The sequence below is a fragment of the Pseudomonas kielensis genome (assembly GCF_014236655.1).
In the GTDB taxonomy this organism is placed as follows: Bacteria; Pseudomonadota; Gammaproteobacteria; order Pseudomonadales; family Pseudomonadaceae; genus Aquipseudomonas; species Aquipseudomonas kielensis.
In genome coordinates this window covers 1-54562 of the sequence record NZ_JACMYG010000033.1, presented here as the reverse complement: position 1 = coordinate 54562, position 54562 = coordinate 1, and the positions used below count along the sequence as shown (strand labels likewise).

54 protein-coding genes, 1 tRNA gene and 2 pseudogenes (1 of these 57 cut by a window edge) are annotated in these 54562 nt (G+C 62.1%); 28 read left to right on the top strand and 29 right to left on the bottom strand.

Annotation, left to right across the window (positions count from 1 at the left end):
• The 3 genes in view from H7995_RS23865 to emhA are tightly spaced (at most 3 nt apart) and all read right to left on the bottom strand, a layout consistent with a single transcriptional unit that may run on beyond the window.
• Nucleotides 1-1421: the 5' portion of an AdeC/AdeK/OprM family multidrug efflux complex outer membrane factor gene (locus tag H7995_RS23865; RefSeq protein WP_166592715.1), read on the bottom strand. It extends 40 nt beyond the left edge of the window; 1421 of the gene's 1461 nt are visible here — the first part of the coding sequence; it begins with the start codon at nt 1419-1421; its stop codon lies off the left edge, out of view.
• Complete coding sequence (gene emhB, locus H7995_RS23860; RefSeq protein WP_185819031.1) at nt 1418-4582, bottom strand: efflux RND transporter permease subunit EmhB; 3165 nt, start codon at nt 4580-4582, stop codon at nt 1418-1420. The genes H7995_RS23865 and emhB overlap by 4 nt, the downstream gene beginning before the upstream one ends.
• Before the next feature lie 3 nt (nt 4583-4585).
• Nucleotides 4586-5743 (bottom strand): efflux RND transporter periplasmic adaptor subunit EmhA, encoded by a 1158-nt coding sequence (emhA, locus tag H7995_RS23855; RefSeq protein WP_166592713.1) that lies wholly within the window; start codon nt 5741-5743, stop codon nt 4586-4588.
• Nucleotides 5744-6011: 268 nt separating this feature from the next.
• Here emhA and emhR point away from each other — a divergent pair, with 268 nt between their 5' ends.
• Together emhR and H7995_RS23845 are read left to right on the top strand one after the other, a co-directional pair.
• On the top strand, nt 6012-6662 hold the full coding sequence (emhR, locus tag H7995_RS23850; RefSeq protein ID WP_166592712.1) for an efflux system transcriptional repressor EmhR: 651 nt from the start codon (nt 6012-6014) through the stop codon (nt 6660-6662).
• A 143-nt stretch (nt 6663-6805) separates the two neighbouring features.
• Nucleotides 6806-7690: a DMT family transporter gene (locus H7995_RS23845; RefSeq protein WP_166592711.1), complete on the top strand. Its 885-nt coding sequence runs from the start codon at nt 6806-6808 to the stop codon at nt 7688-7690.
• A gap of 62 nt (nt 7691-7752) precedes the next feature.
• On the opposite strand, the gene H7995_RS23840 is transcribed toward H7995_RS23845, so the two are convergent.
• Genes H7995_RS23840 through H7995_RS23830 form a run of 3 tightly spaced genes read right to left on the bottom strand, consistent with a single transcriptional unit; the run spans nt 7753 to nt 10319 of the window.
• Nucleotides 7753-8802: an alkene reductase gene (locus H7995_RS23840; RefSeq protein ID WP_166592710.1), complete on the bottom strand. Its 1050-nt coding sequence runs from the start codon at nt 8800-8802 to the stop codon at nt 7753-7755.
• A gap of 21 nt (nt 8803-8823) precedes the next feature.
• The gene (locus H7995_RS23835) at nt 8824-9990 is read right to left on the bottom strand and encodes an MFS transporter (protein WP_166592709.1); all 1167 of its coding nucleotides are present in this window, start codon (nt 9988-9990) and stop codon (nt 8824-8826) included.
• A gap of 23 nt (nt 9991-10013) precedes the next feature.
• Nucleotides 10014-10319, bottom strand: a complete 306-nt coding sequence (locus H7995_RS23830; RefSeq protein WP_166592708.1) for an ArsR/SmtB family transcription factor — start codon at nt 10317-10319, stop codon at nt 10014-10016.
• A gap of 154 nt (nt 10320-10473) precedes the next feature.
• Here H7995_RS23830 and H7995_RS23825 point away from each other — a divergent pair, with 154 nt between their 5' ends.
• Nucleotides 10474-11055: an acyl carrier protein phosphodiesterase gene (locus H7995_RS23825; RefSeq protein WP_182343738.1), complete on the top strand. Its 582-nt coding sequence runs from the start codon at nt 10474-10476 to the stop codon at nt 11053-11055.
• Nucleotides 11056-11058: 3 nt separating this feature from the next.
• Here the strand turns inward: H7995_RS23825 and H7995_RS23820 are convergent, their stop codons facing one another.
• A complete protein-coding gene (locus tag H7995_RS23820) occupies nt 11059-11853 on the bottom strand; it encodes a lysophospholipid acyltransferase family protein (RefSeq protein WP_166592706.1) in 795 nt (264 codons plus the stop codon).
• The gene (gene olsB, locus H7995_RS23815) at nt 11853-12608 is read right to left on the bottom strand and encodes an L-ornithine N(alpha)-acyltransferase (protein ID WP_166592705.1); all 756 of its coding nucleotides are present in this window, start codon (nt 12606-12608) and stop codon (nt 11853-11855) included. The genes H7995_RS23820 and olsB overlap by 1 nt, the downstream gene beginning before the upstream one ends.
• Nucleotides 12609-12748: 140 nt before the next feature.
• Here olsB and H7995_RS23810 point away from each other — a divergent pair, with 140 nt between their 5' ends.
• From H7995_RS23810 to H7995_RS23790, 5 genes are all read left to right on the top strand, one after another.
• Entirely contained in the window at nt 12749-13630 is an 882-nt protein-coding gene (locus tag H7995_RS23810) for an acyl-CoA dehydrogenase middle domain-containing protein (RefSeq protein WP_166592704.1), read from the top strand.
• Between the two features lie 54 nt (nt 13631-13684).
• Nucleotides 13685-14779: a serine hydrolase domain-containing protein gene (locus H7995_RS23805; protein ID WP_185819030.1), complete on the top strand. Its 1095-nt coding sequence runs from the start codon at nt 13685-13687 to the stop codon at nt 14777-14779.
• Nucleotides 14776-15102 carry an amidase gene (locus H7995_RS23800; protein ID WP_166592702.1) on the top strand — a complete coding sequence of 109 codons (327 nt, stop codon included), beginning with the start codon at nt 14776-14778 and terminating at the stop codon, nt 15100-15102. Before H7995_RS23805 ends, H7995_RS23800 begins: the two co-directional genes overlap by 4 nt.
• Before the next feature lie 69 nt (nt 15103-15171).
• Entirely contained in the window at nt 15172-15762 is a 591-nt protein-coding gene (locus H7995_RS23795) for a YceI family protein (RefSeq protein ID WP_166592701.1), read from the top strand.
• A gap of 1 nt (nt 15763) precedes the next feature.
• Nucleotides 15764-16921, top strand: a complete 1158-nt coding sequence (locus H7995_RS23790) for a phospholipase D-like domain-containing protein (protein WP_166592700.1) — start codon at nt 15764-15766, stop codon at nt 16919-16921.
• Nucleotides 16922-17556: 635 nt separating this feature from the next.
• Here H7995_RS23790 and bglX read toward each other — a convergent pair.
• Nucleotides 17557-19848 carry a beta-glucosidase BglX gene (bglX, locus tag H7995_RS23785; protein ID WP_182343744.1) on the bottom strand — a complete coding sequence of 764 codons (2292 nt, stop codon included), beginning with the start codon at nt 19846-19848 and terminating at the stop codon, nt 17557-17559.
• 231 nt (nt 19849-20079) lie between these two features.
• Between bglX and H7995_RS23780 the strand changes: the two genes are divergently transcribed.
• The 4 genes from H7995_RS23780 (at nt 20080) to H7995_RS23765 (ending at nt 23413) form a co-directional block, all read left to right on the top strand.
• The gene (locus H7995_RS23780) at nt 20080-20688 is read left to right on the top strand and encodes a LemA family protein (RefSeq protein WP_166593167.1); all 609 of its coding nucleotides are present in this window, start codon (nt 20080-20082) and stop codon (nt 20686-20688) included.
• A gap of 21 nt (nt 20689-20709) precedes the next feature.
• Entirely contained in the window at nt 20710-21435 is a 726-nt protein-coding gene (locus tag H7995_RS23775; RefSeq protein WP_185819029.1) for a TPM domain-containing protein, read from the top strand.
• 28 nt (nt 21436-21463) lie between these two features.
• Nucleotides 21464-22081, top strand: coding sequence for a TPM domain-containing protein (locus H7995_RS23770; protein WP_166592872.1), 618 nt, complete (start codon nt 21464-21466; stop codon nt 22079-22081).
• A gap of 117 nt (nt 22082-22198) precedes the next feature.
• Complete coding sequence (locus tag H7995_RS23765; protein ID WP_166592871.1) at nt 22199-23413, top strand: class I SAM-dependent methyltransferase; 1215 nt, start codon at nt 22199-22201, stop codon at nt 23411-23413.
• 62 nt (nt 23414-23475) lie between these two features.
• Here H7995_RS23765 and H7995_RS23760 read toward each other — a convergent pair whose 3' ends face one another.
• Nucleotides 23476-24381 (bottom strand): DMT family transporter, encoded by a 906-nt coding sequence (locus H7995_RS23760; RefSeq protein WP_166592870.1) that lies wholly within the window; start codon nt 24379-24381, stop codon nt 23476-23478.
• Between the two features lie 197 nt (nt 24382-24578).
• On the opposite strand from H7995_RS23760, the gene H7995_RS23755 reads away from it, so the two are divergent.
• Genes H7995_RS23755 through H7995_RS23745 form a run of 3 tightly spaced genes read left to right on the top strand, consistent with a single transcriptional unit; the run spans nt 24579 to nt 25882 of the window.
• Nucleotides 24579-25160 carry a DJ-1/PfpI family protein gene (locus tag H7995_RS23755; RefSeq protein WP_166592869.1) on the top strand — a complete coding sequence of 194 codons (582 nt, stop codon included), beginning with the start codon at nt 24579-24581 and terminating at the stop codon, nt 25158-25160.
• A gap of 14 nt (nt 25161-25174) precedes the next feature.
• Nucleotides 25175-25480, top strand: a complete 306-nt coding sequence (locus H7995_RS23750; RefSeq protein WP_095167073.1) for a ribbon-helix-helix domain-containing protein — start codon at nt 25175-25177, stop codon at nt 25478-25480.
• Between the two features lie 57 nt (nt 25481-25537).
• On the top strand, nt 25538-25882 hold the full coding sequence (locus H7995_RS23745) for a YegP family protein (RefSeq protein WP_185819028.1): 345 nt from the start codon (nt 25538-25540) through the stop codon (nt 25880-25882).
• 125 nt (nt 25883-26007) lie between these two features.
• On the opposite strand, the gene H7995_RS23740 is transcribed toward H7995_RS23745, so the two are convergent.
• Together H7995_RS23740 and H7995_RS23735 are read right to left on the bottom strand one after the other, a co-directional pair.
• A complete protein-coding gene (locus H7995_RS23740; protein WP_185819027.1) occupies nt 26008-26895 on the bottom strand; it encodes a dihydrodipicolinate synthase family protein in 888 nt (295 codons plus the stop codon).
• Nucleotides 26896-26925: 30 nt separating this feature from the next.
• Nucleotides 26926-27708 (bottom strand): aldolase, encoded by a 783-nt coding sequence (locus H7995_RS23735; protein ID WP_166592866.1) that lies wholly within the window; start codon nt 27706-27708, stop codon nt 26926-26928.
• Nucleotides 27709-27865: 157 nt separating this feature from the next.
• Here H7995_RS23735 and H7995_RS23730 point away from each other — a divergent pair, with 157 nt between their 5' ends.
• Nucleotides 27866-28408: a helix-turn-helix domain-containing protein gene (locus H7995_RS23730; RefSeq protein ID WP_095167081.1), complete on the top strand. Its 543-nt coding sequence runs from the start codon at nt 27866-27868 to the stop codon at nt 28406-28408.
• An 83-nt stretch (nt 28409-28491) separates the two neighbouring features.
• Here the strand turns inward: H7995_RS23730 and H7995_RS23725 are convergent, their stop codons facing one another.
• Complete coding sequence (locus H7995_RS23725; protein ID WP_185819026.1) at nt 28492-29511, bottom strand: DUF4917 family protein; 1020 nt, start codon at nt 29509-29511, stop codon at nt 28492-28494.
• Nucleotides 29512-29665: 154 nt separating this feature from the next.
• Between H7995_RS23725 and yiaY the strand changes: the two genes are divergently transcribed.
• On the top strand, nt 29666-30814 hold the full coding sequence (yiaY, locus tag H7995_RS23720) for an L-threonine dehydrogenase (RefSeq protein WP_185819025.1): 1149 nt from the start codon (nt 29666-29668) through the stop codon (nt 30812-30814).
• Between the two features lie 12 nt (nt 30815-30826).
• Here the strand turns inward: yiaY and H7995_RS23715 are convergent, their stop codons facing one another.
• The gene (locus tag H7995_RS23715) at nt 30827-31315 is read right to left on the bottom strand and encodes a DMT family transporter (RefSeq protein ID WP_185819024.1); all 489 of its coding nucleotides are present in this window, start codon (nt 31313-31315) and stop codon (nt 30827-30829) included.
• A gap of 78 nt (nt 31316-31393) precedes the next feature.
• On the opposite strand from H7995_RS23715, the gene H7995_RS23710 reads away from it, so the two are divergent.
• From H7995_RS23710 to H7995_RS23690, 5 genes are all read left to right on the top strand, one after another.
• On the top strand, nt 31394-32305 hold the full coding sequence (locus tag H7995_RS23710) for a LysR family transcriptional regulator (RefSeq protein WP_166592862.1): 912 nt from the start codon (nt 31394-31396) through the stop codon (nt 32303-32305).
• A 33-nt stretch (nt 32306-32338) separates the two neighbouring features.
• On the top strand, nt 32339-33079 hold the full coding sequence (locus H7995_RS23705; protein WP_166592861.1) for a PA3715 family protein: 741 nt from the start codon (nt 32339-32341) through the stop codon (nt 33077-33079).
• A 138-nt stretch (nt 33080-33217) separates the two neighbouring features.
• Nucleotides 33218-33856: a LysE family translocator gene (locus tag H7995_RS23700; protein ID WP_095167092.1), complete on the top strand. Its 639-nt coding sequence runs from the start codon at nt 33218-33220 to the stop codon at nt 33854-33856.
• Between the two features lie 109 nt (nt 33857-33965).
• Nucleotides 33966-35309, top strand: coding sequence for a sensor domain-containing protein (locus H7995_RS23695; protein ID WP_166592860.1), 1344 nt, complete (start codon nt 33966-33968; stop codon nt 35307-35309).
• Between the two features lie 119 nt (nt 35310-35428).
• Nucleotides 35429-35932: a DUF4142 domain-containing protein gene (locus tag H7995_RS23690; protein WP_095167096.1), complete on the top strand. Its 504-nt coding sequence runs from the start codon at nt 35429-35431 to the stop codon at nt 35930-35932.
• Nucleotides 35933-35938: 6 nt separating this feature from the next.
• On the opposite strand, the pseudogene H7995_RS23685 reads toward H7995_RS23690, so the two are convergent.
• Nucleotides 35939-36213: pseudogene (locus H7995_RS23685) on the bottom strand (low affinity iron permease family protein); the annotation flags it as partial.
• Between the two features lie 145 nt (nt 36214-36358).
• Between H7995_RS23685 and H7995_RS23680 the strand changes: the two are divergent.
• Nucleotides 36359-37444, top strand: coding sequence for a type I restriction endonuclease (locus H7995_RS23680; RefSeq protein ID WP_185819023.1), 1086 nt, complete (start codon nt 36359-36361; stop codon nt 37442-37444).
• A 155-nt stretch (nt 37445-37599) separates the two neighbouring features.
• On the opposite strand, the gene H7995_RS23675 is transcribed toward H7995_RS23680, so the two are convergent.
• The gene (locus H7995_RS23675) at nt 37600-38328 is read right to left on the bottom strand and encodes a class I SAM-dependent methyltransferase (RefSeq protein WP_185819022.1); all 729 of its coding nucleotides are present in this window, start codon (nt 38326-38328) and stop codon (nt 37600-37602) included.
• 158 nt (nt 38329-38486) lie between these two features.
• Between H7995_RS23675 and tam the strand changes: the two genes are divergently transcribed.
• Nucleotides 38487-39257, top strand: a complete 771-nt coding sequence (gene tam / locus H7995_RS23670) for a trans-aconitate 2-methyltransferase (protein ID WP_166592856.1) — start codon at nt 38487-38489, stop codon at nt 39255-39257.
• Between the two features lie 5 nt (nt 39258-39262).
• On the opposite strand, the pseudogene H7995_RS23665 reads toward tam, so the two are convergent.
• The 7 genes and pseudogenes from H7995_RS23665 to H7995_RS23635 all read right to left on the bottom strand — a co-directional run bounded on the left by H7995_RS23665 (nt 39263) and on the right by H7995_RS23635 (nt 44061).
• A pseudogene (locus H7995_RS23665) lies at nt 39263-39671 on the bottom strand (type II toxin-antitoxin system HicB family antitoxin).
• Between the two features lie 37 nt (nt 39672-39708).
• Nucleotides 39709-39885, bottom strand: coding sequence for a type II toxin-antitoxin system HicA family toxin (locus H7995_RS23660; RefSeq protein WP_166592855.1), 177 nt, complete (start codon nt 39883-39885; stop codon nt 39709-39711).
• Nucleotides 39886-40166: 281 nt separating this feature from the next.
• Nucleotides 40167-40240, bottom strand: a tRNA-Gly gene (locus H7995_RS23655).
• Between the two features lie 201 nt (nt 40241-40441).
• Nucleotides 40442-41326 carry an alpha/beta fold hydrolase gene (locus H7995_RS23650; RefSeq protein ID WP_166592854.1) on the bottom strand — a complete coding sequence of 295 codons (885 nt, stop codon included), beginning with the start codon at nt 41324-41326 and terminating at the stop codon, nt 40442-40444.
• A gap of 311 nt (nt 41327-41637) precedes the next feature.
• Nucleotides 41638-42330: a pseudouridine synthase gene (locus H7995_RS23645; protein WP_166592853.1), complete on the bottom strand. Its 693-nt coding sequence runs from the start codon at nt 42328-42330 to the stop codon at nt 41638-41640.
• A 32-nt stretch (nt 42331-42362) separates the two neighbouring features.
• Entirely contained in the window at nt 42363-42581 is a 219-nt protein-coding gene (locus H7995_RS23640; RefSeq protein ID WP_185819021.1) for a cysteine-rich CWC family protein, read from the bottom strand.
• Nucleotides 42574-44061, bottom strand: a complete 1488-nt coding sequence (locus tag H7995_RS23635) for a sensor domain-containing diguanylate cyclase (protein ID WP_182343767.1) — start codon at nt 44059-44061, stop codon at nt 42574-42576. The genes H7995_RS23640 and H7995_RS23635 overlap by 8 nt, the downstream gene beginning before the upstream one ends.
• Before the next feature lie 228 nt (nt 44062-44289).
• On the opposite strand from H7995_RS23635, the gene H7995_RS23630 reads away from it, so the two are divergent.
• The gene (locus tag H7995_RS23630; RefSeq protein ID WP_185819020.1) at nt 44290-44727 is read left to right on the top strand and encodes a hypothetical protein; all 438 of its coding nucleotides are present in this window, start codon (nt 44290-44292) and stop codon (nt 44725-44727) included.
• 52 nt (nt 44728-44779) lie between these two features.
• On the opposite strand, the gene H7995_RS23625 is transcribed toward H7995_RS23630, so the two are convergent.
• On the bottom strand, nt 44780-45892 hold the full coding sequence (locus H7995_RS23625) for an enoyl-CoA hydratase/isomerase family protein (protein WP_185819019.1): 1113 nt from the start codon (nt 45890-45892) through the stop codon (nt 44780-44782).
• Nucleotides 45893-46024: 132 nt separating this feature from the next.
• On the opposite strand from H7995_RS23625, the gene ung reads away from it, so the two are divergent.
• Nucleotides 46025-46717 carry a uracil-DNA glycosylase gene (gene ung, locus H7995_RS23620; RefSeq protein WP_095167119.1) on the top strand — a complete coding sequence of 231 codons (693 nt, stop codon included), beginning with the start codon at nt 46025-46027 and terminating at the stop codon, nt 46715-46717.
• A 33-nt stretch (nt 46718-46750) separates the two neighbouring features.
• On the opposite strand, the gene H7995_RS23615 is transcribed toward ung, so the two are convergent.
• From H7995_RS23615 to H7995_RS23595, 5 genes are read right to left on the bottom strand one after another with little or no spacing between them, the layout of a single operon-like run.
• Nucleotides 46751-47794 (bottom strand): AbrB family transcriptional regulator, encoded by a 1044-nt coding sequence (locus H7995_RS23615; protein WP_166592484.1) that lies wholly within the window; start codon nt 47792-47794, stop codon nt 46751-46753.
• Nucleotides 47787-49301 (bottom strand): tripartite tricarboxylate transporter permease, encoded by a 1515-nt coding sequence (locus H7995_RS23610; RefSeq protein WP_182343775.1) that lies wholly within the window; start codon nt 49299-49301, stop codon nt 47787-47789. Before H7995_RS23610 ends, H7995_RS23615 begins: the two co-directional genes overlap by 8 nt.
• A gap of 1 nt (nt 49302) precedes the next feature.
• Complete coding sequence (locus H7995_RS23605; RefSeq protein WP_166592482.1) at nt 49303-49761, bottom strand: tripartite tricarboxylate transporter TctB family protein; 459 nt, start codon at nt 49759-49761, stop codon at nt 49303-49305.
• A 60-nt stretch (nt 49762-49821) separates the two neighbouring features.
• Nucleotides 49822-50811 (bottom strand): Bug family tripartite tricarboxylate transporter substrate binding protein, encoded by a 990-nt coding sequence (locus H7995_RS23600; RefSeq protein WP_182343777.1) that lies wholly within the window; start codon nt 50809-50811, stop codon nt 49822-49824.
• A 54-nt stretch (nt 50812-50865) separates the two neighbouring features.
• A complete protein-coding gene (locus tag H7995_RS23595) occupies nt 50866-52158 on the bottom strand; it encodes an OprD family porin (protein WP_182343779.1) in 1293 nt (430 codons plus the stop codon).
• A 234-nt stretch (nt 52159-52392) separates the two neighbouring features.
• On the opposite strand from H7995_RS23595, the gene H7995_RS23590 reads away from it, so the two are divergent.
• Nucleotides 52393-53064, top strand: coding sequence for a response regulator (locus H7995_RS23590; protein WP_095167129.1), 672 nt, complete (start codon nt 52393-52395; stop codon nt 53062-53064).
• Entirely contained in the window at nt 53057-54442 is a 1386-nt protein-coding gene (locus tag H7995_RS23585) for a sensor histidine kinase (protein ID WP_166592479.1), read from the top strand. Before H7995_RS23590 ends, H7995_RS23585 begins: the two co-directional genes overlap by 8 nt.
• Nucleotides 54443-54562: the final 120 nt, after the last annotated feature.

Below are 54562 nucleotides of genomic sequence, written 5' to 3'. Positions count from 1 at the left end.
TCATTCTTCGCGGTCTGGGCGTTCCAGCCGCCACCCAGGGCTTTGTACAGGTTCACTTCGCTGACCAGTTGCGACAGGCGATCGGTTATCAGCGATTGTTGCGCGCTGAACAACTGACGCTGGGCGTCGAGGAAGGTCAGGTTGCTGTCGACACCAATGCGGTAGCGACGCTCGGCCAGGCGGTAGTAATCCTGGTTGGCCTGGACGAAGTCACGCTGGGCCTGCAACTGCTGGTTGAAGGTCTGGCGTGCGGCGAGGCCGTCGGAGACTTCCTGGAAGGCGGTCTGGATCGATTTCTCGTACTGCGCAACCGTGATGTCTTTCTGGATTTTCGAGTAATCCAGGCTGGCACTCAGGGCGCCGGCGTTGAAGATCGGCAGGTTGATCTGGGGCTGGAACAACCAGGTCCCCGAACCGCCCTTGAACAGGCCGGACAGGTCCGGGCTGAGCGTGCCGGCGTTGGCCGTCAGGCTGATGCTCGGGAAGAACGCTGCCCGTGCCGCGCCGATGTTGGCGTTGGCAGCCTTGAGGTTGTGCTCGGCGGCCAGGATGTCCGGGCGTCGTTGCAGCAGGTCCGAAGGCAGGCCGGCCGGCACTTCGCTGAGCAGATCGTCAGCCAATGGCTTGGCAGTGGTCAGGTTGGCGGGCACACCGGTACCCAGCAGCAGGGTCAGGCTGTTTTCGTCCTGGGCGACCAGGCGGGTGTACTTGGCCAGTTGCACCTTGGCGTTTTCCACCGAGGTCCGCGACTGGCTCAGGTCCAGTGCCGAGGCCACGCCGACTTCGTTGCTGCGCGCGGTGAGGCGGTAGCTTTCTTCGAAGGTGGCGAGGGTGTCCTGCGTCAGCTTCAGCAGTTCCTTGTCGGCCTGCCAGGTCAGGTAGGCGTTGGCCACGTTGGCCACCAGGCTGAGCTGGGTGCTGCGCCGCGCTTCTTCAGTGGCGAAGTAGGTCTGCAGCGCTTGCTCGTTGAGGCTGCGAATACGCCCGAACAGGTCCAGCTCATAGGCGCTGACACCCAGGGTCGCCGAGTAGGAGCTGCTGATCCCGGCTTCGCCGGTTTGCGAGGCGTCCGCCGGGAGGCGTTGGCGGCTGCCGCTGCCATTGGCCGAAACGGCGGGGAACAGGTCGGCGCGGGAAATGCGGTACTGGGCCGCATAGGCGTCGATGTTCAGCGCCGCGACGCGCAGGTCACGGTTGTTTTCCAGCGCGGTCTGGATCAGTTGCTGCAGGGCCGGGTCATGGAAAAACTGCTTCCAGCCTTGCTCGGCGGCGGCCTGGTTCGGCGCCTGGGCCGGCGAGTAAGCCGGCCCTTGCGGGTACTGCCCGGCCACAGGGGCCTCGGGCTGCTGATAATCGGGTATCAGCGAGCAGCCACCGAGCACGAACGCGGCGACGGCTAGGGAGAGTAGCGACTTGCTCATTGGCCAGCCTCTTTAGGAGTTTCTATGGCGTCATCCTGCTTGGCAGTCTTGCGCTGCCCCATGGATGACACGGTGACAAAGAACAGGGGTACCCAGAACACGGCCAGTACGGTGGCGGTGATCATACCGCCGATCACCCCGGTACCGATGGCGTGCTGGCTGCCCGACCCGGCACCAGTGGAAATGGCCAGTGGCACCACACCCAGGACGAACGCGAGCGAGGTCATGATGATCGGTCGCAGACGCATCCGGCAGGCTTCGATGGCCGCATCGCGCAGGGTGCGTCCCTGTTCATGCAGTTCCTTGGCGAATTCGACAATCAGAATGGCGTTTTTCGCCGCCAGACCGATGGTCGTCAACAGGCCTACCTGGAAGTACACGTCGTTGGACAGGCCGCGCAGGCTGGTGGCGAGCAGGGCACCGATGATCCCCAGCGGCACCACCAACATCACCGCGATTGGGATCGACCAACTTTCGTACAACGCCGCCAGACACAGGAACACCATCAGCAGCGAGAGGGCGTACAGGGCCGGTGCCTGGGAACCCGACAGGCGTTCCTCATAGGACAGGCCCGTCCAGGAAATACCTACCCCGGCCGGCAACTTCTTGGCCAGGGCTTCGACTTCAGCCATGGCTTCACCGGTGGAGTAGCCCGGGGCCGGAGCACCGAGGATTTCCATGGCTTCCACGCCGTTGTAACGCGCCAGCTTCGGCGAGCCGTAGATCCAGGTGCCCTTGGCGAAGGCCGAGAACGGCACCATGGTCCCCTGGCTGTTGCGTACGTACCACTTCTTCAGGTCTTCAGGGGTCATCCGCGAACCCGGCACACCCTGAATGTAGACCTTCTTCACCCGACCACGGTCGATGAAGTCGTTGACGTAGCTACTGCCCAGGGCAATCGACAGGGTGCTGTTGATGTCGGTCAGCGTTACGCCCAGGGCGCTGGCTTTCTCGTCATCGATTTCCAGCTGGAACTGCGGTTCGTCGTTCAGGCCGTTAGGACGTACCTGGGACAGCACCTTGCTCTGTGCCGCCATGCCGAGGAACTGGTTGCGTGCTTGCATCAGCTTCTCGTGCCCGATACCGGCGCGGTCCTGCAGGAACACGTCGAAACCGGTGGCGTTACCCAACTCCAGTACCGCTGGCGGGGCGAAGGCGAACACCATGGCATCACGGAAGGTGAAGAAGTGCTGCTGGGCCCGTGCCGCGACCTTGAACACGCTGTTGTCGGCGTTACGCTCGTCCCACGGCTTGAGCATGATGAACGCCATGCCCGAGCTTTGGCCACGGCCGGCAAAGTTGAAGCCGTTGACCGTGAACACGGAGGCAACCGCATCACCTTCACCGCCGTCCTTGCCGGAACGCAGGAGGTACTCGCGCATTTCATCGACCACCACCTGGGTGCGCTGGGCACTGGAGCCGGCCGGGGTCTGGACCTGGGCGAACAGAACGCCCTGGTCTTCTTCCGGCAGGAACGCGGTCGGGATGCGGGTGAACAGCCAGATCATGCCGACGATGATGATCAGGTAGGCCAGCAGGTACGGCGCCTTGTGCGTGAGGATGTTGCCCACGCCACGCTCGTAGCTGCGTACGCCGCGATCGAAGTTGCGGTTGAACCAGCCAAAGAAACCACGCTTGGGTGTGCCGTGCTCGCCCTTGGGAATGGCCTTGAGCATGGTGGCGCAGAGGGCTGGGGTGAAGATCAGGGCGACCAGCACCGAGAGGGCCATGGCCGACACGATGGTGATCGAGAACTGCTTGTAGATCACCCCGGTGGAGCCGCTGAAGAACGCCATCGGCAGCAGTACCGCCGACAGTACCAGGGCAATGCCCACCAGTGCGCCCTGGATCTGGCCCATGGATTTCTTGGTGGCTTCCTTGGGCGACAGGCCTTCTTCGCTCATCACCCGTTCGACGTTTTCCACCACGACGATGGCGTCGTCCACCAGCAAGCCGATGGCCAGGACCATGCCGAACATGGTCAGGGTGTTGATGCTGAACCCGAACGCCGCGAGGATGCCGAAGGTACCCAGCAATACCACGGGCACGGTCATGGTGGTGATGACGGTGGCGCGGAAGTTTTGCAGGAACAGGAACATCACCAGGAACACCAGCACGATCGCTTCGACCAGGGTGTGTACTACGCCCTTGATCGATTCGGTCACCACCGGGGTGGTGTCGTACGGGAAGACCACTTCCATGCCTTCAGGGAAGAACGGCTTGAGGCTTTCGATGGTGGTGCGCAGGGCTTTGGCAGTATCCAGCGCGTTGGCGCCGGTGGCCAGTTTCACCGCAAGGCCGGAGGCCGGTGCGCCGTTGAACTGGGCGTTGATACTGTAGTTCTCGCCGCCCAGGGCGACATCGGCGACATCCTTGAGGCGAACCTGGGAGCCGTCCTTGTTGACCTTGAGCAGGATTTCCTTGAACTGCTCGGCAGTCTGCAGGCGGGTCTTGCCGATGATCGTGGCGTTCAGCTGGGTGCCGGGCAGGGCAGGCAAGCCGCCGAGCTGACCGGACGAGACCTGGACGTTTTGTGCCGCAACGGCGGCCTTGACGTCCACCGGTGTCAGGTTGAAGTTGTTCAACTTGGCCGGGTCCAGCCAGATACGCATGGCGTACTGGGCACCGAACACCTGGAAGTCGCCGACGCCGGCGGTCCGGGAAATCGGGTCCTGCATGTTGGACACGATGTAGTTGGACAGGTCGTCCTTGGTCATGCTGCCGTCACGCGATACCACACCGATCACCAGCAGGAAGTTCTTCACTGCCTTGGTAACGCGGATCCCCTGTTGCTGCACTTCTTGCGGCAGCAGCGGGGTGGCCAGGTTCAGTTTGTTCTGGACCTGGACCTGCGCGGTGTCGGAGTTGGTGCCTTGCTCGAAGGTCGCGGTGATGGTCATGGTGCCGTCGGAGTTACTTTCCGAGGACACATAACGCAGGTTGTCGATACCGTTGAGCTGCTGCTCGATCACCTGGACCACGGTGTCCTGCACAGTCTGTGCAGATGCACCTGGGTAGGTCACGGAGATGGCGATCGCTGGTGGTGCGATGCTCGGGTATTGGTTGATTGGCAGCTTGAGGATCGATAGAGCCCCGACCAACATGATCACCAGGGCAATTACCCAGGCGAAAATCGGACGGTCGATAAAAAATTTCGACATGGTTTACTCCCCTTTGCCGCCTGCAGCTTTGTCTGTTGCCTGTGCAGGGGCCGGGTTTTTCGCGGCTACGTTGGTCGCTTCGCTGACTTTGACTTCAACGCCGGGCTTGACGTACTGCAGGCCTTCGGTGATCAGGCGATCGCCTGCCTTGAGGCCGTCTTCGATCAGCCACTGGCTGCCCACGGTGCGGCTGGCCTTGAGCTGGCGCAGTTCGACCTTGTTGTCAGGGCCTACGACCAGTGCGGTCGGCGATCCTTTGAGGTCACGGGTCACGCCTTGTTGCGGTGCCAGGATGGCGGCAGCGTTGACCCCGGCTTGCAGTTGGGCGTGGACGAACATGCCTGGCAGCAGGGTGTGGTCGGGGTTGGGGAATACGGCGCGCAAGGTCACGGAACCGGTGGCTTCATCGACCGAGACTTCGGAGAACTCCAGCTTGCCCTGGCGCTTGTACTCACTGCCGTCCTCGAGGGTCAGCTTGACCATCGCGGCATTTTCACCGGCTTTCTGCAGGCGACCACTTTCCAGTTCACGGCGCAATTCCAGCAGTTCCACCGAGGATTGCGTTACGTCGACGTAGATCGGGTCCAGTTGCTGGATCACGGCCATGGCGTCGACCTGGCCATTGTTGACCAGGGCCCCTTCGGTGACGTTGGAGCGACCGATTCGTCCGGTCAGCGGCGCCAGTACCTTGGTGTAGCGCACGTTGATCTGGGCGGTCTGCAGCGAGGCTTCCGATTGCAGGCGGTTGGCCAGGGCAGTGTCGTACTCCTGGCGGCTGACGGCTTGTTCGGTGACCAGTTGTTTGTAGCGATCGGAAATCGACTTGGTCGATTGCAGATTGGCTTCGGCGCTTTTCAGGGTGGCCTGGTAGACCGCAGGATCGATCTGGTAGAGCTGCTGGCCTTCCTTGACTTCAGCGCCTTCTTTGAACAGGCGCTTGAGGATGATGCCGTTGACCTGTGGGCGAACTTCCGCAATGCGGTAGGCCGTGGTGCGGCCCGGCAGTTCTGAGGTCAGGGTAAAGGCTTGGGCTTGCAGGGTTACGACGCCGACCTGAGGGGCTTGTGCAGCAGGGGCCGCCTCTTCCTCTTTACATCCGCTGAGCAGCGATGCCAGGGCGACGGCAGTGACCAGAGCGGTAACAGCTGGCTTGAATTGCATGAAGATCCTCGGGTCAGGCGCGCACAATGCGCACTAGAAAAGTGGAAAGATGAAAAAGTCGCGGTAAGTGGATAAGTAGCTTGCTAAGGAATATACTTACGTTCATGGTTGTTTGTAAACACCTTTGACCGCGTACACACCCGGTTACAAGAGCTGTTTCAAGGTGTGAATTGTAGGCCGGGGACCCAGCCCGTAAGAGGTGATCCCCACAATTGTTCAGAAGATGTTCAGGCATCGCTGAAGCATTCCTGATTGAGGTTTTACTGCCATGGTTCGTCGCACAAAAGAGGAAGCGCAAGAAACCCGCAACCAGATACTGGAAGCCGCCGAGCAGGCTTTTTACGAGCGGGGCGTGGCGCGTACTACGCTGGCGGACATCGCCACCCTGGCCGGAGTGACTCGGGGTGCTATCTACTGGCATTTCAGCAACAAGGCGGACCTGGTCCAGGCCATGCTCGACAGTCTGCGCGAGCCGCTGGATGAGATGGCGCGGGCGAGCGAAAGTGCAGACGAAGAAGATCCGCTGGGCTGCATGCGCAAGCTGCTGATTCATTTGTTTCATCAAGTTGCCTTGGACCCGAAGACCCGCCGCATCAATGAGATTCTGTTTCACAAATGTGAGTTCACAGATGAAATGTGTGATCTGCGCCAACAACGTCGCACGGTCAGTCTGGATTGCAACGTGCGTATCGCGCTGGCATTGCGTAATGCAGTGAATCGTGGACAGTTGCCGGAAAACCTCGACACCGAGCGTGCGGCGGTGAGTATTCATGCCTACATCGACGGCATGCTTTATCAATGGCTGCTGGCCCCCGAAAGCTTTGAGTTGCACCTGGAAGCCGAACGCTGGGTCGACACCGGGCTGGAAATGCTGCGCTTGAGCCCCAGCCTGCGACTGCCGGACAACATGCGTAATTGAGTCTGTCTGTGTCAACACTTAAGGTGAACACGGTCCCGACTGCATTCGCCTATTGGCGATGGGGTGCTTTTATATACGGACACTCGCCTGCTTGATAGATAGCGGGCTACGTATTTTGTAGGGAAATTGTGTCGAGTGTGTGAATGAGTGTGAGCCACCCGCTGTTCAAGACCGCCGAACAACCCGTCAAGGGCATTCTCCTGATTTGCCTGGCTGTGCTGTTGTTCGCCAGCCATGACACCCTGTCCAAATACCTCTCCGGTTTTTATCCGATAGTCATGGTGGTGTGGGCGCGCTACGTGGTGCACACCCTGTTGATGCTGGTGGTGTTTGTCCCGCGCAGCGGTTTTTCCGCGGTGGTGCGCACCAAGCGTCCCGGGCTGCAATTTTTGCGGGCCATGTGCCTGATCGGCACCAGCCTGTTTTTCACGACCGGGTTGCGCTACATCCCGTTGGCCGAAGCCACCGCCGTGAACTTCCTCGCGCCGCTACTGGTGACCGCGTTGTCGGTACCGCTGCTGGGCGAGCACGTGACCCGCCGCCAGTGGCTGGCGGTGCTCGGCGGTTTTGTCGGAGTGCTGATCGTGATCCGCCCAGGCGGGGCGCTGTTTACCCCGACCATCGTATTGCCACTGTGCTCGGCGCTGTGTTTCGGCTTTTACCAGTTATTGACCCGCAAGCTCACCGGCATCGACAGCCCGACCACCAGCAACTTTCTCACCGGCATTATCAACAGCCTGATCATGAGTGCGTTGCTGCCGTTTTTCTGGAGTACCCCAACCTGGTCCCATGCGGTGTTCATGGTTGGCCTGGGCACTTGCGGCATGCTGGGGCACATGCTGCTGACCCAGGCCTTCCGACATGCGGCGCCGGCAATGCTGGCGCCGTTCAGCTATGGGCAGATCCTGTTTGCCGGGATGTACGGCTACCTGATCTTCGACCATACCCCGGACGGCTACGCCATCGTCGGGATCGCGGTCATTTGCCTGAGTGGCCTGGCGGTCGCCTTCGGCCAGCGCAAACGCTGAAGAAACCACGGAAATAAAGAAGCCCCGGTACGAACCGGGGCTTCTTTATTCTGGCTGACGGCTTACAGCGTCGGGTAGTCGATGTAGCCGACCGGCCCCTTGGCGTAGAACAGTTCCGGACGTGCTTCATTGAGCGGTGCATCGGCTTTCAGGCGAGCAGGCAGGTCCGGGTTGGCAATGAATGGCACGCCGAATGCCACTGCATCGGCCTTGCCGCTGGCCAGCCAAGCGTTGGCGCTGTCCTTGGTGAAACGCTCGTTGACGATGTACGGGCCACCGAAAGCGGCCTTGAGCTGTGGCCCGAGGCTGTCGCCGGCTTCTTTTTCCCGCGAGCAGATGAACGCGATACCACGCTTGCCCAGTTCACGTGCCACGTAGGTGAAGGTTTCGGCCAGGTTGTCGTCGCCCATGTCATGCAGGTCGGCACGGGGTGACAGGTGCACACCCACGCGGCCGGGGCCCCAGACTTCAATCGCGGCGTCCGTCACTTCCAGCAGCAGGCGCGCGCGGTTTTCCAGCGAGCCACCGTAGTGGTCGGTGCGCTGGTTGGTGCTGCTTTGCAGGAACTGGTCGAGCAGGTAGCCGTTGGCACCGTGGATCTCCACACCATCAAAGCCTGCGGCCTTGGCGTTTTCGGCGCCCACCCGGTAAGCATCGACGACATCGGCGATCTCGGCGATTTCCAGGGCGCGCGGGGTCGGGAAGTCGGCGAGTGGGCGAACCAGGCTGACATGGCCTTTGGGCTGCAACGCACTCGGCGCGACCGGAGCTTCACCGTTGAGGTAGGAGGGGTGGGAAATCCGCCCCACGTGCCACAGTTGCAGGAAAATCTTGCCGCCAGCGCCGTGGATGGCCTTGGTCACGTTGCTCCAGCCACGCACCTGATCGTTGGACCAGATGCCCGGGGTGTCCGGGTAGCCCACACCCATGGGCGTGACCGAAGTGGCTTCGCTGAGGATCAGCCCGGCCGAGGCGCGCTGTACGTAGTACTCGGCCATCAGCGCGTTGGGCACCCGGCCTTCGTCCGCGCGGCAGCGGGTCAGGGGGGCCATGATGATGCGGTTGGCCAACTCGAGGTCGCCCAGTTTGATCGGATCGAAAATAGTCGTCATGTAATAGCGCTCGTTTGCAGATCAGTTGGTCGCAGGGGCCAGTTCGGCGTCGCCGCCCTGGCGGAAGGTAATCAGGGTCACCAGCAGGGCGAGGACCGCCAGTGCTGCGGCCGCGAGTGGCACGCTGGTCAGGCCGAAACCGTGGGCGATCACACTGCCGCCGACCCAGGCGCCGAGGGCGTTACCGATGTTGAAAGCACCTATGTTCAGGGTCGACACCAGGTTGGGTGCGGCCTTGCCGTAGGTCACCACGTTGACTTGCAGGGCCGGCACGGCGGCAAAACAGGCCGTGGCCCAGAGGAACAGGGTGATTTCGGTGGGGATCAGCGCAATGCTGGTCCAGGTCAGCGCAGTGGAGATCACGGCCATCGAAATGAATACGCCGATCAGCGTGGCGGCCATGCCTTTGTCCGCCAGCTTGCCGCCGATGATGTTGCCAACCGTCAGGCCCAGGCCGATCAGCATCAGGGTCCAGGTCACACCCCGGGGCGAGACGCCGGTGACTTCGCCCAGCAGCGGCGCGACATACGTGAACAGAGTGAATACTGAAGCCGCGAACAGTGCGGTCATGCTCAGGGACAGCCAGATCCCGGCGCCCTTGAGGGCTCGCAGTTCGGCGCGCATGTCGAGTTTTTCTTCATCGCGCTTGGCCGGCAGGAAGCGGATCAGGCCGATCAGGGCGATCACGCCAATCACGGTCACCGCCCAGAAAGTCGAGCGCCAGCCGGCCTGCTGACCGAGCGCGGTGCCCAGCGGCACGCCGAGCACGTTGGCCAGGGTCAGGCCGGTGAACATCAAGGCCACGGCCGAAGCACGCTTGTTGGCCGGCACCAGGCCTGCCGCCACCACCGAGCCGATGCCGAAAAACGCACCGTGGCAGAGCGCGGTGACCACCCGGGCAAACATCAGCACGTTGTAGTCGGTGGCCAGGGCGCAGAGCAGGTTGCCAACGATGAAAATCCCCATCAACGCCACCAGCGCCGCCTTGCGTGGCAGTTTGGCGGTGGCCAGGGCCATGAATGGTGCACCGATGGCCACGCCCAGGGCGTAGCCGGTCACCAGCCAGCCGGCGCCGGGAATCGACACGCCGAGGTCGGCCGCCACATCGGGCAGCAGGCCCATGATGACGAACTCGGTGGTACCGATGGCGAAGGCGCTCAAGGCCAGGATGAGGAGCGAGAGGGGCATGGGTGGAATCCTTGTCGAGCCGGTTAGAGCTCTTTGCCTAAGGTGTCGAGGAACGCCTGGATGGTTTCCTCGTTACGTTTGTAGAAATGCCATTGGCCGACTTTCTGGCTGCGGATCAGGCCGGCCCGGTGCAGGGTCGCCAAGTGTGCAGAGACGGTCGATTGCGACAGGCCGCAGCGTTGATCAATTTGCCCGCAGCAAACGCCGAAGTCGGTGCTGTGTTCCTGATCGGGGAACTCGGTCGCGGGGTCTTTCAGCCAGTTGAGGATGTCTCGTCGTACGGGGTGTGCCAGGGCTTTTATTATTTCGTCGAGGTCGATGGTGGACATGGCAGTGCTCGAATTGGGTAAAACGTTATATCGCGATGAAGCGAACTTTAAATCGGTACTTCGCGATATACCAATATGATTTTGATCTGAGGTCAGCTTAAATCGGTATATCGGGTTATAACGATATGTGAGGCGCGGTGCTAAGCTACGCGCTATGAACTATCTCGCACATCTTCACCTCGGTGGCCAGCGTCCCGGCCAATTGCTCGGCAGTTTGTACGGCGATTTCGTCAAAGGACGCCTGCAAGGGCAATTTCCTGCGGAAATCGAGGACGCCATCACCCTGCATCGACAAATCGATGTGTTTACCGACCGTCATGGCTTGGTGGACATCGCGTTGTCGCGTTTCAGCCTGACCCGGCGGCGATATGCCGGGATCGTGCTCGACGTGTTTTTCGACCATTGCCTGGCACGGGATTGGGCGCTGTATGCCGATTCGTCATTGCCGGTCTTCACCGCGGACGTGTACCGGGTGCTCGCCGCTGAACCGCAGCTACCTGAACGCCTGGCGCGGATCGCGCCCTACATGGCGGCGGATGACTGGCTGGGTTCGTATCGCGAGTTTGCGGTGCTCGACCAAGTGCTGCGGGGGATCTCGCGGCGCCTGTCACGTCCCGAAGAACTGGCCGCCGCGATGCAGGAGCTGGAGCGTCTGTATGAACCGCTGAGCGAGGACTTTCGTTTGTTCTATCCAGAACTGCAGCGGTTTGCCGCGCAGCACCTGCGTACCCCTTGAGGCTCAGGCCGCGATCAACTCACCGGCAGGCCTTGGTCGGGCCGGTTGTGCCACGTCACCGAACAAGGCGTTGTGCACCGCTTGCTGGGCGGCAAACGCCAGGGCGGCGCGTTCCTGACCGTGACAGCTTATGGGCTTGAGCAGGTGGATGTGCACGTCGCCCTGATCATTGGCGAACAGGCGCATCAGGTGCGACAGCAGGTCGTCATCCCCGATGAAGGGGGCCAGAGGGTCGATCTGCCCGTCGCGCAGGTAACGGATCGCCACCGGTTGCAGGGCGACATCGGCGTCGATGGCGGCCGAGAGCAGGCGGCCGTGGAAGGTGCGCAGCGAGCGACCATCGGTGGTGGTGCCTTCGGGGAACATCAGCAGAGGATGTTGCTGTTGCAGGTGGCGGCCCATCTGCTTGCGAATCAACTGGCTGTCGCCCGCGCCACGGCGGATGAACAGGCTACCGGCCTTGGCCGCGAGCCAGCCGGCGACCGGCCAGGTGCGCACTTCGGCCTTGGACAGGAACGACAGTGGAGTGAGCATGCCCAGCAGGGGAATGTCGGTCCATGACACGTGGTTGCTGACCCAGAGCATCGGTTGTTGCGGCAATTGTCCGTGCACCGTCACGCGAAAGGGCAGGGCGCGGCTCAAGCGCTTCATGAAAAAACGCGACCAGCGTTGGCGCCGCACCATCGAGTTGGCCACCCCCAGACGCTCGAACAGGCCAAACACCAAGGCCATGCTCAAGCCGAGCGCCACCACCAGCAACACCCTGGCCACCCGCGCGTACACCCGCAAGCGGCTCATTACACAGCCGCCTTGAAATGCTTGGCGTAACGCGGGCAGAGTTCATCGCGCTTGAGCAGGATGAACACATCGGCGACCTGGAAATCTTCGTCCCAGCACGGCTCGCCACAGATCTTCGCGCCCAGGCGCATGTAAGCCTTGAGCAATGGCGGCATTTCGGCAATCACGTTGGACGGGATGTCGAGGCTGGGCAGCGGTTTTTTCGGTTCGGCGCGCAGGTGCTCGGTGCACAGGTAACGCTCGCGCAGGCGCTGCATGATCGCGTGGGCCTGGATCCCGCCGTCCTGCATCGGAATGCTCGCGCAGCCCATCAGGTAGCTGTAGCCACCCTGGTTCAGGACCTCGGCCAACTCCCCCCACAGCACGGCGATGGTGCCGCCGTTGCGGTATGCCGGGTCGACGCAGGTGCGGCCGATTTCCAGGATCGGTCCTTGCAGGTGCACCAGGCCGTGCAGGCTGAATTCCTCTTCACTGTAGAAACGCCCCAGGCTGCTGGCCGCGGTGTGGTCGAGCAGGCGGGTGGTTGCCACCAGGCGTCCGGTGTTCAGGTCCCGCACGCCGATGTGGCTGCAATGCGCATCGTAGTCGTCCATGTCCAGACCCAGGTCAGCGCCTTTGAGTTTGGCGTTGAATTCGCCGCTAAAGACATTGAAGCGCAGGGCCTGGGCTTGCTGCAGGGCCTCGGCACCGATCAGGCGTTCGGCTTGCAGGCGGCGTTCAGTGCCGGTGTCGCGGATGCAGGCGATCTGGGTCATGGCGAATCTCCGTACGGGCTGCTCACCCGTCGTGGGTTGCAGTCGATCGACTTTGTTGTGCAAAGTCAGGCTATGTAGCCCCGGTGTCATCGCCATGAAGCTTTGGTGATGCTTGTATGACAGCCCTTGAGGAGCCGTATATGCCTTGGCAAGCCCTGCTGAACTGCCGCACACGATTGCCCGCAAACCCCGACCTGGCCGAGGGTTACGCCCAATTGCTGGAAACCTTGGGCGCGGTAACACCGTTCGAGTTGGCCGTGCGAGGCGCGCGCTTGATGGCCACACCCGGCTGGGCATTTCTGGTGGGTTACCAGGCCGCCTTGCGCATGTTGTGGCCCAGCGCCCCCCTGAGCCTCGGGGCGTTGTGTGCGACCGAACAGCGCAGCCTGCGCCCGGCGGACATGCAAACCCGCTTGAGCGACCTGCGCCTGAGCGGGCGCAAGGACTTCGTCACCGCTGGCGACGCGGCGGACTGGTTGCTGATTGCCGCACGCAGCGAAGATCCGGGCCAGTCCCCACGCTTGAGCCTGGCGGTGGTGTATCCCGGTGAGCCGGGGGTGCGCCTGGAGAAACTGCCCGCCATCCCCTTGATGCCGGACATCAGCCACGGCCGGCTGTTTCTCGACGGCGCCTTGTGCGAACTGCTGGCCGGCGATGGCTGGGATGCCTACGTCAAACCCTTCCGCACCCTGGAAGACCTGTATGTGCTCAGCGCCCTGTGCGCCTGGTTGTATGGCGTCGGCCAGGACAGCGACTGGCCGCAAGCGCTGCAACTGAAGTTGCTGGCGCTGCTGGCCGGGTGCGCCGAGGTCAGCCGGCAACCGCCCAACAGCAGCGCCGGGCATGTCCTGCTCGGTGGTCTGTTCGCCCAGTTCGACGGTTTGCGAGGCTTGCTGGATCAAGCCTTTGCCGATGGCCCGCCACAGTGGGCGGCCTTGTGGACGCGCGATCGAGGGGTACTCGACCTGGCGGCAGGCGCACGGGCCAAGCGGTTGGCCAAGGCGTTGGCGGCGCCCTTGTAGAATTGTCACCTATCTGGACTAGGCTCAGCAGGTCCTCCTGCCGAGCCCCAGCCCATGTTCAAAGGCGTTTCCCTGCTGTTGATGTTGTTGTGCAGTTGCGCGGTGGCTGCACAAAACTGGCCCGCCGAGCAGTGGGCGCCAGGTCCACCCGGCAGCGGCCCGGCGCTGGCAGCGCTGGAGGACTACGCCTTTGCCAGCCGTGACGAGGCCACCCGCAAGGGTATCCGCACCGATGCCTTGTTGGTGATCCGTGACGGGCAACTGGTCTATGAACGTTACGCCGGCGGCACGACGGCCGACACCCCGCACCTGACCTGGTCGGTCAGCAAAAGCCTGATGGCCGCCGTGCTGGGCGTGGCCTATGGCGAAGGCCGGTTCTCCTTGCAGGACAAGGTGGCGAAGTTCCTGCCTGCCATGGTGCCTCATCCCGAGATCAGTTTCGCCGATCTGCTGCACTGGGCGTCAGGGTTGGATTGGCAGGAAGACTATGAGTACGCCCCCTTGAACTCATCGGTGGTGGCCATGCTGTATACCCGTGGGCATACCGATATGGCGGGCTTCACCGCCGCCCATCCGGCATTCGGCGCACCCGGGCAACACTTTCGGTATTCCAGCGGCGACAGCAACCTGTTGTCTGCGGCGCTGAAAAACATCCTGGGTGCGCAGCGTTACGCCGACTATCCCTGGACCGCACTGTTCGACCCCCTGGGCATTCGCAGCGCCGTGTGGGAACGCGACGCCACGGGCACCTTTGTCGCGTCTTCCTACGCCTACATGACTGCCCGCGACCTGGCGCGCATTGGTCTGCTGATGCAGCGCCAGGGTCGTTGGGGTGAGCGCCAGTTGCTGCCTGCCGATTGGGTCGCGTTCAATCTCCAGCCTTTCGCCCACTATCAGGCCAATCAGGATGCCGCCGTGCCGGGTGGTCACTGGTGGCTCAATCGCTCGGTGGATGGCGCGCCGCGGCCCTGGCCCGATGCGCCGCCAGACAGCTTCGCCGCCTTGGGCCACTGGGGGCAGGCGCTGTACGTGCTGCCTGCCGAGAAGCTGGTGATCGTGCGATATGCCGATGACCGTGATGGCAGTTACCGTCACAACGAACTGCTCAAGCGTGTCCAGGCCGCTTTCCCACCGCAGGTGCTGCCATGACCCGTCATTTTGTGCGGCGCCGACCGCTGCTCAGCCTGTTGCTGGTGTTACTGGTCCTGTTGCTGGGGTGGGGCTGGCAGCAGCGGGTGGCCTTATCGGCGTTCCCCGACATCCTCAGCGCCTACACCGCCAAGGAGTATTGCTCCTGTCGCTACGTGGCCGGCCTGTCGGCGCCGTATTGCCAGGGGTACGTCAAGCAGTACCTGCCCATCAGCGGTTTTGTCGATGACACCGAGCACAAGCAGGTCACGGCCAGCGGCCTGGGACGCACCCATATCGCCCAGTGGTTGGGCGTACGCGAGGGTTGTCGCCTGCTTCCGTGATCTTCTAGGTTTGCAATCGGCAGCGGGCCAGTTAAGGTTCGTTCAGGTTTATCGTCCCCACGAGTCTCTATGTTCAACCGCTCCCTCTCTAAAGCAGTCGCGTTCTCGCTGCTGGCCGGCTGTGCCGCGTCGGCCCAGGCCAACTGGTACCTGGACGGCGAGTCCTCACGCTTGTCGTTTATCTCCACCAAGAACACCCATACCGCCGAGGTCCAGCGCTTCCTGGTGCTGCACGGCAAGGTCGATCCCAAGGGCCTGGCGCAAGTCGAAGTCGAGCTGGACTCGGTCAACAGTGGCGTGCCGCTGCGTGATGAGCGCATGCGCAAGGAATTGTTCGAGATCGAGTCGTTTCCTGAGGCGCTGATTACCACCCAGATCGACCTGCGGCCGATCAACGACCTGGCCCCCGGCGCGCAGCTGGAGTTGCGCCTGCCATTGACCGTCAGCCTGCACGGCAAGCAACACCGCTACGACGCCGAGCTGCTGGCGACCCGTCTGGATGACCGGCGATTCCAGGTGGTGACCCTGGAACCGGTGGTGATCAGCGCCGCGGATTTTGACCTGGTGCCGGGGCTGGAACGGCTGCGCAAACTGGCCGACCTGTCGGCGATCAGTCTGTCGGTACCGGTGGGCGCGGTACTGATTTTCACGGCGCGCTGAGATGGCCGGCGCGGTGTTCCCATGGCGTGACGGCAACCGCTTTGAGTTGCTGGTCGACGGCCCGCAGTTCTTTCCACGCATGCTGCAGGCGATTGCCAATGCCCGGGAGCAGGTCGAACTGGAACTCTACCTGGTGGAGGCGGGTGCCTGTGCCGAGGCCATGGTGCAAGCGCTGGTGCAGGCCGCCGAGCGCGGCGTGCGGGTGCGTTGCCTGTTCGATGACTACGGCAGCCTGGCCTTTACCCTGAGCTTGCGGCGCCGCCTGAGCGAGGCGGGTGTCGAGCTGCGTTTGTACAATCGCCTGAGCTGGCGGCGCTGGGTGCGCAACCTGTACCGCGACCACCGCAAGCTGCTGCTGGTCGACCAGGCGTTGGCGGTGGTCGGCGGCACCGGGGTCACGGATGAATTCTGGACACCGGGTCACGACAGCAGCGAATGGCATGAGGTGATGGTGGAAATCAGCGGCCCGCTGGTGCGCGACTGGCAGTTGCTGTTCGATCGGCAATGGCTTGCCAACCGCCACCGCCGTGCCTGGAAGCCGTCCTCGGATTTCGGTCTGCCGCGCCTGCCCCGGGTGCCGCCGATGGGGGATGGGATGGGGCGGGTGGCCTATGCCGACGCCGGCCAGCACCGGGACATCCTGCAATCGCTGTTCCGCGCCCTCAACAGCGGCCAGCAGCGCATCTGGCTGGCGACCCCGTATTTCTTGCCGACCTGGAAAATCCGTCGCTCCCTGCGCAAGGCTGCCGCCCGGGGCATCGATGTGCGCCTGCTGCTGACCGGGCCGCGCACCGACCACCCTTCGGTGCGGTATGCCGGGCATCGTTACTACCCGCGGTTGCTCAAGGCCGGGGTGAAAATCTTCGAGTACCAGCCGTGTTTCCTGCACCTGAAAATGGTCCTGGTGGATGACTGGGTGAGCATTGGCTCGTGCAACTTCGATCACTGGAACCTGCGGTTCAATCTGGAAGCCAACCTCGAGGCCCTCGATACCAGCCTGACCCAGGCGGTGGTGGCGAGCTTCGAGCGGGACTTCGGCCTGAGCCAGCAGGTCAGTCTGGAGCAATGGCAGCGCCGGCCGTTGTGGCGGCGAATCAAACAGCGGGTGTGGGGATGGGTGGATCGGGTGGTGGTGAACCTGCTGGATCGGCGGGGCTGAAGCCCAGCCTTGCAAACACCCAAACCCGCTGAGGGTGTCTGCACTGTGGGGGCGGGCTTGCCCGCCATGGGCATAGGTATCTACACAACTGTGGTGCGACGTTGTACCACGCTGGCCGAACGCAGGCTTGAAGCCGTGGGTAACCCGGCAGGACGCCGGGTTAGCCGCCCCGCGCCATGGATGGCGCGTGGCGGCGGCCCACGGATTCAAGCCGGAGTGAGGGAACACCGAGCCCAGGCGAGGTGCCGAGTGGTGGGGCAAGAGCGTTTTGCTTACTTTTGCCTGGGCCGGCATTCCGGCTTGTCAAAAGTGAGCCGCTGTAAAAGCGGAACCATAGGTGGCCGTTACCGCAGAAATGGATATGTACTCGGTCTAATCCAACACGCCAGAAGCCCAGGGGCCGCCACGGTAGCAAGCGCCCTCGCCACAGGCCGCTACACAGTTGTGTAGATACCTATGCCGCGATGGGGCCAGCACATTCAGCATCGATGGTGCCTGACACACCGCTATCGCTGGCAAGCCGCAAGCGGGCGCCAGCGCCCACAAATCGGGTGGGGGGATGTGGGATCTGCACTGTATCCAAGCCCCTGTGGGAGCAGGCTCGCTCCTACAGGGTACTGGTGTGGCATTTGTGGTTAGAGCAACTCGAAGCTCTGCTGCGTCACCGCCTCGGAGTCCAGGCCGATCTGCACGTTGAACTTGCCAGGTTCGGCTGCGTACTTGAGCTGGGTGTTGTAGAACTTCAGGTCGTCTTCTTCGATGCTGAAATGCACGACTTTCTGTTCGCCGGCCTTGAGCAGCACTTTCTGGAAGCCCTTGAGCTCCTTGATCGGGCGGATCATCGACCCGGTCTCGTCCTGGATGTACAACTGCACCACGGTTTCGCCGTCACGCTTGCCGGTGTTCTTGACCGTCACACTGGCGTCGATCTTGCCGGTCTTGTTCAGCGTGGTCGACGACAGCGCCATTTCCGACAGGCTGAACTGGGTGTAGCTCAGGCCATAACCGAACGGGTAGAGCGGGCCGGTGGTGTCATCGAAGTACTGGGAGGTGTAGTTGCCAGGCTTGCCCGGGGTGAACGGGCGGCCGATGGTCAGGTGGTTGTAGTAGGTCGGAATCTGCCCAACCGAACGCGGGAAGCTGATGGGCAGCTTGCCGGACGGGTTGTAGTCGCCGAACAGGACGTCGGCGATGGCATTGCCGCCTTCGGTGCCACTGAACCAGGTTTCGAGGATCGCGTCGGCTTGCTCGTTCTCCTCGAGAATGGTCAACGGCCGGCCGTTCATCAGCACCAGCACCAAGGGTTTGCCGGTGGCCTTGAGCGCCTTGATCAGTTCGCGCTGGTTGGCAGGCAGGTTGAGGTCGGTGCGGCTCGAGGATTCGTGGGACATGCCCCGGGACTCGCCCACGGCGGCAACGATCACATCGGCCTGCTGCGCCGCTTTCACCGCTTCGTCAATCAGCGCTTGCGCCGGGCGTGGGTCATCGACCACTTCCGGGGCATCGAAGTTGAGGAAGTTCAGGTAGTCGACGACTTTCTTGTCCGAGGTGATGTTGGCGCCTCGGGCATAGTGCAGGGTGGCCTGGTCGCCGAGGGCGCGGGTCATGCCGTCGAACAGGGTCACCGATTGTGCCGGACGCCCGGCGGCGGCCCAACTGCCCATCATGTCGATCGGCGCCTTGGCCAGCGGACCGACCAGGACGATGTTCGCGGATTTCTTCAGCGGCAGGGTTTCGTTGTGGTTTTTCAGCAATACCAGGCTGCGGCGCGCCACGTCACGGGCTTCGGCGCGGTGCAGGCGGCTGTCGGCATAGGTGTCGACCGGGTCATCCTCGGCCTTGCCAATGCGCAGGTACGGGTCCCGGAACAGGCCCATGTCGTACTTGGCGCCCAGCACTTCACGCACGGCGTTGTCGATGTCGCTCTGCTCGATCTCGCCGGACTTGAGCAACCCCGGCAGTTCCTTGGCGTACAGGGTGTCGTTCATGCTCATAGCGATGCCGGCCTTGATCGCCAGCTTCGCCGCTTCGCGACCGTCACGGGCCACGCCGTGCTTGATCAGCTCGAAAATCGCCCCGTGGTCACTCACCGCCAGGCCCTTGAACCCCCATTCCTTGCGCAGCAGGTCCTGCATCAGCCACAGGTTGGCCGTGGCCGGAATGCCGTTGATCGAGTTCAGTGCCACCATCACCCCGCCCGCACCGGCGTCGATGGCCGCGCGGTACGGTGGCAGGTAGTCCTGGTACATCTTCACCGGACTCATGTCGACGGTGTTGTAGTCACGCCCGCCTTCGACCGCGCCGTACAGGGCGAAGTGCTTGACGCTGGCCATGATGTTGTCGGCACCGATCAGGCCGGTACCCTGGTAGGCCTTGACCATCACCTGGGCAATGCGCGACACCAGGTAGGTGTCTTCGCCGAACCCTTCGGAGGTGCGGCCCCAGCGAGGATCGCGAGAGATATCGACCATCGGCGCAAAGGTGATGTCGAGGCTGTCGGCGGCGGCTTCCTTGGCGGCAATGCGCCCGCTCAGGCCAATGGCGTCCATGTCCCAGCTCGAGGCCAGGGCCAGGGGAATCGGGAAAATCGTGCGGTGGCCGTGGATCACGTCATAGGCGAAGAACATCGGGATCTTCAGCCGGCTGCGCATGGCCGCGTCCTGCATCGGCCGGTTTTCCGGGCGTGTGATCGAGTTGAACGTGCCACCGATGTTACCGGCGGCGATTTCCTTGCGGATCATCTCGCGCGGCATTTCCGGACCGATGCTGATCAGGCGCAATTGGCCGATCTTTTCGTCCAGGGTCATCTGCTTCATCAGGTTGCTGACGAACGCGTCCTTGTTCTCAATGGGGGCAGGCGTGGCATCGGCCATTACCGAGTGACTGGCCAGGCCGATGGCCAGGCTCAGCAAACACAGCTTCTTCATGAATAGTTTTCTCAAACGCTAAAACGACGCTCAGCAATACGCATCGGGTCAGCCAAAATTTAGGGAGCGACTATTGTTGTGTGGGTAAATGCAGCACACTTTGGAACTCTTTATTCGCGCTGGGCATCTTTTAGCCGATTGGCGAGATGCAATCCAGTGGCGGGGGCAGATTAAGTCCCCAGAGCATCAATTGAAGGCTGCCGGTCTATTTCCATCAGGAGCATCACAGACATGAATGTACAACAACACTCTCGCTCGGCCTGGCAAGTCACGGTTCTCATGCTGCTGACCACGGTTCTGGCCGGCTGCGGCATCAACACCATTCCCACCCTCGACGAGCAGGCCAAGGCGGCCTGGTCGCAAGTGCAGAACCAGTACCAGCGGCGCGCCGACCTGATCCCCAACCTGGTGGAAACGGTCAAGGGGTATGCCGCGCATGAACAGGACACCCTGACCGCGGTGATCGAGGCACGGGCCAAGGCCACCTCGATCCAGGTCGATGCCAGCACCCTGGACAACCCGGAAAAACTCAAGCAGTTCCAGCAGGCCCAGGACCAGCTCAGCGGCGCGCTCAGCCGCCTGATGGTGGTGTCCGAGCGCTACCCGGACCTCAAGGCCAACCAGAATTTCCTGGCCCTGCAATCGCAACTTGAAGGCACCGAGAACCGCATCGCCGTGGCACGTCGCGATTTCATCCTCGCGGTGCAGAAGTACAACACCGAGATTCGCACCTTCCCGGGTCGCCTGTGGCATAGCGTGATGTACAGCGACCTGCCGATTCGCGAAACCTTCGAGGCCACCAGCCCCGACGCCGATAAAGCACCGCAAGTGAAGTTCTGATCAGGCTTCAATGAGGTGTCGATGCGTTTATTACGGATAGGCCTGGCGCTGTGGCTCCTGGCATGTGTGACCACCGTCCAGGCAGCGCTGACGTTTCCCGCGCTGACGGGGCGGGTGGTAGACACCGCCCAGATGATCGACCCCGCGGTACGCGAGCAACTGACTCAACAGTTGCAGGCGCTTGAACAGACCAGCGGCGACCAGATCGTGGTGGTCACCGTCCCCGACCTGCAGGGCCTGCCCATCGAGGACTTCGGTTATCAATTGGGGCGCCACTGGGGTATCGGTCAGAAGGGCAAGGACAATGGCGCGCTGCTGATCGTCGCCCGGGATGAGCGCAAATTGCGCATCGAAGTCGGCTATGGCCTGGAAGGCGTGCTGACCGATGCGCAGTCCTGGGTGATCATCAACCAGGTGATCGCACCGGCATTCAAGGCCGGCAACTACAGCAAGGGCATCAGCGACGGTGTCGCGGCGATGTTGCAGGTGGTGGGCGGTGACCCGCTGGCGGTACCGGCCCATGTCGCGGACGCCAATTTCGCCAAGGATAATCCGGCGTTCTCCATCGGCATGTTCGTGCTGCTGTTGATCGTGTTGTGGTTGTGCAATCGCATGGGGTTACCGGTGGGCGCGATTCTTCTCGCCATTCTCAGCAGCAGTGGACGTGGCGGCGGGGGAGGCGGTGGCGGTGGCTTCAGAGGTGGCGGTGGTGGTTTCGGCGGCGGCGGGGCCTCGGGCGGCTGGTAATGACAATAACTAAAGAGCATCTGCAACCATGGCTTTACTGAGCGAACACGAACAACGCCAGGTCGCCGAAGCGATCGCCAAGGTCGAGCAACAGACCGACGCGGAGCTGGTGACTGTGCTGGCGGCCCGGGCCGACGACTACGCCTACATCCCTTTGCTGTGGGCCAGCCTGTTGGCGTTGGTGGTGCCGGGGGTCATTCATTACCTGTTCGGCTGGATGAGCATGTACACCTTGCTGCTGGCGCAGTGGGCGACCTTTATTGTGTTCTGCCTGCTGTTTCGTCTGCCGAAGATCACCACCCGCCTGATTCCGCGTTCCGTGCGGCACTGGCGAGCGTCGAACCTGGCGCGTCGGCAGTTCCTGGAGCAGAACCTGCACCACACGGTGGGCAGTACCGGTGTGCTGATTTTTGTCAGTGAAGCGGAGCGTTATGTCGAAATCCTGGTGGACGACGGCATCTCCAAGCGCCTGGACAACAGCTGTTGGGATGCCATCGTCAAGGCCTTCACCCAGCAGGTGAAACAGGGACAGACATTGGCCGGGTTTATCGCCTGCATTGAAGCCTGCGGGGAATTGCTCAAGGTGCATGTGCCGCTGACGCAAACCCGCAATGAGTTGCCGAATCGGTTGGTGGTACTCGATTAGCGCCCGGCGGTGGGAGCGGCGCAGCTCCCACCGTGACCGTTGATCAAATAACTCCGTGCCCTCAAGCCCCATCCCCCCTAAAATGCCCGGCATTCCCTGCCCGAGGCGTTTTTGTTCATGTCTGTCACCGCTAAACCTGTCAGTCCCGCGCCGGATCACCATGCACAGTTTCTTGAGCTGCTGACTGCCAGCCTTGAGCAAAACGCCTTTATCAAGCTGGTGCTGGCCAAGTACGTCGGCACGGAAGCGGACCTGCAACGGCTGATCATCAAGCCGACGACGGTCAAGGATCAGCCCTGCCTGTCCTTCGTCTACCGCTACAAGACCCGCGATATCACCAAGAACTTCTCCCTGGCCGATGGCGTAGCGGCGATTGCCGAGCTGTTGCCGGTGTCGTTCAAGAATGCGCACTTGCTCTCGGTGACCGACGAAGCCCAGCTGGAATACAGCAAGAAGAACAAAAGCTCGCTGTTCAAAAGCAAACCGCAGCAATTGCGCGAGGCACCGTCCGCCGAGCACAACCGCGAGAAGCACCGCTTCCTCGACCTGAGCCGACCGTTTCTCGCCGACCTGGGCGTGACCAATGCCAGGCACGAGCTGATCCCGGCGATGTCGCGCAAGTGGAAGCAGATCAACAAGTTCATCGAGGTCTTCAGCCATGCCCTGACGTCCTCGCCATTGGCGCTGGACAAGCCGGTACGCGTGGCGGATTTCGGCTCGGGCAAGGGCTACCTGACGTTTGCCATTCACGATTACCTGCGCAACACCCTCAAGGCCGAGGGCGAAGTCACCGGTGTCGAACTGCGCGAGGAAATGGTCAACCTGTGCAACGCCGCCGCGGCCAAGCTGCAGCACCCGGGGCTGGTGTTCAAGTGCGGTGACGTGCGCAGCGTGGCGCCGAGCGAGCTGGAGGTGATGATTGCCTTGCACGCCTGCGACATTGCCACCGACTACGCGATCCACACCGGCATCCGTTCCGGGGCCTCGATCATCATGTGCTCGCCGTGCTGCCACAAACAGATTCGCCTGCAGATCCAGAGCCCGGCGCTGCTCAAGCCGATGCTGCAATACGGCCTGCACCTGGGCCAGCAGGCGGAAATGGTCACCGACAGCTTGCGTGCGTTGTTCCTCGAAGCCTGCGGTTATGAGACCAAGGTGTTCGAATTCATCTCACTGGACCACACCAACAAGAACAAGATGATCCTGGCAGTCAAGCGCGCCGAGCCGGTGGACCCGGCCCAGTTGCTGCAAAAGATCGAGGAACTCAAGGCGTTCTACCACATCAGCGAACATTGCCTGGAAACCTTGTTGCGGGCTGATGGCTACCTGTGACCCCGTGATTCTGTGGGAGAGAGTCGCCATGGCGGGCTGACATTCAGTGTTGATGTCGGTTGTTACGGCCCCTTCGCCAGCAAGCTCGCTCCTACACTCGGTTTGATCGCGGTCTTGCGGCCCAGCATCACCGTGATGATGACCCCGGCGGCAAACAGCCAGGTAATGGGCTCGATGTGCTCACCGAAGAACAGCGCTGAAAACGCGATGGTGAAGAAGATCTGCAGCAACTGGATCTGACTGACCCGGGCAATCCCGCCCATGGCCAGCCCGGCGTACCAGGCAAAAAAGCCCAGGAACTGCGAGAACAGCGAGACGTAGCCAAAGGCCCACCAGGTCCTGGCGCTGACCGCACCTTGATGCTGCAGGGCCAGGTACAGCACCGGACCGATCAGCAGCGGCGTCGACAGCACCAGGGCCCAGCAGATCACTTGCCAGCCGCCCATCTCCTTGGCCAGCCGGCCGCCCTCGGCGTACCCCAAGCCGCCGACGGCAATGGCCCCGAGCATCAGTAAGTCGCCCGCCTGAATACTGCCTGCGCCGCTGATCAGCGCGTAGCCCAAGACCAGCGCACTGCCCAGGGCGGCGCAGGCCCAGAACGCTTTGGAGGGGCGCTCGTGGGACAACCACGCCGCGTACAGCGCCACGCACAGGGGCTGCAAGCCGTTGACCAGCGCCCCATGGGACGCCGGCAAGGTTTGCATGGCCCAGGCCGAGAGCACCGGAAAACCGAGAATCACCCCGGCAATCACCAGGCTCAGGCCCTTGACCTGCTTCCAGGTTGGCCAGCGCTCTCGGCGCCAGAGCAGCAGCGCCGCGGCCGGGATGGCAGCGAACAGGGCCCGTCCCAGGCCGTTGAGCAACGGGTGTAGCTCTTGCACCACGATCCGGGTGAAGGGCAGGGTCAGGCTGAAGATGATGACGCCCAGCAGGCCCAGGGCCATGCCGGTGTTTTCGCGCGAGGACATAACGGCAACCAGGGTCGAAGGTGGCGGGAAGTGTCTTCATCTAGCCACAAAGCCGGCCGATCGCGCTGTAACAGATACGCACGGACTTATCCGTACAGTTGCACGCACCGTAGTAGCGGGTTGTTACCCAGGTCCTGGGAATAGGACTACCTTGAATACTCCTTTCTGCCCACGTTGTACCCAGAGGAGTCCTCCCCATGGCTGCGAAAAAGATTCTGATGCTGGTTGGCGATTACGTCGAAGACTACGAAGTGATGGTGCCGTTCCAGGCCTTGCTGATGGTCGGCCACACGGTGCATGCGGTCTGCCCCGACAAGACTGCCGGGCAGACCGTGCGCACGGCGATTCATGACTTCGAAGGCGACCAGACCTACAGCGAAAAACCCGGGCACCTGTTTGCCCTGAACTTCGACTTCGCCCAGGTCGAAGCCGCCGATTACGATGCTCTGCTGGTACCGGGTGGGCGTGCGCCGGAGTACCTGCGCCTGAATGAAAAAGTCCTGCAGCTGGTACGTGCCTTCGACCAGGCCGGCAAGCCGATTGCCGCGGTCTGTCATGGTGCGCAGTTGCTGGCGGCGGCGGGCATCCTGGAAGGGCGTGAATGCAGTGCCTACCCGGCCTGCGCCCCGGAAGTGCGGCTGGCCGGTGGCACGTTTATCGATATCCCCGTGACGCAGGGGCACGTTCAGGGCAATCTGGCCACGGCGCCTGCCTGGCCAGCCCATCCAAGCTGGCTGGCCGGTTTTCTCGGCCTGCTGGGCACGACCATCACCTTGTAAGCGGAGACCTGCCCATGTGCGAGCTGTACGTCAAAGCCGACCCGATTTTGTACGAATCACGCTCGCGCTCGCTGCGCATCTGTGGGGTGGTCACGACCCTGCGCCTGGAGAACCAGTTCTGGGACATCCTCAGCGAAATCGCCGAGGTCGACGGCATGACCACCAACCAGTTGATCGCCAAGCTCTATGAAGAGGTGATGGATTACCGCGGCGAGGTGGTCAACTTCGCCTCGTTCCTGCGGGTCAGTTGCACCCGTTACCTGAGCCAGCGGCGCAGCGGTTCGCCGGAGTTATCGGTGGTGCGCGCAGTGGTGAAGTAGGGCAGCGTGGTCTTTACTCTGAAGCGCGTAATCGTTTAATCGCCAAGGAGTACGAGCATGTCCGGATGGTACGAGTTGAGTAAAAGCAGCAGTGGCCAGTTCCGCTTTGTGCTGAAAGCGGCCAACGCCGAAACCATTCTCAGCAGCGAGCTCTACACCACCCTGGCGGCCGCCGAGGGTGGCATTGCCTCGGTCCAGAGCAATAGCCCGCTGGATGAGCGCTACGAGAAGAAGTCCACCAAGGACGGGCATCCTTACTTCAACCTCAAGGCTGCCAACCATCAGATCATCGGCAGCAGCGAGGCCTATTCCTCCGAGGCGGCGCGGGACAAGGGCATCAGCAGCGTCAAGACCAATGGCCCGACCACGGTCATCAAGGACAAGACCCTGCCAGTGCTGTGAAACCGACTGTAGGAGCAAGCTTGCTCGCGATGGACGTCAACGAAAACGCGTCCTGCCAGGCCGAACGCAGCACGCGCTCAAGCCTGCTCCTGCACATTGACCCACACAGCCGATTGTTGACCCTGTCAGCGCAGCGTATCGATCAACCCCTGCAACTGACTGCATCCCGCCTCAGCCAAGGGGAACACTGGCAGGCGTGGGTCGCCCACTTCCAGGCCGGTCATGCGCAGACCGGCCTTGATGGTCGCCGGCAGTCCGCCCTTGAGGATGAAGTCCAGTAGCGGTAACTGGCGATAGAACAGTTGCCGTGCCTGGTCCAGGTCATTGGCCAGCACCGCCTGATACAGCGCGCCGTTGAGTTGCGCGATCAAGTTCGGCGCCGCCGTGCACCAGCCTTTGGCCCCGGCGGCAAACGCCTCCAGCGCCAGTGGATTGCAGCCGTTGTAGAACGGCACCTGGCCTTCACCCAGCACGTGCAGCTTGTGCATGCGCTGAATGTCGCCAGTGCTCTCCTTGACCATGGTCACGTTGGCCACGGCATGGAAGATCCGCAGGATCAACTCCACGGACATGTCGGTGCCGCTGGTGGCCGGGTTGTTGTAGAGCATGATCGGCACGCCGATGCTGTCGCCAATGGCGCGGTAGTGGGCGAGGATTTCCGCTTCGCTGAGTTTCCAGTACGACGCCGGCAGCACCATCACCACGTCGGCGCCATGGGCCTCGGCAAAACGCGCGCGGCGCACGGCCTTGGCGGTGGTCAGGTCGGAGACGCTGACCACGGTCGGCACGCGCTTGGCCACATGCTGGATGCTGAACTCACTGACCTGATCCCATTCTGCGTCGCTCAGGTAAGCACCTTCTCCGGTGCTGCCGAGCGGGGCGATCGCGTGGACACCGCCATCGATCAGGCGGTCGATGGAGCGCCCCAGGGCAGGCAGGTCGACGGCTTCGCCGTTGGCGGTGAAGGGAGTAATGGTGTAGCCGATGATGCCGTGAATGTTCGGGCTGGACATGCGGTCTCTCCAATTAGGCAAAAAGTCGCTTCAGTTCAGGCAATCGGCGTGTTGGCGCAGGATCTGCCGAGCGTAGTAGTTGAATGCAGCGCCGTGGCGCTTGGGCTTGGAGATCCAGTCGTGGGCCTCGCGGCCGAGCGCCGGCAGAATCGGCTTGAGGGTACCGGCAGCCATCGCCAGCAGCTGCAGCTTGGCAGCGCGTTCGATCAGTTGGGCGATCACGCAGGCTTCCTCGATGCTCCGCCCGGTCGACAGCTGGCCGTGGTGGGACAGCAGGATGGCGCGCTTGTCGCCCAGGGCCCCGGCGATGATCTCGCCTTCTTCGTTACCCACCGGTACCCCCGGCCAGGCTTCGAGAAACGCGCAGTCTTCGTACAGCGGGCAAAGGTCCATGTGGGAAATTTCCAGCGGCACCTCGAGCATCGACAGCGCCGCGACGTGAGTCGGATGGGTGTGGATGATGCAGTTCACGTCTGGCCGGGCACGGTATACCCAACTGTGGAAGCGGTTGGCCGGATTGGCCATGCCGTGGCCTTCCAGGACTTCCAGGTCTTCGTTGACCAGCAGCAGATTGCTCGCGCTGATTTCGTCGAAGCCCAGGCCCAGTTGCTGGGTGTAATAGGTGCCGGGCTGCGGGCCGCGGGCGGTAATTTGCCCGGCCAGGCCTGAGTCGTGGCCGTTCTCGAACAGGATGCGGCAGGTCAACGCCAGCTTTTGCCGGTCAGTCCACGTATTATCCGTCAGGCTGCTTTGCATCTGCGTCAGCGCCTGCTTGATGAGTTGGTCTTTGGGTAGTGCTAATGTCTTGGCCATATCGGTGTCCCTGTAAAGCTCAATGGACGTCGGATGTGGTTCTCCCGCTGCTCGCAAGGTCGTTGGGGGAAATCACATGACACTTAAGAGCCTATATGACACTTTGTGTCATTAGCAAGGGCTAATCGTTGCCTCCTTGATGGGTTAACCGCTGCACATGTCTATCCGTTTGAAATTACTGAGAAAAAAACTTGGCGTGACGCTTGAGGCCCTGGCCGAGAAATCCGGCATGACCAAGAGCTATCTGTCGAAAGTCGAACGCGGCCTGAACACCCCGTCGATTGCGGCGGCGCTGAAACTGGCCAAGGCGCTGAACGTCAAGGTCGAGGAACTGTTTGCCGAGGACGCGATCAGCCTGGACAGCTACAGCCTGGTGCGCGCCCATGAGCGCCAGTCACTGGCCGCCAACGACCAGGCCCCCGGCTACGCGGTGCTGGCCCATCAGGTCAGTGAGCGCAGCCTGCTGCCGTTCATCATTTACCCGCCCAGGGAGTTCAGCGACAAGACCTTCAAGGAACACCTGGGGGAGGAGTTCCTGTTTGTCCACGAAGGCCAGGTCGAGGTCGATTTCATGAACGAGCGGGTGATCCTCGATCGCGGGGATGCGCTGCACTTCAACGCCCAGAAACCCCACCGCCTGCGCTCGGTGGGCGAGGTGCAGGCGCAGTTGCTGGTGGTGGTGCACAGCAGCGAGGAATGAGTCGGCGCCAGAGCATCGCGAGCAAGGTCTACCGAAACCGCCCCTGTGGGAGCGAGCCAGCCCGCGATGTTTTCAGCCCAAACCTAGACCTCGACCGGCACCGACAGGCTCGGACTGCCCAAGGCATGGGTCTTGGAATCAAAAAAGCGCAGTGCCACCCCGGTGTCTGCAAACAGCTTTGCGTAGTGGCGCTTCTGGCTCTGGATGAACGCCGCACTGCGCGGATAGATCGAGATCGCCAGGGTCTTTGGCTTGGCCTGGCGCAAGGCGTGGACCAGGTGTGCATCCTGCTTGCCGAGGCTGTGGCCGAAGATGCACAGGGCGTCGTGCTGCTGCAGTAACTGGTCGTAGCAGAACGACAGGTAGTCCGAGCTGCGGATGGTCTTGAACTTGTCCTCGCTGCTGCCTTCGTTGACGAACAACGGCACGTCATCCAGGGTCTTGAGCGTGTTGTTGATGGCAAAACTGCCCAGCAGCGTGCCTTCGGTGGAGGTCAGTTTGCGCGCGGTGCCATCCTGGTTGCGCACCAAGTGCAGGCCACCGTGCAGGTACAACAGGCGGGTTTTTTCGGTGGTACTGGCGCTCAGTTCGAAGCGCGGCTCGCTGCCCTGGAACAGGTCGTCGATGGCCGCGCCCTGGTGCTGGATCGCCCAGTAGTTGAGCAGGTCGTAGTTACTGGTGAAGACCGTCCGATAACGGCCCAGCTCCTGGCTGATGTTCGCCAGGCTCGTGGCTTGCACCAGGCGCCAGGGGATGTGCACCGCGTGTACGGTGTTGATCAACGCTTCCTTGATTGCGTAGTAGCGATTGCGCGGTGCTGCAGAGCTCACCGCCAGGGCCTTGTTGACCCGGCTGGTGGTTTTCAGGGCGCTGAGCACCTGCTCGAAACTGCGGGTGTGCAGGGCGTCGAACACACTCAGCTCAGACTGGCTCAGGGGTTTTTCTTCGACGCTGCGGGCATTTTCGAACAGCGAGTCGTAGCCGAAGTCATCCCACACCGCGCGGCTGGCGCCGTTACCCACCAGCAGGGCGCCGAACGGGGTGGTTGCGCGCAACGCGTTCCAGTCTTCTAAGTGGGCATCAACATCCTGGAAATCGCTCATTGCGTCAGTCATCTCAAGCAGGTGGGGTACAGGGCGCAGACTTTATCACGACCGGCTGTTGAGCCAGATCAAGATGCACGCGGCGCGATGGGTCGATCCTTGTGGGATCCGCCGACGCCAAGGGGCGGTCCGACCCAATTGCAGAGGACTCGCAATGACCAGCACATTCTTCATTCCCGCCGTCAACATCATGGGCATCGGCTGTCTCGACGAGGCCATGGACGCTATCGGCAAATACGGATTTGCCAAGGCGTTGATCGTCACGGACAGCGGGTTGGCCAAGGCCGGCGTGGCGTCGATGATCGCGCAGAAGCTGGCGCTGCAGGACATCGACTCGGTGATTTTCGACGGGGCCAAGCCCAACCCCAGCATCGCCAACGTGCAGGCCGGCCTGGCCTTGTTGCAGGGTAGCGGGTGTGACTTCGTGGTGTCCCTGGGCGGTGGTTCGCCCCATGACTGCGCCAAGGGCATTGCCCTGTGCGCCACCAATGGCGGGCAGATTGGCGACTACGAAGGCGTCGACCAGTCGCCCAAGCCGCAACTGCCGCTGATCGCGATCAATACCACGGCCGGTACTGCCAGTGAGATGACCCGCTTCTGCATCATCACCGACGAAGCGCGCCACGTGAAAATGGCCATTGTCGACCGTAACGTCACGCCGCTGTTGTCGGTCAACGATCCGGCCTTGATGGTGGCCATGCCCAAGTCGCTGACCGCCGCCACCGGCATGGACGCCCTGACCCATGCCATCGAGGCCTACGTGTCCACCGCCGCTAACCCGATCACCGACGCCTGCGCCTTGAAAGCCATCGAGCTGATCAGCCTCAACCTGCGCGTGGCGGTGCGTGACGGCAATGACCTGCCGGCGCGGGAGAACATGGCCTATGCGCAGTTCCTGGCGGGCATGGCGTTCAACAACGCGTCCCTGGGGTTTGTGCATGCCATGGCGCACCAGTTGGGTGGTTTCTACGACTTGCCCCACGGCGTGTGCAATGCGGTGCTGCTGCCCCATGTGCAAAGCTTCAACGCCAAGGTCTGTGCCGAACGCCTGGCGGTGGTGGCGCAGGCGATGGGCGTGGACATCCAGGGGTGCAGTCCGGAGGAAGGGGCCGAGGCCGCGATCGCGGCGATCCGCACATTGGCCGGGGACGTGGAAATCCCCGCCGGTTTGCGTGACCTGGGAGCCAAGCTGCAAGACATCCCGATCCTCGCCGCCAACGCCCTCAAGGATGCGTGTGGCCTGACCAACCCGCGGGCGGCGGACCAGCGGCAGATCGAGGAGATCTTTCGTAACGCGTTCTGATCCCGAGCGCCCTTAGCCGGAACTCACCAGGGACCGGCCCGGGGTGGCGCTGAACTGAATCAACGCCACCCCGGCTATCAGCAGCACGGCACCCAGCAGGCGCGGCAACGTCAGGTGCCGCTCCACCAGCCCGAACAGCCCGAAGTGATCTAGCACCAGCGATGCCACTACTTGCCCGGCCAGGGCCAGGGCGATAAAGCCTGAGGCCCCGAGTTTGGGCAGCAGCATCAAGGCCAGGGCAATAAAACACACGCCAAACGCGCCCCCGGCCCACATCCACAGCGGTGCCTTGCTGATAAATCCCAGCGACGGCAGCGGCAAGCGCAGGCTGATAATCACCGGCAGCAAAACCAGTACGCTCACCAGCAACGAGGCGAGGGTGGCCCACAATGGGTGACCGAGGCCGCGGCTGAGGTTGGCGTTGATTGCGCTCTGAAAGGGCACCACGGCGCCGGCGATCACGGCCAGCACCGACAGGCCGGCCCACTGCAAGGTACTCATACGTATGTCTCCTGGAGGTTTTACTGGACTCTAGGTCATTCGTCGCGCAGATTGAAATTCCGTTTAATCATCCAGAACATGCATCAGATGAATGATCTGCGCCGTATCGACTTGAACCTGCTGGTGATTCTCGACGCCTTGCTCAGCGAGCAACACGTGACCCGTGCGGCGGAGCGTCTGCACCTCAGCCAACCGGCCGTCAGCCATGCCCTGGCGCGCCTGCGCGAGATGCTCGGCGATCCGCTGCTGGTGCGCGCCGGGGCTGGCCTGGTCGCCACCCCGCGTGCCCTGGAGCTGATGGCGCCGCTGCGTGAGGCACTGGCCAGCGTCCAGGCCTTGCTGGCGCCCAACACCTTCGACCCTGCCTCGGCCAAGCGCCGGTTCCGCCTGGCGATGTCCGACTACGGCGCGGCCATTGTCCTGCCCGGCTTGATCGCACGCTTGCGCCAGGAGGCGCCGGGGATTGACCTGCAGATCAGCCACGCCAGCCGCGAAGGCATGCTGGATGGCGTGCTCAATGGCGACATCGACCTGGCAGCCGGGGTCTTTCCCGAGCTGCCCCACGAGCTGCGCTGCACGCCGCTGTTCGAAGAGCAGTTCGTGTGCCTGGTGGACGCCCGGCGCCTGCCGGCCAGTGGCGTACTGGATTTGCCGACTTACCTGGCCCGGCCCCACGTGTTGCTGGAGATGCGTGGCAGCGGTACCCCGGAGATCGAGCGGGCGCTGACCGCCATTGGTCAGCGTCGCCACGTGGCGGTCAGCCTGCCGCACTGGAGCGTGGCCCCGCAGTTGATCGCCGGTACCGACCTGATTCTCACCGTGGCTGCCCGGGGCTTGCAGGGTGTCGATCAACCGCAGTTAAGCGTGGTGCCACCGCCATTTCCGATCCCCTCGTTCAGCTTCGTCCTGGCCTGGCATGTGCGTCGGGGTGGTGACCAGGCATTGAACTGGTTGAATCGGCAGATCGCTCAGGTGATAGTGCACGGCTGAGTTTTTCACTTCGATGGACACAAGGAACACGGAATGACCTTGAAATACCGCTGGTTGGGATGTGTGGCAATGAGTGGCGCGCTGGGCGCGACCCAAGCCTATGGCGCGTGCGCGCAGCCGCCGCTGCCCGAGGGCGTGCCGGGTTACTCGGTGTGCAAGGACTGGCCGGCCTACGATGGCCAGAGCATTACCGCGCTGTCGCAGATCGAGCCGGACCCGACCTTGAGCGATGCCCCCGACGGCACCGGCATGTACGACCTGAAGTTGGCGGTGGTTTCCAACATCGACGGCAAGCCCCTGGCCCGTTATGCCCAGGCCTCGGTGTACAGCTCCGACGCGGTGCGCTTCGATGGCCTGAGCATCGACACCGCCCGCTACAAACTCACCTCCGACCTGCGCGCATTCGGTGTGCGTGCCGGCTTCACAGGTTCATCGCGCGCCAATCCGTTCGAACAGGCGGTGCTGTCGCTGTACGTGCGCGAAGGCAACACCCTGCGTCCGGTCCTCGAGCAATTGGTGATCGAATCCAGCAATGGCGAATGGGATACCAACTGCACCGGCGAATTCAGCCACACCAAACGCACCCTGGACCTGGCCAAGACCAGCAGCCATGGCTTCGCTGACCTGATCGTCAGATCGGTGACCACCGACACGCAGAACAGCGTGGGCAAAGAGGATTGCCAGTCCAAGGAAGTCATTGGCAATACGGTGTCGACGACATTGCGTTATGACGGGCGCCAGTATGTGGTGCCCAAAGAGCTGCAGGGCCTGTAAATCGGGCCAACGGCCGGCATGACCCACGGTCATGCCGCTGTGCAAATTTATGGCTACAGCCATGGCAAAACCTTGTGATACAAAAGCCCACTGCCATTCGACGACTGGGCCTGGCAGCTCGACAGGGAGCTTTACCGCATGACTTCATCTTTATTGCTGGCCGTCCTTGCCTCCGGCTTTATCTACGGCATCACCCCGGGCCCTGGTGTGCTCGCGGTGTTTGGCATTGGTGCGGCTCGCGGGCGGCGGGCCGGGGCGGGCTTTCTGTGTGGGCACCTGCTGGGGGATGTGGTCTGGTGCAGCACTGCGTTGATTGCCATTGTCGGCGCACGGGAAATCGGCAGCAGTGCCTTTGACGTGCTCGGCGTACTCAGCGGCCTGTATCTGTTCTGGCTGGGTATGCGGGCGATCCGTAGCCGTCGCAGCAGTGGCGATGCGCCCCAGGGCGCGGCGCGGCAACCATTCTGGCACGGGATCATGTTTGGCCTGACCAACCCCAAGGCTTATCCGGTGGCGGTGGCGACCTTTACCGCCCTGTTGTCCAGCCGCGCCGAGCTGTTGCAGTGGTCGATGCTGCCCTGGTTGATTTTTCTGAGTTTCCTTGGTGGCGTTTTGGCATACGCTATTCTAATTGGCATTGTGGGCGCTCGTCGGGTGCGCACGTTGTATCAGCGCCATGAGCTGGCTATTACCCGGATTTGCGGGGTAATGTTCATCGGTTTCGCCATCAACGCCTTGCTGCACGCGGTGCCGGGGTTGCTGGCCAACAAGAGTTGAGGTTGCTTGCAGGGTTGCAGCAGCGACTTGAGGCTCGCGCGGTGTAGCGCGCAGGCCACGTCCATGGATGGCTACTCACAGTTGCACTATTGGGCAGTATCCATCCACGATGAGCACCGCAAACTCCGCGCCATTGGCCAGCTACATCGATCTGTTGCTCGACGTCGTCTGTGCCGTCGACGGTCAGGGGCGCTTTGTGTTTGTCAGCGCGTCCTGCGAGCAAGTGTTCGGCTACACCCCGGATGAGCTGATTGGCCAGCCGATGATCGACATGGTGCACCCGGCCGACCGCGAGCGGACCCTGGACGCCGCCCGGGAAATCATGCGCGGCAAGCCCAACCCGAACTTCGAGAATCGCTACCTGCGCAAGGACGGCCAGGTGGTGCATATCCTCTGGTCGGCGCGCTGGTCCGAGGTCGACCAGTTGCGCATCGCCGTGGCCCGCGACATCACCGAACGCAAACAAGCCGAATCGCGCCAGGCTGCGCTCTATGCGATTAGCGAAGCGGCCCATGCCGCCGAGGATCTGCTGGCCTTGTTCAAGCGCATTCACCAACTGATCGGCGAATGGCTGCCGGCGCTGAATTTTTCGGTGGCGCTGTACGATGAGCACTGCGAGCAACTGAACTTTCCTTACCACGTCGACGATCATGAGCGTGATCCCGAGTTCAGCGTGACCGGCCGGCTGTGCGCCGAAGTGGTCCGCAGCGGGCAGCCAGTGCTGCTGACCCCCGACCAGCCGTTTGCCTTGCCGGGGGTTGTCGGGCTGATCGACGCAGAGGATTGCCCCTGCTGGCTGGGGGTGCCGCTCAATTCACAACGGGGGACTATCGGCGCGCTGATCGTCAAGAGCATGCCCGGCGGCGAGCGCTACACCGAGCGCGACAAAGAGCTGCTGCAGTACGTCTGCGCCCAGGTGGCGGCAGCGATCGAGCGCCGGCAATTGCACAGTCGCCTGCAGTACATGGCGCAGCATGACTACCTGACCCGCCTGCCCAATCGCGAACTGCTCCGTGAGCGCCTGAGCGCCGCCTTGCTCAAGGCCCGTCGGGACAACGGGCGCATGGCCCTGCTGTACGTGGACCTGGACCATTTCAAGCAGGTCAACGACACCTATGGCCACGGCATCGGCGACATGCTGCTGCAAGCCGTGGCCAATCGGCTACAGGGCTGCGTGCGCGAGAGTGACACCGTCGCGCGCATTGGGGGCGATGAGTTTGTGGTGTTGCTCGACAGTGTCCAGGCTGCTGAAGACGCGGCGCGCGTGGCATTGAAGATCCGCCAGGTGCTGGGCCAGCCCATCCGACTGGACAGCCACAACCTGAACATTCTGCCGAGCATTGGCGTGGCCTTGTACCCTGAGCACGGCCTTGAGGAAAAGCAGCTGTTCAAGCACGCCGACGAGGCCATGTATGCCGCCAAGCGCCTGAGTGGACGCCTGGACCGGGTGTGAGCCGGGGCACCACTCGTCGAGGCTTGGGCAGGTTTTCTAAACCTTTGTGCGCTTTGGCCTTCAAATGACAGGCGGGATGTACCGCTGCATTCATTTGTCTGTTCAAGGAGGGCGCGACCATGAAACCTGTGGCCAGCCGATTATCGACCATCAGCTTTGCCGTGTTGCTGAGCCTTGGCGCCAGCAGCGCTTTTGCCCAGTCACCGGCCGACTTCATCAACGACGCCTCGGCCAAAGGCATGGCGGACATCGAAGCCAGCCGCCTGGCGCACCAGAAGACCGAGTCCAAGGCGGTCAAGGACTACACCATCGTGGTGATCAACGACCGCACCACGGCCAACCAGCATCTGGCGAAAATCGCCAAGAAACTCGACCTGCCTGTCGCCCCTCGGGAAGAGGTGATGAACAAGGCCAAGACCCTGATCCCCGCCGTGGCGGACGGCGAGTCCTTCGACTCGGCCTATGCCGCCAGCCAGGTAAAAACCACCGAGCAGGCCATCGAGCAACTGCAGCAGGAGGCCCGGACCACCGATGTGCCCGAGCTCAAGGCATTCGCCGAAGAGACCCTGCCCAAGCTCGAGCAACACCTGCAAATGGCCAGGGCCCTGCAAGCCAGCCGTTGACCGGTTTCAACATTGATTCAAGTCCTGCTGCCCGCCGGCAGCAGGCGTCCCCTCCAGCGCAACCGACTCACCTTCACCCAGGCTGCGGTACTGCTTTCTCAGGGCTTCGAGCTGCTTGAGGTCGAGCGCTTCGAGGCCGAGCATGGCGTTTTGCGCATCCTGGGTCACCCGCAGCAACGGTTCTGCGTGTTCTGGATCAGGAAGGTGAGGATGGTGGTCGAGGTGTTGACGATCAACTGCCAGGTATCGTTGAAATCAAACAATGGCCCGGTCAGTGCCCAGGAATTGCGTTTTGCCGTCAGTGGATCACTCCTTGCCAGGATCGCCTGCGACTCTCTTTCTTTGTGGCTGTTTGTGACTAGTATCAATGGCAATCAATTTGCCAGCATGTACAAACACGGATCTGAAACGGGGAAGAGGTCACTCATGGAATTTATCGAAAAGCTTTCAAGTCTCTCGGCCAAAGTCCGGCTACAAGGCGCCACGATTCAGACAGAAGAGGCCACGAAAAATGCCTTCGTCATGCCATTTATCAGCACTGTTCTGGGCTACGACGTTTTTGATCCGTCCGAGGTAATCCCGGAGTTTGTTTGTGATGTGGGAACAAAGAAGGGGGAGAAAATCGATTATGCAATCATGAAAGACGGCGAGGTCCAGATTCTCATCGAGTGCAAGAAAATCGGCGAGCCACTGCACATCAATCATGCATCGCAACTGTTCCGCTATTTTCATGTCACCAGTGCGCGAATTTCGATCCTGACTAACGGCCAGGTCTACAAGTTTTTTACCGACCTGGACGCTCCCAACAAAATGGATGAAAAACCCTTTCTGGAGCTCGATCTACTCGACATCGACGAATATTCGGTTCCGGAACTGACAAAGCTGACCAAGTCGGCATTCGATGTTGATTCGATCATCAATGCAGCCGGTGAGCTGAAATACGTCAGTCAGATCAAAAAAGTCATTGCCGCGCAGGTCAGCAAACCCGACGACGACTTCGTCAAAGTATTCGCTTCCCGGGTGTACGACGGTGTGATCACGCAAAAAGTCCGGGAGCAATTCCAGGAGTTGACCAGAAAGGCCGTTGTGCAATTTCTCAATGATCAGATCAATGATCGACTCAAGTCTGCAATGAGTGGCGCCATTCAGCCCAGCCTGCTGACCCTGCCATCGGCGGGCTCCAGTGCTGAAGTTACGGATGATCGCGACGAGTCTGACGACAAGGTATTGACCACTCTGGAGGAGCTTGAGGGGTATCACATCGTCCGTGCGGTGGTGAGATCTGTCGTTGATGCCAAACGTATTGTGCAACGGGATACACAGAGCTACTTCGGTATCTTGTTGGACGACAATAACCGTAAGCCAATCTGTCGCCTGCACTTCAATCGCTCGCAGAAGTACATCGGTATCTTCGACGAAGAGAAAAACGAAACGCGGCATCCGATTAACTCGGTCGATGATATCTACGAGTACTCGGATCGCCTGAAAAAGACGGTTGGGTACTACGAATAACGTCTGCCTTGAAGGTTGAGCCCTGAGCACGTTGGGCTCAGCCTTCAGTTTAAAAGCGTTGGACCGGTGTCGGGAGGTACTGCCAGCCATCTGATGTAGGCGCGAGCTTGCTCACGATGGCCTGAAGGGCGATGACTTTACTCCGAACACACGCCTTAGCGCTCCACTGCCACCAGCAACATCATCGGCCGCTCCCGTTCCTCGGCGAGTGCCGGCTGCGCCTCCACCTGTTCCGCCGTGGGTCCCCATTCATTGACGTGGGTTATCTGAAAACCGGCAGCGATCAACAGGTTCAACAAGGTTCCCAGGGTGCGGTGCTGTTTGATCACGCCGTCTGCCAGCCAGTGGGTCACCCGTTCGCCTTCGTGTTGATAACTGTCCACCGGCCAGCTCTTGCGGCCTTGGGCATCGATGATCCAGCCGGGGTTGCGCGGGGCCATGAAGATCGGGTGTTCGATGGAGAATACAAAACGCCCACCAGGCCGCAACGCGGCGTGCAGGTGGGCGAACAGGCCGGGCAGGTCCTTGATGTAGTGCAGGGCCAGGGAGCTGTAGGCCAGGTCGAAACTGTCTGCAGGAAGATTGAGGTGTTCGAGGTCGGCATGGCGGTAGCCGATGTTGCCAGCACTGGTCGTTGTCCTGGCGCGTTCGAGCATCTTTTGCGAGACATCCAGCCCCAGCACCCGTTGCGCGCCTTGCTCGCTGGCCCAGCGACAGAACCAGCCGTAGCCGCAGCCGAGGTCGACCACTAGCAGGTTCGCCATGGGCGGTAGCAGGGCTTGCAGGGCGGGCCATTCCGGCGCGGCGGCGAGGCCGCCGATGGAACGCCCCAACTGGCTGTAGCCCTGGAAAAAGCCAGGGTCGTCGTAGATGTTCTGAGTCATGGGCACTTCTCCTCGATCAACCTGGGTCGTGGGGCAGATGTTTCAACCCGTGACCGCTTCTTGACGCAGTCCCCAGGCTCGTCGCTTACTGGCGCCCCACGAGCGAAACGCACAGTCTAGCGTGGCGCTCACATCCTGGTCGGTTAGAGGAGTATGTGATGAGCTGGTCTGCCCAACAGTATGTGGCGTTCGAAGATGAGCGCACCCGCCCGGCGCGTGACTTGCTGGCCGCGATCCCCAGGGTTGATGCCCGTTCGGTGATCGACATCGGCTGTGGCCCGGGCAACTCCACCGAGTTGTTGGTACAGCGTTTTGCCGACGCTGCGGTACGGGGGATCGACAGCTCCGCCGACATGATCGATGCCGCCCGCAAACGCCTGCCGGGCGTACGTTTCGACACCAGCGATATTGCCACCTGGGACGAGCCCGGGCCGTTCGACGTGATCTTCGCCAATGCGGTGCTGCAGTGGTTGCCCGAGCATGCCACGCTGTTGCCTGCGCTAGTCGGCAAGCTCACGGTGGGCGGCAGCCTGGCGATCCAGATGCCGGACAACCTCGAACAGCCGCCCCATCGCATGATGCGCGAAGTCGCGGCCAATGGCCCTTGGGCCGACAAGCTGGCCGAAGTCGCCGGGCAGCGCACGACTCTGGATGACGCCAACCGCTATTACCAGATGCTCTGTACCTGCAGCGCGCGGGTGGATGTGTGGCGCACCACCTACCATCACCCGCTGGCGGGTGGTCCGGCGGCGGTGGTCGAGTGGTTCAAGGGCAGCGGCCTGCGGCCGTTCCTGCAGCCACTGAACGAGTTGGAGAAAACCCAGTATCTGGCGCAGTACCTGGAGGCGATCGAACCCTACTTCCCGGTACTGGCCGACGGCTCGGTGCTATTGCCATTCCCGCGGCTGTTCATCGTCGCCACTCGCTGAGGGGATCAAGCCTGCTGCAACACCTTCAACGCCGCCGAGGCCAGAAAGCCGGAGCGGCTTTTTTCTTCCGGGTGGTGCAGCACGTATTCGTCGATGCGGGTCAGCAGATAGGCGGGCAGGGTGATGTTGAGTTTCTGCGCCTTGCCCAGGTATTTGCTGACGTCGATGTCGACCAAGGCCAAGGTCACGCCGGCATATTGCGGGTTGCGCGCATGATGGGTCACCTTGCTGGCCGGCGGAATCGCCGAACCGTCCTCGGCCAGGATCTCGAAGTGCCCCTCGATGGCTTCACGTGCCATGGCGATGGCGTCGTCCAGGTCATCACCGGCCGAGAAGCACCCCCGGAATATCCAGCACTTCCACGCCCCAGGCGTGCTGGTCATCGCCTACTGAAATGGCAATTGGATAAAGCATGTTGATTGTCCTCGGGTTTAAGTGCGCCAACTCATGACTACAGGGCCTGTTGCAGGATGCTCACTGCCGTCTTGGTCAGCAGATCCTTTTTCGGGTGGGGAACCGTCACCCATCCAGGTTTGGTTGGATGTTTGAAATGATGGTGAATACCCCGGACCCGCACCAGGTACCAGCCGTCTGCAACGATTTGGCTGATCAGATATCGACCGTTCACATCACGTCCCTGTGCTGTGTCGGTGGTTGCTATACCTACCGAAATGATCCTATCAACACCATAACCACCAATTCGGATGGGCAGATGATGAATGGTTGGAATCAGTGTAGAAACCCGCGTTGGAACAGGGAGGCACGTTACCGGTGAAAGTATTGCGTGAGGGTGCAGGAGGCTCTTGAACGGTGCCCTACGGAATCGCAGACATAAAAAAACCGGTCACTGCGGACCGGTTTTTTGTTGTCCCCCGTCAGAAAGCTACCTGACGCAAGACTGAAATGACGTGGAGCGGGTGAAGGGAATCGAACCCTCGTTATCAGCTTGGGAAGCTGGAGTAATGCCATTATACGACACCCGCTCGGAACGGCTGACTTTGTACCAGATGTGGCGACGGATTTGAAGTTTTTCTTTGCTGGATCTGCATTTACGCAGTTTTTTGCGGGCAGGGCGAAGGATTGTCGGCGGCGACAGCACGCACGGTGCGGTCTGTCGCGGGCAAGCCTTGCTCCTACAGGTAGGGGTTACCTAAGGTGGCGAGGTTGCTCGCGAGGACGCTGTTTCAAATAGCCAGTGCATGGTGGTCCTGGGTGAAGTGGGAACGCGTCCGGCCTTCGTGGGGCGCCGGTTTCAGGAAACCCAGCAATACCTGGCGGCTGTCTCGGCAGGCAGCTTTGTGCTCCATGTCGAGGAAGTGCCCGGTGGCCTGGATGGTGCTGAAGGTGCTGTGTTGCACATGGTTGCCAAACAACCGGGCATCGCTGGCGGCGGTGTACTCGTCCCATTCACCGTTCATGAACAGTACGGGCACATCGATTTGCTTGGCGGCCTTGAGGTAGCACAGGCGGTCGCTGTTGAGCACGTGGCTGATGTGAAAGTGCATCTGCCCGTATTCATGTTCGGCCAGGGTGCTGACGTGGCGATAGTTGAAGCGTTTGAACAACGACGGCAAGTGCTTGCCGATGGTGTCGTTGACCAGGTGGCCGACGCGGTCGCGATCGAGGTTGCCGAGGTAGTCGACACCCCGCTCCAGGTAGTCGCGCATCGGTTCGTTGATCACCGGCGAGAACGAGCTGATCACGGCCTTTTCGATCCGCCGCGGGCGATGCGCGAGGGCGATCATCGTGGCGGCACCGCCCCACGAAAATGACATCACGTGCTCGGCGGCGAAATGGTCGATCAACTCCAGGAGGATCTGCCCCTCCACTTCCTTGGTGAGCATTTTCTCATGTTGATTGTGGGCTTTTGACCGGCCCGCGTAGGGTTGGTCGTAGAGCACCACGTTGAACTGTGGATGGAGGTTTTTCACGGTCTGTGCAAACGACGCAGTGGTGGCCATCGAGCCGTTGACCAAAATGATGGTCTTCTCTGCGGCATCTGCGCGATAGAACTCCGTGTAGACCCGATACTGACCTTGTATGTCCAGCACAGCGATTTCTGGCCTCATGTCGTAAGACTCCTGGCAAGCGTGTGGGCGCGCAACTGAGTGTGCACGGGCTTTATGACAGGTAGGCATACGCCTGGAAGGTGAGGGCCCATGTCGATCCGTTAATGTCTGGTCGACGGGTGTTGTTATAGGCGGGCAGTCTGTCGGGTGAGGTGGAGACGGGAGGCGCTCGACCGACAAAAAGTTTCTTAGAGGTATGGTATGACTTGGCGGTCACATTTCGGCTGACGGTTTGATTCAAGCAGGGTGATGGCTATCGCGCAAGTGCCGTTGGTGAATTGTTCGACAATGTCTGCCCGGCGGTCGCGCCATCAGATCAAGGCGATCTCGGCAGCGCTCAGTGGGCGGTATTCGCCCGGTTTCAACGCGCTGTCCAGCGTCAACGGGCCCATCTGTTCGCGATGCAGGCGCATGACCTTGTTGTCGAAGTGGCCGAACATCCGTTTCACCTGGTGGTAGCGGCCTTCGATGATGGCCAGGCGTGCAGCCCGGGGGGCCAGCAACTGCAGGTCGGCGGGTTGGGTGGTGAGGTCTTCGAAGGCGAAATACAGGCCACGGGCAAAGGTTTCGGCGTACTCGGGCGTAATCAATTGTTCGGTTTCGACGTAGTAGATCTTCGCCAGCTTGGTCTGCGGTTGGGTCAGGCGGCGAGACCAACTGCCGTCGTTGGTGATCAGCATCAAGCCGGTGGTGTTGAAATCCAGGCGGCCGGCGATGTGCAGGTCGTGCTTGTCCGGTTCATGGATCAGGTCGAGGACGGTCGGGTGCTCGGGGTCACGGGTGGCACTGACGCAACCGGCGGGCTTGTGCAGCATGAAATAGCGCGCGGCCTTGCCGGCTTGCAGCACCTCGTCGTCGCATTCGACGCGGCTGAATTCGCGCACTTCGGTGTGCGGGTCGCTGACAATCTGCCCATCGACCTTGATCCGCCGCTCGACCAGCGCCAGGCGCACCTGTTGGCGGTTGAAACGCGGCAAGTTGCTGAGGAAACGGTCAACGCGCATGGGAGTCGGCAGGTCGGCAAGGGGCGCGCATCTTACGCGACGCTGAAGCCCGCTGCCTGCAATTGTGCCTCGACCTGGGCGCAGCCGGGGCACAGGCACGCCAGGTCGCGCAGTTCGGCGGGCAAGGCCGCCAGCACCGCCGGGTCGATGGTCACGGTGTAGCACCAGCAACGGTGCTGGGCGGTGCGCGGGTCGGCGAGGCTGCAAGCATTGCTGGCGCCGCAGGCCGGGCAGAGGTCGGGTTTATGCATAGCTGGAGTGAGGCATCTGGGTACAGGTCCGGTTGCGGCCATGTTGTTTGGCTCGATACATCGCCTGGTCGGCGCGGGACAGCAGGTTGTGCAAAGTGTCATCCGCCTGCAGGGTGGTCAAGCCGATGCTCAGGGTAACCTGCAGGGATTTGCCTTCATAGCGGTAGTGCTTGTGCTCGATCATCTGGCGAATTTTCTCAGCGATCTTCAGGCCGGTGCTGGCGTCGGTGTCTTTGAGCAAGACGATGAACTCCTCGCCGCCCCAGCGACAGACGATGTCGGACTGGCGCAGGCAGCTTTCCAGGTCACGGGCGAAACCGGCCAGCACCAGGTCGCCGGCGAGGTGGCCATGGCTGTCGTTCAGGCGCTTGAAATGGTCCAGGTCCAGCAGCAAGGCGGTCAGCGGCTTGGGTTCGCGCTGGGCCTCCTGCAGGGCTTGCGCCGCCAGCAGGTCGAAGCCGCGGCGGTTGGGCAGGCCGGTGAGGCTGTCGAGGGTGGCCTGGGCTTCGATGCGGCCCTGGAAGCGGGTGATCACACGATGGAGCAGGGCCAGCACGCTCAGGGTGACGATCAGGCAGATCAGCAGGTTCAGGTACAGCGATTGGCGCACCTCGTGCAGGGCACTGCCTTCGCGTTTGTCGACGAACAGGTACCAGTTCAGTTCCGGGATAAACCGCACGTTGAGGAAATGCCCTTGGCCCTGGGTCGTGTACTCGTAGCTGCCGCTGTGGGGTTTGGGCAGCTTGGCCAGAAGATCGCGCATGCTGTCCAACTCGCTCAGCGCCGTGCCGACCCGCGCGCCTTGCGGGCCGCCGTCGGCACCAGTGAGCACAATGCGCCCCTCGGTGTCGACGAAGTACACGCTGCGCTGGTAACGCTGCTGGTAGGTGTCGATCAGTTTGATCACGGCATCGACCGTCAGACCGACGCCTGCCGCGCCAATGAAGTTGTCCTGGTAGTCGTAGACCTTGTAGTTGATGAAGAAGGTCAGGCTGTCCTGGTTGGCCATGTCCACGTCCACGTTGATCTCGTAGGGCGGGGCCATGTCGCGGACGCGGAAGTACCAGATGTCGCGCGGTTCGCTCAGGCTGACTTTTTTCAGCACGCCCTTGGCCTGGTAGTAGGTCAGGCTGTTGTTGGACACGAAGAAAGCGGTGTAGGCGCCGTAGTGGGTCATGACCTCGTTGAGGTAGCGGGTCATTTGCCCGGGATCGCGCTCACCGGCCACCACCCAGTCGCGCAGGAAGGTGTCGCGCGACATCATCGAGGAAATCAGGATCGGGCGGACCAGGTCTTTCTGGATCTCCGAGTAGACGGTGTCGGAGGTCAAGGGCAGCTCGGTGTTGACGATACTGTCGCGAATCGAAGCGCGCGAGGCGTAGTAACTGAGCAGGGAGGTGGCCAGGAAGCCGGCGCCCAGCAGGGCGATCAAGGTGAGGACCAACGAACGTTGCGAAAACAGCGCAGAGCGAAGCGGCATGACGAGTCCGTTGGTCGATTGAGTCACAGCATTCTAGTGGGACTTGGAGAAAATGACGCGGGCATTTGCGCCGGTCTACAGCCAGTCAGTCGACGGATGACATGTATCAATCTGTTGCGGCCGCGCACCAGATTGCCAATTCGTTGTCAGATGTTTCGTCAGGCAAATTATTTGGCTGATGCCCGCCCGCGTCGCTGGTGTGGCTCTTCAGCGGTCCAGGAGGCCGCCATGTATCGCCGACTTGTTCTGATGACTTCGATGAGTTTGAGTCTTGCCGCGTGCGTCCCTTACTACGACGGAGGTTCCAGCTACTACCGCTCAGAAATCTATTCTTCGCCGGCGCCGGTCTACTACGGGGGCGGCTCTTATTATTCCTACCCGCGCAGTTACTACTCGCAGTCCCCGCGGTATTACCCCTCGGCACGGTATTACCAGGCGCAGCCGCGTTACTACCAACCTTCGCCCCGTTATTACCAGGCCCCGCCCCGGGCCTATCGCCCGGCCCCCAGCCATGGCTGGGACGGTCATCGCAACCAGGGGTGGGGCAATAACTATGGCCAGAGCAACCAGCGCTGGGAACAACAGGGTGGGCGGGGCGGGCGCGACCACGCTGACCGGCGTGGCGAGCACAATGGTCGTGGTGAGCGGGGCGGGCGCAACCGTTAGATCAGGCAACCGGCAAGCGGCGCATCCAGCGCCGCTTTTTTATGCCCAGGGTTCAGTAGTCCGATAGGTCCGCCAGCGGATGCCGGCCTTCCCAGGCCTTGTGAAAGTGAGCGTTGACCACCGCCTGGGGGATCGTGTTGACGTCCGGCCAGTGCCAGTGCGGCTTGTTGTCCTTGTCGATCAGCCGGGCCCTGACGCCCTCGCTGAACTCCGGATGCCGGCAGCAATTGAGGCTCAGGGTGTATTCCATCTGGAACACTTCGGCCAATGACAGGTGGCGGGCGCGCTGGATCTGCTCCCACACCAGGTGGGCGGTCAATGGGCAGCCGTCGTGCAGGTTTTTCGCGGCGCGGGCCAGCAGCAGGTCGGGATGGTCACGCAACAGGCTGATGGCGCGCCAGGCACAGCGCACATCGCTGACATCCAGCCGTTCATCGATCTGCTGGCGGCGTGGCAGCCATTGCGCCTCGGGCAGTTGCTCGATGGCCTCTTGCTGCAAAGCCTTGAGCAGGCTGTTGAGCTGCATCGCGGTCTGCTCCTGCCAATTGAGCTGCAGCAGGCCTTCGAGCAATTGCTCCTGTTGGTCATCGAGCAGGAAACGGTCAGCCAAGCCCAGGTCGAGGGCATCGCGGGCGTTCATCTGGGCGCCGGTCAAACCGAGGAACAGCCCGAGCTTGCCGGGCAGGCGTGAAAGGAACCAACTGGCGCCGACATCCGGGTACAGGCCGATGCTGATCTCAGGCATGGCCAGGCGGCTGCTGGGGGTGACGATGCGGGTGCTCGCGCCTTGCAGCAAGCCCATGCCACCCCCGAGCACATAGCCATGGCCCCAACAGATCAGCGGCTTGGGGTAGGTGTGCAGGCGGAAATCCAGGCGGTACTCCGCCGCAAAGAATTGTGCGGCCAGGGGCGGGACTTCGTCGGGTTGGGCGCGACAGGCCTGGGCCAGGCTGCGCACTTCGCCGCCGGCGCAAAATGCCTTGGCGCCGTTGCCACGCAGCAGGACGCAGACCACCTGCGGCTCTTTGGCCCAGTTGTCCAATTGCTCGGTCAGGGCGCGGATCATCGGCAGGGACAGGGCATTGAGGGTGTTTTCGGCGTCCAGGCTGGCAATGCCGATGCGTGCGCCATCTGTGCCAGTGAGTTCTTCGAAGTGCAGATTCATCGTGACCTCGATTGCGGATTCAAGGGTTCATTATGAGCGTTGTGCAGGAAAGTGCCGGATCTGCGTCAGATCAATTGACAAGCGTGATGGGCTTTCCTAGGGTTCGCCCCATTGTTTTTGCCGGATGTAACCATGACTGCTGACGACCGTATCAAACTCGAACCGAGCTGGAAGGAGGCACTGCGTGCCGAATTCGACCAGCCCTACATGGCAGAGTTGCGCAACTTCCTGCAACAGGAACGTGCGGCAGGCAAGGAGATCTATCCCCCCGGCCCGATGATTTTCAACGCGCTCAACTCCACGCCGCTGGACAAGGTCAAGGTGGTGATCCTCGGCCAGGACCCCTATCACGGCCCGGGCCAGGCCCATGGCCTGTGTTTCTCGGTGCAGCCGGGCGTGCCGGCACCGCCGTCGCTGGTCAACATCTATAAGGAATTGAAACGCGACCTGAACATCGACATTCCCAGTCACGGCTGCCTGCAAAGCTGGGCTGACCAGGGCGTGCTGATGATCAACACCACCATGACCGTGGAGCGGGCCAATGCCAACGCCCATGCGGGCAAAGGCTGGCAGTTCTTCACTGATCGGATCATCGAAGTGGTGAGCGAGCATCAGCCGCACCTGGTGTTTCTGCTGTGGGGCGCCCACGCGCAGAGCAAACAGAAACTGATCGACGCCACCAAGCACCTGGTGCTGACCTCGGTACACCCCTCGCCGCTGTCTGCCTACCGGGGTTTCCTCGGCTGCGGGCACTTCAGTCGCACCAACAAGTACCTGGAACAGAATGGCGAGACGCCGATCGAGTGGCGGTTGCCGCCCGTCTGATGCCATGACCCAGCGCGCCAGGACGTGACAGGTCTATTGCGCTGAATCCGGTTGCCGGTCCCAGTGCCTGAACAAGGGCTCGGCCAGAAACAGCACAAACAGCAAGCGCATCACCTGCATCGCCGTCACCAGCGGCACCGACAGCTGCAGGGTTTCGGCGGTCAGGCTCATTTCGGCGATGCCGCCAGGCATCATGCCCAGGGTCAATGAGCGCAGGTCCAGGTGGGTCAGGGCACTCAAGCCCAGCGCGGCCAGGGTAGCGATCAGCATGGTCAGTGCCGTGCCGATCAGGGTGCGACCCATGAAGGACGGCGCGCGGCGGAAGAACTGCCGGTTGAAATGACAGCCCAGGCCACTGCCTATCAGCCATTGACCGACCTGGCTGCCGCCATCGGGCAGGCCGATGTGCAGGTCCAGGCTGATACTCAGGGAGGCACTCACCAGCAACGGCCCGAACAGCCAGGGATTGGGTTGGCGCAAACGCTGCCAGAGCCAGGCACACAGTGCGCCCGCCGGGAACAGCAGGGCCAGCCAGCGCCAGTCGACGCTGGCTGGATGCAACACAGGCACGCCTTCGCCCAGCAGGTACTTGAAGGCGGCCGGCACACACAGCACCACCACCAGCACCCGCAGGCTTTGCCCGGCCGCCACTCGGCTGAGCACGGCGCCGTTGCGGGCGCCGAGGTTGACCATTTCACCGGAACCGCCCGGCATGCTGGAGAAAAAGGCGGTGGCGCGATCCTCACCGGTGCGCCGCAGCAACCAGACCCCGACCACGGCCGAAAGACTGGTCACCAGCGCACCGAAGAAGATCAGCCCGAAGTGACTCATGACCTGTTCCATCACCACCGGGGTGAAGTGCAGGCCAATGCCGATGCCGACGATCCACTGGCCGCACTTGCGTCCGCCCGGGATCTCGGCCAATTGCCAGGGGGTCAGGCAACGCACCAGGATGATCGCCAGCAACGAGCCGACCATCCACGGCAGTGGCCAGCCGATCTGACTGGCGAGGTAACCGCCCAGCAGACCGACCAGCGGTGTTCCCCACCAGGTTTTCCAGGACCGGCGATCAGACATCGGCAATCGCGCGACGGGCCACGGCGCGCTTGCGCCAGATGCGCAGGAGCGGCAGCAGCAACATCACGGCGGTCAGCACCCAGACCCCGAAGGTGATCGGGCTCGACCAGAGGATGTCCAGCGCGCCATTGGAGATCGAGAGCGCGCGGCGCAGGTTCTGCTCCATCAGGCCGCCGAGGATGAAGCCCAGCAGTACTGGCGACAACGGGAAGTCCAGCTTGCGCAGGATGTAGCCGAAGATGCCGATGCCGATCATCAAGAACAGGTCGAAGGTGGTGGCGTGTACGGCGTAGACACCAATCGCGGTGATGATGGCGATTACCGGCACCAGTGCCCAGTTCGGCACCGCAAGGATGCGGGTGAACAGGCGGATCATCGGGATATTGAGGATCACCAACATAATGTTGGCGATAAACAACGAGGCGATCAGGCCCCAGACGATGTCCGGTTGCTGTTGGAACAGCAATGGGCCCGGAGTGATGTTGTACAGCGACAGGGCGCCGATCATTACCGCGGTGGTCCCCGACCCCGGAACGCCCAGCGTCAGCATCGGAACCAGGGCGCCGCATGCCGAGGCGCCAATCGCGGTTTCCGGGGCGGCCAGGCCGCGCATGTCACCTTGACCAAACTTGCCGCTGGCGCCCGCCATGCGCTTTTCGGTCATGTAGGCGACGGCGGATGCCAGTGTCGCTCCGGCGCCCGGCAAGACCCCCATGATGAAGCCCAGCAGGCCGCAACGGATGTTTACCGTAAACACCGAGGCGGCTTCCTTGAGGTTGAACATCATGCGGCCGGTGGCTTTCACCGCTTCCTGGCCTCGGTGGGTTTTTTCCAGCAGCAGGAGAATCTCGCTGATGGAAAACAGGCCCAGCACCAGCACGACAAACTGGATGCCATCGGTCAGGTGGATGTTGTCGCCGGTGAAACGGTACACGCCGCTGTTGGCGTCGATCCCGACCGCCGACAGAAACAGGCCGATCAAGGCCGCGACAAAGGTCTTCAGGGGTTTGTCACCGGCCATGCCGCCGAGGCAGACAATGGCGAACACCATCAGCACGAAGTATTCCGCCGGGCCAAAGGCGATTGCCCACTTGGCCAGCAGCGGGGCGAACAGCACCATGCCGCAGGTGGCGATAAACGCTCCGATGAACGAACTCCAGGCCGACAGCGACAACGCGACGCCTGCCTGGCCTTTGCGGGCCATCGGGTAGCCGTCCAGGGTGGTCATGACGGTGGACGCTTCGCCGGGGATGTTGAGCAGGATCGAACTGATGCGCCCACCATATTCGCAACCCAGGTAGACCGCGGCCAAAAGAATCAGGGCCGACTCCGGTGGCAGGCCGAGGGCGAAGGCGATGGGGATCAGCAGTGCCACACCGTTGATCGGCCCCAGGCCCGGCAGCAGGCCGACCACTGTTCCGATCAACGTGCCGCACAGTGCGGTCACCAGGTTGTACGGGCTCAGCGCGACGCCGAATCCCTGGCTCAAATAACCAAAAGTATCCATATCAGTTCTCCAAGACGTCGAGCAGGCCGAGGGGCAGCGGTACGTCCATGGCTATATCGAACAGCAGATACAGGCCGACGCTCATCAAACTGATGATCACCGCCGAGGGACGCCAGCGGCCGCCATACAGGCGTGCCATCGGCACCCCGATCAGGATGCTGCTGAGGATGAAACCCAAGGGTTCGAAAGTGCCGGCAAACACCAGCAGCAGCGCCACGCAGGCGCCAATCTTGACCAGCGTCTGGCGGTCCAGCGGCGGTTCTTCTTCGCTGTGCCGGGTCGGCTGTGGACGAAACAGCATGTAGATCAGCGCCAGGCCCATCAGCCCGAGCATCAGCAGGGGGTACGCCCGCGGCCCGACGGGCTCGTAGGAAAACGATGCCTGATAGGGCCAGGCCATCAGCGCCAGACAGGCACAGGCCAGCAACAGCACGGCTGCAAAAATGCGTTGTAACAGCATGACAAACTCCTGGGCCACGCCCTGGTCAGTGCCAGGGGGGTGGCCGTGAGAACGAGGCGATTACTGGATCAGGCCGAACTCTTTGGCCAGCAGCTTGTAGTCCGCTACCTGTTTTTTCACGTAGGTGTCCAACTCGACCCCGGTCATGGCGAACGGGAACAGTTCGCGCTGGTCACGCAACTTGGCGAACTCTTCGGAAGCCAGCAGTTTGTCGAAGGCGTCTTTCCACCAGGCGTATTCGGCATCGCTGACCTTTGGCCCGAGGTAGAAGCCGCGCACCACCGGCCAGACGATGTCGTAGCCTTGCTCCTTGGCGGTGGGGATGTCCTTCATTTCCGGCTCGTCCAGGCGCTCGTTGGCGAACACCGCGAGCAAGCGCATGTCACCACTCTGGATGTGTGGCATGGAGTCGGAGATGTCGGTACTGCCCACCTGGATGTGGCCGCCGAGCAGGGCCGTGGCAATTTCGCCACCGCCTTCGAGTGCCACGTACCGCAGGTCACGGGGGTTGATCCCGGCGGCCTTGGCGATCAGGGCGGTTTGCATCCAATCCTGGCTGCCCACGGTGCCGCCGGAACCGATCACCACTTTGCTCGGGTCTTTCTTCAGCGCTTGTACCAGGTCGTCGAGGTTCTTGTAGGGCGAATCGTTCTTCACGGCAATGGCGCCATAGCTGGTGCCCACGGCCGCCAACCAACGCACGGCGTTTTCATCAAAACGCCCGAACTTGCCCTGGGCCAGGTTCAGCAGCGAGCCGCTGGACCAGGCCACCAGGGTCCCGGCATCGGCGGGGCGCTGGGCGACCACCGCGTTGTACGCCACGGCGCCGACACCGCCGGGCATGTAGGTCACGCGCATCGGTTTGGACAGCAGTTTTTCGTTGACCAGCGCGCTCTGCACCAGTTTGCAGGTCAGGTCGAAACCACCGCCTGGCGACGCTGGGGCAATGCATTCCGGTCGCTTGGGCTCAGTGCTGTCGGCGGCGAGCAGAGGGGTGGTCACCAGCAGGCAACTGGCGGCGAGAGCAAGGTTACGCAGCGAAAAAGTCATCGGTCGTCTCCACAGGAGTTGTTATTGGAGTGGCACGGTTGTGGCTTGAATTCATTACCAGAGGGCAACGCTGTAGCTGACCAGCACCCGCACTTCATCAGCGTCGCGGGCCGAATAGTTCGAACGATAGGTGGCATTGCGCAGGCGCAGGGCAACGTCCTTGAGGGCGCCGCTTTGCACGACGTACTTGATCTCGGTGTTGCGTTCCCATTCCTTGCCGGTCTCGCCGTTGTTGAGCTTGATGTTGTCACCGCTCAGGTAGCGGCTCATGAAGCTCAGGCCCGGCACCCCCAGCTTGGCGAAGTCGTAGTCGTAACGGGCTTGCCAGGAGCGTTCCTGCGCGCCGGCGAAGTCGTTGATCTGCACGAAGTTGACCAGGTAGGGATCGGAGCCGTCGACATAGGGGAAGGCGCTGTCGCCCGACATGTGTTGGTAACCGGCGCTGAATTTATGACCGCTCAGGGCGTAACTCAACAGGCCGTTGAGGGAGGTGTTGTCGATCTTGCCGCCGCGGGCCTGGCCGGAATCGTCGCTGACCGCCAGGCGCAGGTCGGCGGCGAACGTCCCCGGGCCTGCGGGCTGTGACGCCAGCAAACCGAGGAAGTGCTGGTTATAGACTTCACCCAATTGGGCGAAGTGGTAGCTGCCGGTGATCTTGTCCGTGAATTTGTAGTCCAGGCCGCCGAAGTCGAAATGGCTGCCGGCGACGGTGCCGGCGAAGCGGCCGTTCTTGTTATTCAGGGCGACGTCTTCGAAGTTGGTGCTGTCGCGGTCCTTGGCTTTGTCCAGGCGCCCGCCGGTGAAGGTCAGGTTCTTGATCTCCCTGGAGGTCAGCAGGCCGCCTTCGAAGGTCTGGGGCAGGATGCGACCGTCGTTGGCCTTGAGGATCGGCAACTCGGGAATCAGGCTGCCGACTTTCAGTTCAGTGGCGGAGATCTTCACCTTGCCGGTAAGGCCGAGCTTGGAATACTCATCGGCGGCACGCCCGTCGTCATGGGTCGGCAGCAGGCCCGTGCCGGTGCGGTCGGGGCTGGAGTCGAGCTTGATCCCGAGCATGCCCAGTGCGTCAACCCCGAACCCGACGGTGCCGTCGGTGTAGCCCGATTCGAGGTTGAGCATGAAGCCCTGGGCCCACTCGTCGCGCTTGGATTGCTGGGCGCTGGTGCCACTGCGAAAGTCGCGGTTGAAGTACATGTTGCGAGTTTCCAGGGTCGCGCTGCTGTCTTCGAAGAAGGCGGCATGGCTGGCAGGCGTAAAGCCGGCAAGGGCGGCGGCACTGGCGAGGGCGGTGGTACCAAGGCGGGAGAAACGAACAGGCAGGTAAGCCTGAGGCTGCGTAGACAGCATCGTGAAGCACTCCATTTATTGTTCTTATTAGGGCGAAAACGCATCGGGGCGTTTTTCGTTCACTACTCTCAAGGACACGGCAGTCGAAACTGTCCGTGGCTGGACTCTAACGGGCCAACCTTTCGCTAACCTTTCAGAATACTTTCACCGATTGCGGGCTTCACAGCGGCGGATGCGGCTGTAAACTCCGCGCCGAAGAATGGCGTCGACCATCCCCATCCGAGGTAAAGATCCATGCGTGTGCTTCTCGTCGAAGACCATCTGCAGCTGGCCGAAAGTGTCGCCCAGGCGCTCAAGAGCACAGGGCTGACCGTGGATGTGCTGCACGATGGGGTGGCGGCCGACCTGGCCTTGAGCAGTGAGGACTATGCGGTGGCGATCCTCGATGTAGGCCTGCCGCGCATGGATGGTTTTGAAGTGCTGGCGCGCTTGCGCAGCCGTGGCAAAAACCTCCCGGTGCTGATGCTGACCGCCCGCAGTGACGTCAAGGACCGGGTCCACGGGCTCAACCTCGGCGCCGACGATTACCTGGCCAAACCCTTCGAATTGACCGAGCTTGAAGCGCGGGTCAAGGCCCTGCTGCGCCGCAGCGTGTTGGGTGGCGAACGCCAGCAGCGTTGCGGGGGGCTGGTGTATGACCTGGACACCCGGCGCTTCAGCCTCGGTGACGAACTGCTGACCCTGACCTCCCGCGAGCAGGCCGTGCTCGAGGCGCTGATTGCCCGCCCTGGCCGGGTGATGAGCAAGGAGCAACTGGCCTCCCAGGTGTTCGGCCTCGACGAGGAGGCCAGCCCCGACGCCATCGAAATCTACGTGCACCGCCTGCGCAAGAAACTCGACGGGCACTCCGTGGCCATCGTCACGTTCAGGGGGTTGGGCTACCTGTTGGAAAGCCGTGATGCATAAGCCCAGGAGTCTGCGCTGGGGGTTGCTGGGCAACCTCGCACTGTTGCTGGTGGTGCTGATGATCGCCAGCGGCCTGAGCGCCTACTGGAATGGCCGGGCAGCGGCGGACACCGCGTATGACCGGACCTTGCTGGCCTCGGCGCGGACCATTGCCGCCGGCCTGTCCCAGCGCGACGGCAGCCTCAGCGCCGATGTGCCGTATGTGGCGCTGGACACCTTCGCCTACGACAGTGCCGGGCGCATCTACTACCAGGTCAACGACATCCACCAGAAGCTGATTTCCGGTTACGAAAACCTCCCGGGGCCGCCGCCCGGCACCCCGCGCACCGACGACTACCCGGCGCTGGCGCGCTTCTACAACGCCACTTACCTGGGCCAGAACGTGCGGGTAGTCAGCCTGCTCAAGGCGGTGAGCGAACCGAACATGAATGGCATGGCGGAAATCCGCGTGGCCGAAACCGACGAGGCGCGGGTCAGCATGGCCCGTAGCCTGATGGCCGATACCTTGCTGCGCCTGGGCATGCTCGCCGGGGGCGCCTTGCTTCTGGTGTGGTTTGCCGTGAGTGCCGCCTTGCGTCCGCTGGAGCGCTTGCGCACCGCGGTGGAAGAACGCCAGCCGGATGACTTGCGGCCGCTGCCGTTGGTCCAGGTGCAGCGCGAGTTGTGGCCGTTGGTGCGCGCCCTCAACCATTTCACCGAGCGCCTGCGTGGACAGTTCGAGCGCCAGGCGCAGTTCATAGCCGACGCGGCCCATGAGTTGCGCACCCCGCTGGCAGCGCTCAAGGCGCGTCTTGAGCTGGGCTTGCGCGCCACTGAGCCGCAGACCTGGCGCAGCACCCTGGAAAGCGCCGCCCAAGGCACCGACCGCCTGACGCACCTGGCCAATCAACTGCTGTCGCTGGCCCGCGTCGAGAATGGCGCGCGGGCGATAGCCGAGGGCGGGGCGCAGTTGCTCGACCTGAGCCAACTGGCGCGCGAACTCGGTATGGCCATGGCACCTCTGGCCCATGCCCGAGGCGTGGCCCTGGCGCTGGAAGCTGACGAACCGGTGTGGTTACGCGGTGAACCGACCCTGCTCAACGAGTTACTGAGTAACCTGGTGGACAACGCCCTGGCTCACACGCCAGCCGGTGGCAACGTGATCTTGCGCGTCAGCGCGCCGGCGGTGCTGGAGGTTGAAGATGACGGGCCGGGAATTCCGCTGGAGGAGCGTGACCGAGTGTTCGAGCGTTTCTACCGCCGCAACCAGCAGGTCGCAGGGTCTGGCCTGGGGTTGGCGATTGTCGGGGAAATCTGCCGCGCACACCTGGCCCACATCACCCTGCACGACGGTGCACAGGCGGGGCTGAAGGTCCGGGTCAGTTTTATCGCGGGCTAAAAACAACTAAGCCCGGCCGAGGCCGGGCTGTGAGCAGAGATTCAGCACTTAGCTGAGGTTGGCGGAACCGGTGCGATCGAAGCCATCAGCGGCGAGGGTGGCGGAGCCGGTGCGATCGAA

What these genes read in the sequence shown, in the direction of transcription:
- emhB (WP_185819031.1), bottom strand. Translation starts at nt 4,582, where the DNA reads ATGTCGAAATTTTTTATCGACCGTCCGATTTTCGCCTGGGTAATTGCC.
- emhA (WP_166592713.1), bottom strand. Translation starts at nt 5,743, where the DNA reads ATGCAATTCAAGCCAGCTGTTACCGCTCTGGTCACTGCCGTCGCCCTG.
- emhR (WP_166592712.1), top strand. Translation starts at nt 6,012, where the DNA reads ATGGTTCGTCGCACAAAAGAGGAAGCGCAAGAAACCCGCAACCAGATA.
- H7995_RS23845 (WP_166592711.1), top strand. Translation starts at nt 6,806, where the DNA reads ATGAGTGTGAGCCACCCGCTGTTCAAGACCGCCGAACAACCCGTCAAG.
- H7995_RS23840 (WP_166592710.1), bottom strand. Translation starts at nt 8,802, where the DNA reads ATGACGACTATTTTCGATCCGATCAAACTGGGCGACCTCGAGTTGGCC.
- H7995_RS23835 (WP_166592709.1), bottom strand. Translation starts at nt 9,990, where the DNA reads ATGCCCCTCTCGCTCCTCATCCTGGCCTTGAGCGCCTTCGCCATCGGT.
- H7995_RS23830 (WP_166592708.1), bottom strand. Translation starts at nt 10,319, where the DNA reads ATGTCCACCATCGACCTCGACGAAATAATAAAAGCCCTGGCACACCCC.
- H7995_RS23825 (WP_182343738.1), top strand. Translation starts at nt 10,474, where the DNA reads ATGAACTATCTCGCACATCTTCACCTCGGTGGCCAGCGTCCCGGCCAA.
- H7995_RS23820 (WP_166592706.1), bottom strand. Translation starts at nt 11,853, where the DNA reads ATGAGCCGCTTGCGGGTGTACGCGCGGGTGGCCAGGGTGTTGCTGGTG.
- olsB (WP_166592705.1), bottom strand. Translation starts at nt 12,608, where the DNA reads ATGACCCAGATCGCCTGCATCCGCGACACCGGCACTGAACGCCGCCTG.
- H7995_RS23810 (WP_166592704.1), top strand. Translation starts at nt 12,749, where the DNA reads ATGCCTTGGCAAGCCCTGCTGAACTGCCGCACACGATTGCCCGCAAAC.
- H7995_RS23805 (WP_185819030.1), top strand. Translation starts at nt 13,685, where the DNA reads ATGTTCAAAGGCGTTTCCCTGCTGTTGATGTTGTTGTGCAGTTGCGCG.
- H7995_RS23800 (WP_166592702.1), top strand. Translation starts at nt 14,776, where the DNA reads ATGACCCGTCATTTTGTGCGGCGCCGACCGCTGCTCAGCCTGTTGCTG.
- H7995_RS23795 (WP_166592701.1), top strand. Translation starts at nt 15,172, where the DNA reads ATGTTCAACCGCTCCCTCTCTAAAGCAGTCGCGTTCTCGCTGCTGGCC.
- H7995_RS23790 (WP_166592700.1), top strand. Translation starts at nt 15,764, where the DNA reads ATGGCCGGCGCGGTGTTCCCATGGCGTGACGGCAACCGCTTTGAGTTG.
- bglX (WP_182343744.1), bottom strand. Translation starts at nt 19,848, where the DNA reads ATGAAGAAGCTGTGTTTGCTGAGCCTGGCCATCGGCCTGGCCAGTCAC.
- H7995_RS23780 (WP_166593167.1), top strand. Translation starts at nt 20,080, where the DNA reads ATGAATGTACAACAACACTCTCGCTCGGCCTGGCAAGTCACGGTTCTC.
- H7995_RS23775 (WP_185819029.1), top strand. Translation starts at nt 20,710, where the DNA reads ATGCGTTTATTACGGATAGGCCTGGCGCTGTGGCTCCTGGCATGTGTG.
- H7995_RS23770 (WP_166592872.1), top strand. Translation starts at nt 21,464, where the DNA reads ATGGCTTTACTGAGCGAACACGAACAACGCCAGGTCGCCGAAGCGATC.
- H7995_RS23765 (WP_166592871.1), top strand. Translation starts at nt 22,199, where the DNA reads ATGTCTGTCACCGCTAAACCTGTCAGTCCCGCGCCGGATCACCATGCA.
- H7995_RS23760 (WP_166592870.1), bottom strand. Translation starts at nt 24,381, where the DNA reads ATGTCCTCGCGCGAAAACACCGGCATGGCCCTGGGCCTGCTGGGCGTC.
- H7995_RS23755 (WP_166592869.1), top strand. Translation starts at nt 24,579, where the DNA reads ATGGCTGCGAAAAAGATTCTGATGCTGGTTGGCGATTACGTCGAAGAC.
- H7995_RS23750 (WP_095167073.1), top strand. Translation starts at nt 25,175, where the DNA reads ATGTGCGAGCTGTACGTCAAAGCCGACCCGATTTTGTACGAATCACGC.
- H7995_RS23745 (WP_185819028.1), top strand. Translation starts at nt 25,538, where the DNA reads ATGTCCGGATGGTACGAGTTGAGTAAAAGCAGCAGTGGCCAGTTCCGC.
- H7995_RS23740 (WP_185819027.1), bottom strand. Translation starts at nt 26,895, where the DNA reads ATGTCCAGCCCGAACATTCACGGCATCATCGGCTACACCATTACTCCC.
- H7995_RS23735 (WP_166592866.1), bottom strand. Translation starts at nt 27,708, where the DNA reads ATGGCCAAGACATTAGCACTACCCAAAGACCAACTCATCAAGCAGGCG.
- H7995_RS23730 (WP_095167081.1), top strand. Translation starts at nt 27,866, where the DNA reads ATGTCTATCCGTTTGAAATTACTGAGAAAAAAACTTGGCGTGACGCTT.
- H7995_RS23725 (WP_185819026.1), bottom strand. Translation starts at nt 29,511, where the DNA reads ATGAGCGATTTCCAGGATGTTGATGCCCACTTAGAAGACTGGAACGCG.
- yiaY (WP_185819025.1), top strand. Translation starts at nt 29,666, where the DNA reads ATGACCAGCACATTCTTCATTCCCGCCGTCAACATCATGGGCATCGGC.
- H7995_RS23715 (WP_185819024.1), bottom strand. Translation starts at nt 31,315, where the DNA reads ATGAGTACCTTGCAGTGGGCCGGCCTGTCGGTGCTGGCCGTGATCGCC.
- H7995_RS23710 (WP_166592862.1), top strand. Translation starts at nt 31,394, where the DNA reads ATGCATCAGATGAATGATCTGCGCCGTATCGACTTGAACCTGCTGGTG.
- H7995_RS23705 (WP_166592861.1), top strand. Translation starts at nt 32,339, where the DNA reads ATGACCTTGAAATACCGCTGGTTGGGATGTGTGGCAATGAGTGGCGCG.
- H7995_RS23700 (WP_095167092.1), top strand. Translation starts at nt 33,218, where the DNA reads ATGACTTCATCTTTATTGCTGGCCGTCCTTGCCTCCGGCTTTATCTAC.
- H7995_RS23695 (WP_166592860.1), top strand. Translation starts at nt 33,966, where the DNA reads ATGAGCACCGCAAACTCCGCGCCATTGGCCAGCTACATCGATCTGTTG.
- H7995_RS23690 (WP_095167096.1), top strand. Translation starts at nt 35,429, where the DNA reads ATGAAACCTGTGGCCAGCCGATTATCGACCATCAGCTTTGCCGTGTTG.
- H7995_RS23680 (WP_185819023.1), top strand. Translation starts at nt 36,359, where the DNA reads ATGGAATTTATCGAAAAGCTTTCAAGTCTCTCGGCCAAAGTCCGGCTA.
- H7995_RS23675 (WP_185819022.1), bottom strand. Translation starts at nt 38,328, where the DNA reads ATGACTCAGAACATCTACGACGACCCTGGCTTTTTCCAGGGCTACAGC.
- tam (WP_166592856.1), top strand. Translation starts at nt 38,487, where the DNA reads ATGAGCTGGTCTGCCCAACAGTATGTGGCGTTCGAAGATGAGCGCACC.
- H7995_RS23650 (WP_166592854.1), bottom strand. Translation starts at nt 41,326, where the DNA reads ATGAGGCCAGAAATCGCTGTGCTGGACATACAAGGTCAGTATCGGGTC.
- H7995_RS23645 (WP_166592853.1), bottom strand. Translation starts at nt 42,330, where the DNA reads ATGCGCGTTGACCGTTTCCTCAGCAACTTGCCGCGTTTCAACCGCCAA.
- H7995_RS23640 (WP_185819021.1), bottom strand. Translation starts at nt 42,581, where the DNA reads ATGCATAAACCCGACCTCTGCCCGGCCTGCGGCGCCAGCAATGCTTGC.
- H7995_RS23635 (WP_182343767.1), bottom strand. Translation starts at nt 44,061, where the DNA reads ATGCCGCTTCGCTCTGCGCTGTTTTCGCAACGTTCGTTGGTCCTCACC.
- H7995_RS23630 (WP_185819020.1), top strand. Translation starts at nt 44,290, where the DNA reads ATGTATCGCCGACTTGTTCTGATGACTTCGATGAGTTTGAGTCTTGCC.
- H7995_RS23625 (WP_185819019.1), bottom strand. Translation starts at nt 45,892, where the DNA reads ATGAATCTGCACTTCGAAGAACTCACTGGCACAGATGGCGCACGCATC.
- ung (WP_095167119.1), top strand. Translation starts at nt 46,025, where the DNA reads ATGACTGCTGACGACCGTATCAAACTCGAACCGAGCTGGAAGGAGGCA.
- H7995_RS23615 (WP_166592484.1), bottom strand. Translation starts at nt 47,794, where the DNA reads ATGTCTGATCGCCGGTCCTGGAAAACCTGGTGGGGAACACCGCTGGTC.
- H7995_RS23610 (WP_182343775.1), bottom strand. Translation starts at nt 49,301, where the DNA reads ATGGATACTTTTGGTTATTTGAGCCAGGGATTCGGCGTCGCGCTGAGC.
- H7995_RS23605 (WP_166592482.1), bottom strand. Translation starts at nt 49,761, where the DNA reads ATGCTGTTACAACGCATTTTTGCAGCCGTGCTGTTGCTGGCCTGTGCC.
- H7995_RS23600 (WP_182343777.1), bottom strand. Translation starts at nt 50,811, where the DNA reads ATGACTTTTTCGCTGCGTAACCTTGCTCTCGCCGCCAGTTGCCTGCTG.
- H7995_RS23595 (WP_182343779.1), bottom strand. Translation starts at nt 52,158, where the DNA reads ATGCTGTCTACGCAGCCTCAGGCTTACCTGCCTGTTCGTTTCTCCCGC.
- H7995_RS23590 (WP_095167129.1), top strand. Translation starts at nt 52,393, where the DNA reads ATGCGTGTGCTTCTCGTCGAAGACCATCTGCAGCTGGCCGAAAGTGTC.
- H7995_RS23585 (WP_166592479.1), top strand. Translation starts at nt 53,057, where the DNA reads ATGCATAAGCCCAGGAGTCTGCGCTGGGGGTTGCTGGGCAACCTCGCA.